This window comes from Streptomyces daghestanicus (assembly GCF_020521275.1).
Lineage (GTDB): Bacteria > Actinomycetota > Actinomycetes > Streptomycetales > Streptomycetaceae > Streptomyces > Streptomyces griseoviridis.
The window spans coordinates 112,771-168,853 of the sequence record NZ_BNDX01000002.1 but is presented as its reverse complement, the minus strand read 5'-3'; the positions used below and the strand labels follow the sequence as shown (position 1 = coordinate 168,853).

The following is a 56,083-nucleotide window of genomic DNA, read 5'->3' as shown; positions in this document are numbered from 1 at the left end:
GGACGAGCAGGCGGGTGGTCCACACCGTCCAGGGGCGCCCGGTGGACGGCGCGGGCGCCGCACGGTCCGCGTCCGCGCCGGGTGCCGCCGCTCGCTCACCACCGCGCGCGGCGTCGTCGGTGCGGGGGCGGGCCTCGGCGCCGACGCGGGGCGCCGGCCTGAGCGTCGGGGTTTCCTCACTAGCCATGAGGCCCATCATAGAATCATGGGATGATTAGTTGTCCAGTTCGCGCTGGACACCGCAGGAGACCCTCAGCGAAGGTGAGCCATGCCTCTGAGCCATCCCCACCGCTCGGCCCTGTCCGAGCAGGTCATCGCCGCGCTCCGCCAGCAGATCACCTCGGGCGAGTGGCCGGTCGGCTCCCGCATCCCGACCGAGCCCGAGCTGGTCGATCAGCTGGGGGTCGCCCGGAACACCGTCCGTGAGGCGGTCCGCGCGCTGGCGCACAACGGGCTGCTGGACATCCGCCAGGGCTCCGGCACCTACGTCGTCGCCACCAGTGAGCTGGCCGGCGTGATGCAGCGCCGCTTCGCCGACACCGACCCCCGGCACATCGCCGAGCTGCGCTCCACGCTGGAGTCGGCCGCCGCCCGGCTGGCCGCCGAGCGGCGCACCGAGCGTGACCTCAAGCACCTGGAGGCGCTGCTGGCGCGCCGCGACGAAGCGTGGGAGTCGGGGGACGCGGAGGCGTTCGTCACCGCGGACGCCACCTTCCACCTGGCCGTCGTCGCCGCCTCGCACAACGAGGTGATGACCGCGATGTTCGCGGACCTGGGCGAGGTGATGCTGGACTGGCTGCGCGAGGACGTCGGTGCGGAGCTGACACCGGAGACGCACTTGGACCACACCCGGCTGATGGACGCGATCCGCGCGGGCGACGCGGCGACGGCCGCGCGGGAGGCGGCGGGCTACCCCTTCGCCTGCCGTCCGGGGCGGGTCGGACCACACTCCGGCGACTGACCCCTGCCGGGCCGGACCGGCACGCGGAAGGGTCCGCGCCCTCGCGGGCGCGGACCCTTCGGAGAAGCGGACCCTTCGGAGAAGCGGGCCCCTCGGAGAAGCGGACCCCTCGGAGAAACCGGCGTCAGGCGCCGATCGCGTGCAGACCGCCGTCCACGTGGATGATCTCGCCGGTGGTCTTCGGGAACCAGTCGCTCAGCAGGGCGACGATGCCGCGGCCGGCCGGCTCCGGGTCGTCCAGCTTCCACTCCAGCGGGGAGCGCGTGTCCCACACGGCGGCCAGGTCACTGAAGCCCGGGATGGACTTGGCGGCCATGGAGCCGAGCGGGCCGGCCGAGACGAGGTTGCAGCGGATGTTCTGCTTGCCCAGGTCGCGCGCCATGTAGCGGCTGGTGGCCTCCAGGGCGGCCTTGGCCGGGCCCATCCAGTCGTACTGCGGCCAGGCGAACTGCGCGTCGAAGGTGAGGCCGACGACGGAACCGCCGTTCTGCATCAGCGGCAGGCAGGCCATGGTGAGCGACTTCAGGGAGTACGCCGAGACGTGCATGGCCGTGGCGACCGACTCGAACGGCGTGTTGAGGAAGTTGCCGCCGAGCGCGTCCTGCGGAGCGAAGCCGATGGAGTGCACGACACCGTCGAGGCCGCCCAGCTCCTCGCCGACGATGTCGGCCAGCCGCCCGAGGTGCTCGTCGTTGGTGACGTCCAGCTCGATGACCTTGGTGGGCTTGGGCAGCTTCTTGGCGATGCGCTCGGTCAGCGTGGGCCGCGGGAAGGCGGTCAGGATGATCTCCGCGCCCTGCTCCTGGGCCAGCTTGGCCGCGTGGAAGGCGATGGAGGACTCCAGCAGCACGCCGGTGATCAGGACGCGCTTGCCCTCGAGGATTCCGCTCATGGTGATCAGTGACCCATTCCCAGTCCGCCGTCAACGGGGATGACGGCTCCAGTGATGTACGAGGCGTCGTCCGAGGCGAGGAACCGCACCGTCGCGGCGATCTCCTCCGGCTGCGCGTACCGGCCGAGCGGCACCTGCGACACGATGTTCGACCGCTGCTCGTCGGAGAGCGACCTGGTCATGTCGGTGTCGACGAAGCCGGGCGCGACGACGTTGAAGGTGATGTTGCGCGACCCCAGCTCGCGGGCGAGCGAGCGCGCGAAGCCGACCAGACCCGCCTTGGACGCTGCGTAGTTCGCCTGCCCCGCCTGACCGAGCAGCCCGACCACCGAGGAGATGAGCACGACGCGGCCCTTCTTGGCGCGCAGCATGCCGCGGTTGGCCCGCTTGACGACGCGGAAGGCGCCGGTGAGGTTGGTGTCGAGGACGGAGGTGAAGTCGTCCTCGGACATGCGCATCAGGAGCTGGTCCTTGGTGACGCCGGCGTTGGCGACGAGCACCTCGACGTTGCCGTGCGCCGCCTCGATCTCCTTGTAGGCCTGCTCCACCTGCTCGGCATCGGTGATGTCGCACTTGACGGCGAGGAAGCCGGCCGGCGGCTCACCCGACCGGTATGTGATGGCGACCTTGTCTCCGGCGTCGGCGAACGCGCGGGCGATGGCGAGGCCGATGCCCCGGTTACCTCCGGTGACGAGAACCGAGCGGCTCAACGGATCACCCTTTCCATAGCGGTCTGAACACGCCGCCCGAACACCTGGATGGCAGGCGGCTTCCTCGAAAACCTATCGGTCCCCGCTTCCGCTCGGGGAATCGGGCACCCACAGTGGCTTACGGCACGCGCTGTCGGGTCCCTACAGAAACGGGTCCCCGCAGAAAGCGGAGCACCGCCGGCGGAAAGGTGTGGTCCCCGTACGGGCCGACGCGACATGATGCGCCGCACGCTCTCTTGTACGACCATCCCTACGATCGCACCGCTCCACGACCGGTTCCGCCGACAGAAAGAGACGCAGGTGCCCCATCGCATCGACGACACCTTCACCGCCCTCCCACTGCGCCCCCTCGCCGACGCCGCCCTGGCCCGCGCCCGTTCCCTCGGGGCCGTGCACGCGGACTTCCGTTTCGAGCGGGTGCGCAGCGCCTCCCTGCGGCTGCGGGACGCCAGGCCGGCCGGTTCCTCGGACACCACCGACCTCGGGTACGCGGTCCGCGTCGTGCACGGCGGCACCTGGGGCTTCGCCTCCGGGGTGGACCTGACGCCGGACGCCGCCGCCAAGGTCGCCTCGCAGGCGGTGGCGATGGCGAAGCTGGCGGCGCAGGTGATCAAGGCGTCCGGGTCGGAGGAGAGGGTCGAGCTGGCGGAGGAGCCGGTGCACGCCGACCGTACGTGGGTGTCCTCGTACGAGATCGACCCGTTCGCCGTGGACGACGCCGAGAAGGCGGGGCTGCTCGCCGACTGGAGCGCGCGGCTGCTGGCGGCCGACGGGGTCGACCACGTGGACGCCTCGCTGGTCGCCGTCCACGAGAACAAGTTCTACGCCGACACGGCGGGGACCACGACCACCCAGCAGCGCGTCCGGCTGCACCCGGTGCTCACCGCCGTGTCGGTGGACGGGCCGACCGGCGAGTTCGACTCGATGCGGACGCTGGCGCCGCCGGTCGGGCGCGGCTGGGAGTACCTGACCGGCACCGGCTGGGACTGGGACGCCGAGTTGGCCGGGATCCCCGGGCTGCTGGCCGAGAAGATGCGGGCGCCGAGCGTCGAACCGGGCCTGTACGACCTGGTCGTCGACCCCTCCAACCTGTGGCTGACCATCCACGAGTCGATCGGGCACGCCACCGAGCTGGACCGCGCCCTCGGCTACGAGGCCGCCTACGCCGGTACCTCCTTCGCCACCTTCGACCAGCTCGGCAAGCTCCGCTACGGCTCGGAGCTGATGAACGTCACCGGTGACCGCACCGCCGAGCACGGCCTCGCGACCATCGGGTACGACGACGAAGGCGTCGAGGCGCAGTCCTGGGACCTGGTGAAGGACGGCACGCTGGTCGGCTACCAGCTCGACCGCAGGATCGCCCGGCTCACCGGCTTCGAGCGGTCCAACGGGTGCGCGTACGCCGACTCCCCCGGCCACGTGCCGGTGCAGCGCATGGCCAACGTGTCGCTGCGGCCCGATCCCGGCGGGCTGTCGACGGAGGATCTGATCGGCGGAGTGGAACGGGGCATTTACGTCGTAGGTGACCGTTCATGGTCAATCGATATGCAAAGGTACAACTTCCAGTTCACCGGCCAGCGCTTCTTCCGGATCGAGAACGGGCGGCTCGCGGGTCAGCTGCGGGACGTGGCCTACCAGGCGACGACCACCGACTTCTGGGGGTCCATGGCGGCCGTCGGCGGGCCGCAGACGTATGTCCTGGGCGGGGCCATCAACTGCGGCAAGGCCCAGCCGGGGCAGGTCGCGGCGGTGTCGCACGGCTGCCCGTCGGCCCTGTTCAAGGGCGTCAACATCCTCAACACCACGCAGGAGGCGGGGCGATGAGCGCCCGGACGAAGACCACACCGCACGAGACCGTCGAGCGGGCGCTGGAGCTGTCCCGCGCGGACGGGTGCGTCGTCATCGCCGACGAGCACTCCACCGCCAATCTGCGCTGGGCGGGCAACGCGCTCACCACCAACGGCGTGACGCGCGGGCGCACCCTCACGGTGATCGCCACCGTGAACGGGCGGGAGGGCACCGCCTCCGGGGTCGTGTCGCGGTCCGCCGTGACCCGGGACGACCTGGAGCCGCTGGTGCGGGCGGCGGAGGCGGCGGCGCGCGGGGCCGGGCCGGCCGAGGACGCGCAGCCGCTGGTCGCGGGGGCGCCCGAGGCGCCGGACTTCACGGACGCGCCGGCCGAGACGTCCTCCGCGGTCTTCGCCGACTTCGCGCCGGCGCTCGGGGAGGCGTTCGCCCGCGCGCGGGCCGGCGGCCGGGAGCTGTACGGCTTCGCGCGCCACGAGATGACGTCGACGTACCTGGGGACCTCGACGGGGCTGCGGCTGCGGCACGACCAGCCCACCGGGACGCTGGAGCTGAACGCCAAGTCGCCGGACCGGTCGCGGTCGGCGTGGGCCGGGCGGGCCACCCGGGACTTCCGGGACGTCGACCCGGCGGCGCTCGACGCCGAGCTGGCCGTCCGGCTGGGCTGGGCCGAGCGGCGGGTGGAGCTGCCCGCGGGGCGGTACGAGACGCTGCTGCCGCCGACGGCCGTCGCGGACCTGCTGATCTACCAGCTCTGGTCGGCGTCGGGCCGGGACGCGGCCGAGGGGCGGACGGTGTTCTCCCGGCCGGGCGGCGGCACCCGGCTGGGCGAACGGCTCGGGCGGCTGCCGCTGACCCTGCGCAGCGATCCGGCCGAGCCCGGTCTGGAGACCGCGCCGTTCGTGGTGGCGCACTCCTCCGACGGCGACCGGTCGGTGTTCGACAACGGGCTGCCGGTGCCGGCCACCGAGTGGATCAGGGAGGGCGTGCTGTCCCGGCTGACGACGACCCGGCACAGCGCCGCGCTGACCGGGCTGCCGCCGGCGCCGGCCGTCGACAACCTGGTACTGGACGGCGGGGCGGACCGCTCGCTGGAGGAGATGGTCGCGGCCACCGGACGGGGACTGCTGCTGACCTGCCTGTGGTACATCCGCGAGGTCGACCCGGCGACGCTGCTGCTGACCGGTCTGACCCGGGACGGCGTCTATCTCGTGGAGGACGGCGAGGTCGTCGGCGAGGTGAACAACTTCCGGTTCAACGAGTCGCCGATGGACCTGCTGGGACGGGTCACCGAGGCGGGGCGTACGGAGCGGACGCTGCCCCGGGAGTGGGGCGACTGGTTCACACGGGCGGCGATGCCCCCGCTGCGGGTCCCCGATTTCAATATGAGCTCTGTCAGCCAGGGCGTATAACCTCGTAGCCGCACACGCGGACCATACGAGGAGACACGAGAACCGTGACGGACATCGTCGACGAGCTGAAGTGGCGCGGGCTGTTCGCCCAGTCCACCGACGAGGACGCTTTGCGCAAGGCGCTCGCGGACGGTCCCGTCACGTTCTATTGCGGTTTCGACCCGACCGCGCCGTCGTTGCACGTGGGACACCTGGTGCAGGTGCTCACCGTGCGCCGGCTCCAGCAGGCCGGGCACCGGCCGCTGGCGCTGGTCGGCGGGGCGACGGGCCAGATCGGCGACCCCCGCCCGACCGCGGAGCGCACGCTGAACTCGCCGGAGACGGTGGCCGGCTGGGTGGAGCGGCTGCGCGGCCAGATCGAGCCCTTCCTCGCCTTCGAGGGCGAGAACGCGGCGGTGATGGTCAACAACCTGGACTGGACCGAGGGGCTCTCCGCGATCGAGTTCCTGCGGGACATCGGCAAGCACTTCCGGGTCAACAAGATGCTGACCAAGGACTCCGTGGCCCGCCGGCTGGAGTCCTCGGAGGGCATCAGCTACACCGAGTTCAGCTACCAGCTGCTCCAGGCCATGGACTTCCTCCAGCTCTACCGGCGCTACGGCTGTGTGCTCCAGCAGGGCGGCAGCGACCAGTGGGGCAACCTCACGGCGGGCCTGGACCTGATCCACCGCCTGGAGCCGGACGCGACGGTGCACGCGTACGCGACGCCGCTGATGACCAAGGCGGACGGCACCAAGTTCGGCAAGACCGAGGGCGGCGCCGTCTGGCTGGACCCGGAGATGACGACCCCGTACGCCTTCTACCAGTTCTGGCTGAACGTCGACGACCGGGACATCTCGCGCTACTCGCGCATCCTGTCCTTCCGGTCCCGCGAGGAGCTGGAGGAGCTGGAGCGGCAGACCGAGGAGCGTCCGCAGGCGCGGGCGGCGCAGCGGGCGCTGGCCGAGGAGCTGACGACGCTGGTGCACGGCGCGGACCAGACGGCCGCGGTGATCGCCGCGTCCAAGGCGCTGTTCGGCCAGGGTGACCTGGCGGAGCTGGACGAGCGGACGCTGACCGCCGCGCTGTCGGAGGTGCCGCACGTCCGGGTCGCCGAGGCCGGTCCGGTGGTCGACCTGTTCGCGGAGGTCGGCCTGGTCGCCAGCAAGTCGGCGGCCCGCCGCACGGTCAAGGAGGGCGGCGCCTACGTGAACAACGTGAAGGTCGCCGCCGAAGACGCGGTGCCCGCCGGCGGGGACCTGCTGCACGGCCGGTGGCTGGTGCTGCGCCGCGGCAAGAAGAACCTCGCCGCGGTGGAGGTCACCGGCGCCTGAGCGGCGTACCGGCACGCGTGAGGGGCGGCTCCCGGACTGCGGGGGCCGCCCCTCGGCGTACGGGCGCGGCCCTGGTCAGGCGGTGTGCCGTCGCTGCTTCCTGTTGCCGCGCACCGCCATGTACACCATGTCTCCGACCCCGACGATGATGATCGCGGCGACCAGCTGGAAGAGGTGCCGCCACCAGTCGATGCCGGAGGTGGCCTCGACGCCGGCCGCGCGGGCGACCGCGTTGCCGACGATGGCACCGAGCATGCCGAAGATCGTGGTCAGCCACAGAGGACTGTGCTGCTTGCCCGGAATGATCGCCTTGGCGATCAGACCGAGTACGAATCCGACGATGATCGCCCACAACCAGCCCATGGCTGCCTCCTCGTCCGGCTCTACGTGAGCATTACGCCCACCCTCGGTCCGTACGGCGTACGGCGCACGGCGGGTACGGCCGAACGGGGGACACGCCCGGACGCCGCGACGCATTCCGGCCGCTCCGGCACGGGGCGGACCCCCTCTCGTGGGCGACCGGGCGGCGGCGTACCGTGGGAGACGTCCCGGACCGGCGTCCCCGAGCGGCCGCGGACCGGTGCGGGCGGGGAGACTCCCATGCGGGCGGGTGGTGGAACGTGATGCGGAAGCGGAGCGGGAACGGCAAGGCCCAGGTGTTCCGGATCACCGGAGCCCGGACGGGCCTGGAGGAGGACGTCCGCGGACGCCAGCGCCGGTACGTCATCTCGATGACGGTCCGCACCCTGGCGGTGATCCTGACGGCCGTGCTGTGGAACGTGGAACGGCACGTCGCCGTCGTGACGCTGGTGCTGGGCGCGGTGCTGCCGTACATCGCGGTGGTGATCGCCAACGCCGGGCGGGAGAACGCGCCGGGGCTGCCGACGACGTTCGTCACGGCGCCGACGCCGCCGATGATCGAGCCGCCGCTCGCGCGGCACGGCTTCGCGGAATCGGTCCCGGAAGACGCCGGAACTGATCGAAAATAAACGATCGGATCATGGCAGCACAGAGCGAACTTGACGACCATTCTTGATCGAATTTGACCTGCATCGATCACAAATGATCGCCAAGCGGGCGGTCAAGTCCGTCCCGAGCCAATGAGAAGCTCGCTCGAATCATGTTGTTCGGGTCCCGGCGGGTGGGCCGGTCGTGACATACTCGGTGAGCGCTCCGCATCCCCCGTCGGAGCGACAGACCGACGCCGGGCAGCTCCCCCCGTGGCTGCTCGGCGTCGCCTTTGTGCGTGACCTGCTCCGCGTGACCTGTTCCGCGCGACCTGTGAGACGAACCTGTGAGTGACGAGACCACCCCGATCTGCTCCGCCAAGGGCTGCCGCGCCGACGCCGTGTGGGTCCTCGCCTGGAACAACCCGAAGCTGCACACGCCGGAGCGCCGCAAGACGTGGATCGCGTGCGAGGAGCACCGGGAGCACCTGTCCCAGTTCCTCGGCGTACGGGGCTTCCTGAAGGACGTCGTCCCGCTCGCCGACTGGGAGCCGGGCTCCTAGGCCCTGCCGTTCGGATCACGCCGCGGACGCGGGGCCTGGCACGCGCACCTGCGCGCGGAAGGCACAGCCGATTCCCCGCGACCTGATCCGAACGACAGGGCCTAGGCCCTGCCGGCCCGCCTGGCTAGCCGCCGATCGCCGACATCGGGCGGTCCGGCTGGACGAAGGCGGGGTCGTCGAGGCCGGCGCCCGCTTTCTTGCCCCACATGGCGAGCTTCCAGACGCGGGCGATCTCCTCGTCCGGGGCGCCGGAGCGCAGGGCGGCACGCAGGTCGGTCTCCTCGCGGGCGAACAGGCAGGTGCGGACCTGGCCGTCGGCGGTCAGCCGGGTGCGGTCGCAGGCGGCGCAGAACGGGCGGGTGACCGAGGCGATGACACCGACGCGGTGCGGCCCGCCGTCGACCAGCCAGCGCTCGGCGGGGGCCGAGCCGCGCTCCTCGGAGCCCTCCTCGGTCAGTGTGAAGCGGGTACGCAGGGAGGCCAGGATGTCGCCGGCGGTGACCATGCCGTCGCGCTTCCAGCCGTGCTGGGCGTCGAGCGGCATCTGCTCGATGAAACGCAGCTCGTAGCCGTGCTCCACGGCCCAGGCGAGGAGCTCGGGGGCCTCGTCGTCGTTGACCCCCGGCATCAGGACCGAGTTGACCTTGACCGGGGTCAGACCGGCCTCGCGGGCGGCGTGCAGGCCCTCCAGGACGTCCCGGTGCCTGTCACGGCGGGTGAGGGTCTTGAAGACGTCCGGGCGGAGGGTGTCCAGGGAGACGTTGACCCGGTCCAGGCCCGCCGCCTTCAGGGCCGCCGCGGTGCGCTTGAGCCCGATGCCGTTGGTGGTCAGGGACGTCTGGGGGCGCGGGTCGAGCGCGGCGACGCGCTCCACGATGCCGGCCAGGCCGGGGCGGAGCAGCGGCTCGCCGCCGGTGAAGCGGACCTCCGTGACGCCCAGGGAGGTGACCGCGATGCCGACCAGGCGGACGATCTCGTCGTCGGTGAGCAGGTCGGGCTTGGCCAGCCACTGCAGGCCCTCCTCGGGCATGCAGTACGTACACCGCAGATTGCAGCGGTCGGTCAGCGAGACCCTCAGGTCGGTGGCCACTCGGCCGTAGGTGTCGATGAGCACGTGGGCCCCCTCCCTCGACGCGGATCGGCGGAGCGCCTTCCCTCCGCCGACGCCTTCGAGCCTACGTGACCGCGGTGACAACGACAGCGGCCGGAAGCCACGAGGTGTGCCGCGGCCCCGTCGTAGGGAGCTACGACGGGGCCGCGGCGGGGACGGGCCGGCGGGACGGGATCAGTGGGCGCCGGTGCCGGTCAGGGACCGGACCTCCAGCTCGGCGTACTTGGCGGCGTTCGGCTCCTCCTTCGACAGGAGGGTGCCGAGCCAGCCCATCAGGAAGCCGAACGGGATGGAGATCAGGCCGGGGTTCTTCAGCGGGAACCAGGCGAAGTCGACGTCCGGGAACATCGAGGTCGCGTCGCCCGAGACGACCGGTGAGAAGAGCACCAGGCCGACGGCGACGACCAGACCGCCGTAGATCGACCACAGGGCGCCCTGGGTGGTGAACCGCTTCCAGAAGAGGCTGTAGAGGATCGTGGGCAGGTTGGCGGAGGCGGCGACCGCGAAGGCGAGGGCGACCAGGCCGGCCACGTTCAGGTCGCGGGAGAGGGCGCCCAGGGCGATGGAGACGATGCCGATGAAGACGGTCGCCCAGCGGGCCGCCCGCATCTCCTCCTTCTCGGTGGCCCGGCCCTTGCGGATGACGTTGGCGTAGATGTCGTGCGCGAAGGACGAGGACGAGGCCAGGGTGAGGCCGGCCACCACGGCGAGGATGGTCGCGAAGGCCACCGCCGAGATCACGGCGAGCAGGATCGCGCCCCACGCCGAGTCGACGCCGCCGACGTGCAGGGCGAGCAGCGGGGCGGCGGTGTTGCCGGACGGGTTGGAGTCGGTGATCTCCTTCTGCGAGATCAGGGCCGCCGCGCCGAAACCGAGCGCGATGGTCATCAGGTAGAAGACACCGATGATGCCGATCGCCCAGTTCACCGACTTACGGGCGGCCTTGGCGTTGGGCACGGTGTAGAAGCGGATCAGGATGTGCGGCAGGCCGGCGGTGCCGAGGACCAGGGCGATGCCGAGGGAGATGAAGTCCAGCTTGGTGGTGCCGGTCGCGCCGTACTGGAGGCCGGGCTCCAGGAAGGCGGCGCCCTTGCCGCTGTTCTCGGCGGCGGTGCCGAGCAGGTCGGAGATGTTGAAGTCGAACTTCAGCAGTACCAGGAAGGTGATCAGGATGGTGCCGCCGATCAGCAGCACCGCCTTGACCATCTGGACCCAGGTCGTCCCCTTCATGCCGCCGATGGAGACGTACACGATCATCAGCAGGCCGACCAGGGCGACGATGAGGACCTTGCCCGCGTCGGAGGTGATGCCGAGCAGCAGGGAGACCAGGACGCCGGCACCCGCCATCTGGGCCAGCAGGTAGAAGATCGACACGACGATGGTGGAGGTGCCGGCGGCGGTCCGCACCGGGCGCTGGCGCATCCGGTAGGCGAGGACGTCGCCCATGGTGTAACGGCCGGAGTTCCGGAGCGGCTCGGCGACCAGCAGCAGGGCCACCAGCCAGGCGACCAGGAAGCCGATGGAGTACAGGAAGCCGTCGTAGCCGAAGATGGCGATGGCGCCGGCGATACCGAGGAAGGACGCGGCGGACATGTAGTCGCCCGAGACGGCCAGGCCGTTCTGGAAGGCGCTGAACTGGCGGCCGCCCGCGTAGAAGTCGGCGGCGTCCTTGGTCTGCCGGCCCGCCCAGACGGTGATGACGAGGGTGGCGAGGACGAACACCGCGAAGAGGCTGATGATCAGCGGCCGGTGCTCACTGGCCTCGTTGGCCGCCAGGAACGTGTGCTGCGCGGGGCTCATGCGCCGCCCTCCATCCGGGACTTGATGGCCTCGGCCTTGGGGTCGAGCTTCGCGGCGGCGTACCGCGAGTACCACCAGGCGATGAGGAACGTGGTGACGAACTGGGCGATGCCGAAGACGAACGCCACGTTGATGTTGCCGAACAGCTCGGTGCCCATGAAGCCGCCCGCGTAGTTCGACAGCAGCACGTAGAGCAGGTACCAGAGGACGAAGGCGATCGTCAGCGGGAAGGCGAAGGAGCGGAAGGAACGGCGCAGTTCACCGAACTCCGCGCTCTGCTGCACCTCGTTGAACTCCTCGGCGGAGGGCAGCCGGTGTTGTTCCTGCGAGGGGGGCGGTGCGTCGGTGGCCACGGATTCTCCTCGTACGACGGACATGACTGCTGTACCTATCGGTCGGGGGCTGATCGTGCTCGTGCTCCCTGACCAACGACACGGCGCCGCCCCGGACCCGGTTCAAACCTGCCCCGCACTTTTCCGGTGCCGCTCGGGCCTGCCCGGAGCGACTTCGGGGAAAGCATTGCTGACCAGCGACTTCGGGAGATAGCTTCACCCTGCACCACCCGACATGTACCTGCCCGAGCACCACCGTGTCTCGGGCAGGCCCGTTTCGAGAAGTTGTGGAGACCCCATGGCTCGTCCGCGCGCCGGAACCGTGCCCTGGCCTCCGCACTCCCGCTCCCCGGCCCGTCCGGACCTGGCACCCGCACGTCAGCACTCGGAACTCGACTGGAGATCTCGCACATGACTCGGTCCCTCTCCCGCCACCGCCGCGCCGTGGCCCTCCCCGTCGGCATGGCCATGGCCACCGCGCTGGCCTTCCTGCCGAACGTCCAGGCCGTCGCGGCCGACGCCCCGTCGGTCTCCGCCGACGCGACCTCGCTCAGCTACGTCGTCAACGTCAAGGCGGGCAAGGCGCCGTCGGCCACCGTCCGGCGCGCGATAGCCGAGGCCGGCGGCACGATCGTGACGTCCTACGACCGGATCGGTGTCGTCGTCGTCCACTCCTCGAACCCGGACTTCGCCAAGACCGTCCGCACGGCGCGCGGCGTGCAGTCGGCGGGCGCCACCCGCACCGCCCCGCTGCCCTCGGCCGCCACCACCGACGTGGGCACGCCGAAGGTGCTCAGCGCCACCGAGGCCGCCGCGGCCGAGGCCGCCGAGGGCCAGGACCCGCTGGAGTCCCTCCAGTGGGACCTGCCGGCCATCAAGGCGGACAAGGCGCACGAGAAGTCACTCGGCAGCAGCAAGGTGACGGTCGCGGTCATCGACACCGGCGTGGACGACACCCACCCGGACATCGCCCCGAACTTCGACCGGGCCGCGTCCGTCAACTGCGTCTCCGGCAAGCCGGACACCACCGACGGCGCCTGGCGGCCCACCGCCGAGGAGTCCCCGCACGGCACCCACGTGGCCGGTGAGATCGCCGCCGCCAAGAACGGCGTCGGCATGACGGGCGTCGCGCCGGGCGTCAAGGTGTCCGGCATCAAGGTGTCCACGACCGCCGGGTTCTTCTACACCGAGGCCGTGGTCTGCGGGTTCATGTGGGCGGCCGAGCACGGCGTCGAGGTGACCAACAACAGCTACTACACCGACCCGTGGTACTTCAACTGCAAGGACGACCCGGACCAGAAGGCCCTGGTCGAGGCCGTCCGCCGGGCCTCCTCCTACGCGGAGCGCAAGGGCGCGGTCAACGTGGCCGCGGCCGGCAACGAGGAGTACGACCTCGCCGCCGACGAGATCACCGACCCGTCCTCCCCCAACGACACCACGCCCTCCGACCGGGTGATCGACCCGTCCGAGTGCTACGACATCCCGACCCAGCTGCCGGGTGTCGTCACCACCGCCGCGACCGGCGCCAAGGGCATCAAGTCGTCCTTCTCCAACTACGGCCTCGGCGTCATCGACATCGCCGCGCCCGGCGGCGACTCGACGGCGTACCAGACCCCGGCGCCGCCCGCCACCAGCGGCCTGATCCTGGGCACGCTGCCCGGCGGCAAGTGGGGCTACATGGCCGGTACGTCGATGGCGTCGCCGCACGTCGCGGGCGTCGCCGCGCTCATCAAGTCCACCCACCCGCGCGCCACGCCCGCCCAGGTGAAGGCGCTGCTGTACGCCCAGGCCGACGCGACGCCGTGCACCAAGCCGTACGACATCGACGGCGACGGCAAGGTCGACGCGGTCTGCGAGGGCGGCAAGAACCGCAACGGCTTCTACGGCTGGGGCACGGCGGACGCGCTGGACGCGGTCACCAAGTAGGCCGACGCGCCGGGGGCGTGCGCCGTACGCCGGTCGTCCCGTGAAGTTGCCCGGTCATGGGATGACTGGTGAAGATTTCCGGGTGACCCTCATACGACCCACGCCCCCGTCGGCCCGGCCCCGCGGGCACGCGCGCCCGCGCTCCGGCAACGGCCGGGCCGTGGCCGTCCTCGTGCTCGTGGCGCTGGCGGCGCTCGTCCCGCTGCTCGGCCCGGCCCCGGCGCTGGCCGGCACCGGGGAGGCCGCGGCGCCCGGCACCGGGGGCATCGCGCTGCTGCGGACGGTCCTGTTCGCGGCGCTGGCCGTCCCGGTGGGCGAACTCTTCGCCGGGCGGCTGGCCCGCCGGCTGGACGGCGCTCCGCCGCTCGCGCCGCGCAGCTGGTCGCCGTACGCGGCGGCGGCCGGTTTCGCCGCCGCGCTGGGGCTGGCCTCGGTGGTGGCCGCCGGCAATCTGGCACCGGGCTCCCTCACCGGCCTGGACCTCGGCGGGCTGTACTCCTCCCGGGAGGGCAGGCTCGCGCTGCTGGAGGTCAACGCGTTCCTGGTGGCCGGGCTGTGCGCCGCCTCCCGGCGGCCGGGCACCCAGGTGTGGCCGCTGGCCGCGGTGGTGGTGGCCGAGGCGCTGCGCGCGCACCCGCCGGACGAGCACACGCCGCTGCTGGGCTCCGGCCTGACCCTGCTCCACCTGACCTGCGCCTCCCTGTGGGTGGGCGGTCTGCTGCACGTGCTGCGGACGCTGGGCCGGTGGCGGGGGTCCGGGGCGGGGCCCGCGCTGCTGGGGCTGTACGCGCGCGTGGCGGCGGTGCTGCTGGCCGTCATCACGGCGACCGGGGTGTGCAGTTCGCTGCGCCGGATGCCACCGGGCACGGTCCTGGAGCAGCTGACGGACACCGCGTACGGGCGGGTGCTGCTCGCCAAGGTGCTCGTGGTGGCGGCCGTGGCGGCGCTGGCCCTGTGGGCGCGGGTCCGGCTGGGCCGCGCGGCCGATCCGCTGGCCGCCTGCTCCCCCGCGCGGGCCGAGGTCGCGGTGCTCGCCCTGGTGGTCGCCGTCTCCGGGCTGCTGACGGCCCTTCCGGTGCCGATCCGCTGGTGAGCCCGCTCGTCAAGTCCCGTACTTCCCGGAGCGGTTGTCCGGCGGGGACGCCCGGCGCCCGGGCGCGCGGGACCCCTGCGGGACGGGACTGTCAGTCGCGGCCCGTATCCTCTGGGACCATGCTCGAAGACCGGACGATCGCAGCAGCGTCCTCCCCCACGGTGTGGCCGGCCGCGTATCCGCGGGGATACGCGGTCGTTGACGTGGAGACCACCGGCCTGGCCCGCGACGACCGCATCATCTCGGCGGCCGTCTACCGTCTGGACGCGCGCGGCGCGGTCGAGGACCACTGGTACACGCTGGTCAATCCGGAGCGGGACCCGGGGCCCGTGTGGATACACGGCCTGACCAGTGACGTGCTCGAAGGGGCGCCGCTCTTCGGGGACGTCGCCGAGGAGTTCGCGGCCCGGCTCGACGGCCGGGTGCTGGTCGCGCACAACGCCGTCTTCGACTGGCAGATGATCGCCCGCGAGTACGCGCGGGCGCGGCGCGAGGCGCCGGTGCGCCAGCGGCTGTGCACCATCGCGCTCGCCAAGGAACTGGCGCTGCCGCTGCCCAACCACAAGCTGGAGTCGCTCGCCGCGCACTTCGGGGTGGTGCAGCGGCGGGCGCACCACGCGCTGGACGACGCGCGGGTGCTCGCGGAGGCGTTCCGGCCGAGCCTGCACGCCGCGGCGGCGGGCAGCGTCCGGCTGCCGCTCCAGGAGTGCCGGCCGCTGACCGAGTGGGCGGACCGTCCGGCGGCCCGCATCGGGCGCCAGGCGGGCTCCGGCGGCGGCTACCGGGCGGCGGGGAGCTGGCGCCCCGCCCGCAAGCGGCCGGCCTGCCCGTACCCCAATCCGGGCCGGTACGAAGTCGGCAAACCGCTCAAACAGGGCATGCGGGTCGCCTTCTCGGGTGACACCTCGACCGAGCGGGAGCTGCTGGAGGACCGCGCGACCGAGGCCGGCCTGCACGTCGCCACGAGCCTGTCCCGGCTGACCAGCCTGCTCGTCACCAACGACCCCGACTCGGGCACCTCCAAAGTGGTCAAGGCCCGGCAGTTCGGGACGCCGGTGGTGGACGAGGCGGCGTTCGGGCAGCTGCTGCGGGACGTCGCCCCGGCCGACAGCTGATTCGTACGACGGTGTGACATCGGGGGTGAAAGCCGGGCGACTCGCCCGCCGTCCGCTCGCCCCCTCCCTGGCGACGGCTCACCCTGTGGCCCATGGCGACATGTGAAGTCTGCGGCAACAACTACGGCATGAGCTTCGAGGTCCACGCGCAGGGAGCGGTCCACGTGTTCGACTGCTTCGCCTGCGCGATCCACCGCATGGCCCCCATCTGCGAGCACTGCCGGGTGCAGATCATCGGGCAGGGCGCGGAGGTCGACGGCCACTGGTACTGCGGCGCGCACTGCGCCCGCGCGGAGGGCAGGACGGGGGTCGTCGACAAGGTGTGACGGGGGCGCGGCGGCCCCCCCGGACCCGCACCCGCCCGCACTCGCCCCACGACCGAGTTGTACGGTCGTGGGGTGTACCGCTTCCTGTTGTCCCGGCAGTGGGTGATCCTGACGCTGATCGCCCTGCTTCTCATCCCCACGATGATCGAGCTGGGCTTCTGGCAGATGCACCGCTACGAGGAGCGCACCGCCCGCAACGACCTGGTGGCCGAGGCGCTCGACGCCGACCCGGTCCCGGTGGAGCGGCTGACCTCACCGGGCAAGAGGATCACCTCGGCCGAGCGGTACCGCTCGGTGACCGCGACGGGCCGCTTCGACACCGCCGGCGAGGTCGTCGTCCGGCGCCGCACCAACGCCGACGACGAGGTCGGCTACCACGTGCTCACCCCGTTCGTCCTGGACGACGGCAAGGTGCTGCTGGTCAACCGGGGCTGGATCCCCGCGGACGGCCCCAGCCAGACCGAGTACCCGGAGGTCCCCGCGCCGCCCTCCGGCGAGGTCACCGTCACCGGGCGGATGATGCCCGACGAGACGACCGAGGCGAGCGGCATCAAGAACCTCAAGGGCCTCCCCGACCGGCAGGTCATGCTGATCGACAGCGCGCGGGAGGCCGAACGCCTGGACGCGTCGGTGCTCGGCGGCTACATCGTGCTGACCACGCCGGAGCCGAAGGACGGCACCCCCGAGCTGATCGGCCGGCCGGGCGACGAGGACGCCGCGCTGAACTTCGCGTACGCGATCCAGTGGTGGCTGTTCTCCGCCGCCGTCCCGGTCGGCTGGTGGTTCCTGGTCCGCCGCGAGGCCCGCGACCGCGCCGACGCGACGGACACCGCGGACGACGCCGCGGAGGCGGAACCGGCGGCGGTGTAGCGCGGGCACCGGAGCCCTGATTGCCGTACCCCCTCCTGGGCAGACGGTTCCCGTGCATCCCCGTATCGAGGACTACGCGCTCATCGGCGACGAGCAGACCGCCGCCCTGGTCTCCGCCGACGGTTCCGTGGACTGGCTGTGCCTGCCCCGGTTCGACTCCGCCGCCTGCTTCGCCCGGCTGCTCGGCGACGAGGAGAACGGCCACTGGCGGATCGCGCCCCGGGGCGCCGGGCGCTGCGCCCGGCGGGCCTACCGCCGCGACACCCTGGTCCTGGACACCGAGTGGGAGACGGACGGCGGCGCGGTCCGGGTCACCGACCTGATGCCGCAGCGCGACCGCGCCCCCGACCTGGTGCGGATCGTGGAGGGGCTGAGCGGCGAGGTGACCGTGCGCAGCACCCTGCGGCTGCGCTTCGACTACGGCTCCGTCGTTCCCTGGGTGCGCCGCAGCGACGGGCACCGGGTGGCGGTGGCCGGGCCGGACTCGGCGTGGCTGCGCAGCGAGCCGGAGGTGCCCACCTGGGGCGAGGACTACGGCACGCACTCCGAGTTCACCGTCAAGGCGGGTGAGAAGGTCGCCTTCGTCCTCACCTGGCACCCCTCGCACGAGCCCCGGCCCCCGCTGGTCGACCCGTACGAGGCGCTGGAGCACAGCGTCGCCGACTGGCGGGCCTGGGCCGCCCGCTGCCGCTACGACGGCCCCTACCGGGACGCGGTCGTCCGTTCCCTGATCACCCTCAAGGCGCTGACGTACAAGCCGACCGGCGGCATCGTGGCCGCGGCCACCACCTCGCTGCCCGAGGAGCCGGGCGGGGTGCGCAACTGGGACTACCGGCACTGCTGGCTGCGCGACTCCACCCTCACCCTGGCCGCGCTGCTGGCCGCCGGGTACACGGACGAGGCGGAGGCGTGGCGCGACTGGCTGCTGCGCGCGGTCGCCGGCTCCCCCGCCGACCTCCAGATCATGTACGGCCTCGCCGGTGAGCGCCGGCTGCCCGAGTCCGAGCTGCCCTGGCTGTCCGGCTTCGCCGGGTCCCGGCCGGTGCGGATCGGCAACGACGCGGTGAACCAGCTCCAGCTCGACGTGTTCGGCGAGGTGATGGACACCCTGGCGCTGGCCCGTGCCGCCGGGATGCCCGGGGTACCGCAGATGTGGGAGCTGCAGCGGGCCCTGCTGGAGTTCCTGCGCACCGCGTGGCGCCGCCCCGACGAGGGGCTGTGGGAGGTGCGCGGCGGACGCCGCCCGTTCGTGCACTCCAAGGTGATGGCGTGGGTCGCGGCCGACCGGGCGGTGCGCACCCTGGAGGCGGAGCCGGAGCTGGGCGGCGACCTGGCGGGCTGGCGCGCGCTGCGCGACGAGATCCACCGGGAGGTCTGCGAGAAGGGCTACGACCCCGAACGCAACACCTTCACCCAGTACTACGGCTCCCGCGAACTGGACGCCGCTCTGCTGTTCATCCCCCGCGTCGGCTTCCTGCCTCCGGACGACCCCCGGGTGACCGGCACCATCGACGCCGTCTCCCGCGAACTGACCCGCGACGGCCTGGTGCAGCGGTACAGCACCGCTCAGAGCGAGGTCGACGGCCTGCCCGGCGGTGAGGGCACCTTCCTGGTCTGCTCGTTCTGGCTGGCGGACGCCCTGCACATGACGGGCCGCACCAAGGAGGCGCGGGAGCTGTTCGAACGGCTGCTGGGCCTCGCCAACGACGTGGGCCTGCTGGCGGAGGAGTACGACCCGGTGGCCGGCCGGCAGCTCGGCAACTTCCCGCAGGCGTTCAGCCACATCGGCCTGGTGCACACGGCCCTCGCCCTGACCGGTGACGACGAGGCAGGATAGAAGCCATGGATCTTGGACTGAGGGACCGGGTGTACGTCGTCACCGGAGCCACCCGGGGCCTGGGCAACGCGACCGCGCGCGCCCTGGTGGCCGACGGGGCGAAGGTGGTCGTCAGCGGCCGGGACGAGAAGAGCGTCGCCGAGGCCGCCGCCGCGCTCGGCCCGGACGCGGCCGGGGTGGCCGTCGACAACGCCGACCCGGCGGCGGCCGGACGGCTCATCGCCACCGCCCGGGAGCGCTTCGGGCGGTTCGACGGCGTGCTGATCAGCGTGGGCGGGCCGCCCGCCGGGTTCGTCGCCGACATCACCGACGAGCAGTGGCAGGCGGCGTTCGAGTCGGTCTTCCTCGGCGCGGTGCGCCTGGCCCGCGCGGCGGCGTCCGAGCTGGGCGAGGGCGGGGTCATCGGCTTCGTGCTGTCCGGCTCGGTGCACGAGCCGATCCCGGGGCTCACCGTCTCCAACGGGCTGCGGCCGGGGCTGGCCGGCTTCGCCAAGTCCCTCGGCGACGAACTGGGCCCGCACGGCATCCGCGTGGTGGGCGTGCTGCCGGGCCGCATCGACACCGACCGGGTACGCGAGCTGGACGGCCTCTCCGCCGACCCGCAGGCCACCCGTACGGCGGCCGAGTCCCGCATCCCGCTGCGCCGGTACGGCACGCCCGAGGAGTTCGGCCGCGCGGCGGCGTTCCTGCTCTCCCCGGCCGCCTCCTACATCACCGGCGTGATGGTGCCGGTGGACGGCGGGGTACGGCACGGCTTCTGAGCGGCCCCGGGCGGTCCGTCCGCCCGTCAGCCGACCCGTTCCGCCCGGTGTCCGACACTTCTGAGGCGGACCTCCGTCGGCAGGGTGTCGAGGCCGGCCGAGGTACGGGCGTGCGCGAGGGCGCCGCCGGTCAGCCCGTCGAGGGCGGTGCCGGGGTCGACGTGCGGTTCCAGCCGGAGCCGTACCCTCGCCCTGGGCGCGCTGCGGCGCCCGGTGAGCCGCGCGTCGGCACGGTCGACGCCGTCGAGCCGGCCGGCCTCCGCGGCGAGGGCGTCCTCCAGGGCCCGGCCGCGCAGCACCGCGCCGTCGCCGTCGCCGGTGTCGACGAGGACCTCGCCGAGCCGGCGCCGGCGCAGGGCCGCGACCAGCCACCACAGGGCGAGCAGCAGCAGGACGGCGAGCGCGGCGATCACGACCGGCCACCACCAGCCCTCGCCCCGCCACTTGGTCCGCTCGGCGGTGCTGAGCAGCACGTCGTGGCGGGAGTCGTGGATCCACCAGGAGGGCGGCTTCGCCCCGAGCCCGACGGCCAGCACCGAGCCGCCGAGGACCAGCAGGACGAGGCCGACAAGGGCGAGCAGCACCCGGTTCACGGTCCTGAGCACGGTGGTCATCCCTTCCGTCCGGGCCGCCGCACCTTCACCGACAGCCGGGGCGGCCGGGCCAGGCCCAGCCCCCGCACCGTGTCGCCGAGGGCGGTGTCCAGATCGGTGCGTACGTCGTCCAGTTCGCGGAAGTGCGCCACCGCGCGGACCTTGGCCCCGGACCGGCGGGCGCGGACCTTGGCCGACTGCACGCCGGCCACCTCCATGGCCCGGTCGCGCAGCACCGTCGCGGCGGCGTCCCGGTGCAGCCCGGCCCGGACGTCGGGGTGCGTGCGGCGCATCGGCAGGACCGCGCGCAGGCCCGGGGTGAGGGCCAGCAGCAGGAGCCACAGGCCCAGCGCGGTGGCGACGCCCGCGCCGACCAGCACCCAGATGTCGTCGAGGGGCCGCCGCGCGAGCTGCCGGGCCAGTTCGCGGCGCCAGCTCATGCCGGGCCGGTCCGCGCGCACGGCGACGATGTCGTACAGGAACAGGCCCGCGAGGGCGAGGAGCAGCAGGGCGACGATGCCCGCCGGGACGCGTCGCGCGGACCAGAACCGGTGGGCCCGGCCGGCGTTCTCCGGGGCGGGCTGCGGTTCCCGCGGTGCCGTTCCGGTCCCCTTCTCCAGGACGGGCGACCGGACGGTGCTGCCCTGGGGCCCGGTGGACTCGGCCGGTCCGGCGGCTCCGGGGGGTCCGGTGGGTCCGGTGGGTCCGGTCCCGGCGGGTCCGGTGGGCTCGGTGGGCTCGGTGGGTTCGCTCATCGCGTCCTTCCCTGTGCCGCGCCGTACTCCGCCGCCGGGTGGAGCCGCTCCACCCGTACGGCGACCTCCGGCACCTTCATGCCCGTCAAGGTGCTCACCCGTTCGCTGACGTGGTGCCGCACCCGGCCGCAGCGGGCGCCGACGTCGCAGGGGTAGTCGAGTTCCACGTGGACCCGGACCCGGACGACACCGTGCCGCACCACGACGCTCGCGTGGGGGTGCTCGGCGTCCGGCGGCAGGGTGCCGACCGCCTCGCGCGCCGCCTGCGCGGCGATCTTGGCGACGACCCGGTCGGCGATCCGCGTGGCGCCGCGCTCGCCGGGCGGGACGGCGTCCCCGTCCACGCGCGGCTCGGTGGCCGTGCCGCTCACGCCGGTCACCGCCGGCGGTCGTCGCGGCTGCGGAAGAAGTCGCCCGGTTCCATGTCGCCCTCCAGGAACCGGCCGACGACGAAGCCGACGGCGCCCAGGGCGGCCACCAGCAGGAAGGCCCCGAATCCGCCGAAGTATCCGGCGAAGCCCAGTGCCATGCCGGCGATCATGCCGACCACGGCCATGTTCATGGTGCGCTCTCCTCACGTCCGGGGCAGCGGGGCCGTCTCACTGGAGCCGCGGTTCCGGCTGGTCCTCGTCCTCTTCGTCGGGCAGTTTGACGTCGCTGACCGCGATGTTGACCTCGACGACCTCCAGTCCGGTCATCCGCTCCACCGCCGCCACGACGTTCTCCCGCACATCGCGGGCCACGTCCGAGATCGACACGCCGTACTCGACGACGATCTCCAGGTCGAGGGCGGTCTGCTTCTCGCCGACCTCGGCCTTCACCCCGCGTGTCACACCGGACGACTTGGACCCGCCGGGCACCCGGTCCCGGACGGCCCCGAAGGTGCGGGACATCCCGCTGCCCATGGCGTGCACACCCACCACGTCGCGGGCCGCCATTCCGGTGATCTTCTCCACCACGCCGTCCGCGATGGTGGTCCGGCCGCGGCTGCCGGGGTCTCCCCCGCCCCGCCGGACCGACTGCCCCCTGCTCAGGCCCTCGGCGCCGATGTCCCGGCCGGGCCGGTTGCTCTCCGTTGTCTCACTCATCGCCGTACGTCCCTTTCGGTCGTCGTCGTCCTGTGACCCACGTTAAGTGTGTTTGCGCGCTCGCGCGCCGGGGATGCGGCAGGCTGGACGAATGACGACGGCCGACCGGTGGACACGGACAGTACGGGAGCAGCTGGGGCTGGGCAGGTTCCTGCCCCTGGGCGGCGCGCGGGACGGCGCCTGGATCGCGGAGCGGGCGGCGCGCGAGGTGCTGCTGGCGGTGGCGGCGGCCCTGCCGGGCGTGGCCCTGGACCGCCTGCGGATCGCGCCCGCCGATCCGGAGGCGGCGGCCGAGCCCGCCGTACCGCCGCCGCCGAGCGCCCTGCCGCCGGGGCCGCTGCGGGTGACGGCGGAGCTGACGGCGACGGCGGCGGAGCCGCTGCCCGCGGTGGCCGCCCGGGTGCGTGCCACGCTGGCCGAGGCGGCGGAGCTGCGGCTCGGCCTGCTGGTCACGGAGGTGGACCTGCGGGTGACGGACCTGTTTGAGGCGGCTTCGGAAGAGGCTGCCGCCCCGTCGCCGCGGCCGGAGGAGCCGCCGGCGGAGGCGGCCCGGCAGGACGGCGACGAAGGACGGGCGGGCCGGGCCGCGCTGGCGGTCGAGGGCGTGACCCGGCTGACCGGACCGGGGCGTGCCGTGCACCTCTCGGCGCCGGAGGAGGGGGCGGCGGCGCTGGCCCGGCGGCACGTGCGGGTGGAGTGCGCGGTGGACGGACGGCACCGCACGGTGGAGGTGGCCCGGCGCGTCCGTGCCGCGGTGGCGGAGGCGTTGCCGGACCACCCGTCCGTGGCGGTACTGGTGACTGCCGTCGACTGACCGGGGCGGGACGGGTTCCTCGGTGGGTGCGGGTACGTCGCGGCTGGTGGCGCGGTTCCCGGCGCCCCTTCGGGGACGTGCGGCGCACGTCCCTCCAGGGCACGGGGCGTCCGGTTACTCGCCGAGGCCGGCCAGGTCCCGCAGGCGGCGTGCCTGCGCGGCCCGCTCGGCCCGGCGCTGCGCCTCGAAGTCCCGGGACAGGGCGCCCTGGAGCAGCGTCTTCGTCTCGATCACGGCGTCGCGCGGCGCCGCCAGCACCGCGGAGGCGAGATCGCGTACGGCGCCGTCGAGCTGGTCGCCCGGCACGGCGAGGCTGGCCAACCCGCTGGAGACGGCCTCCTCGGCCAGGACGAACCGCCCGGTCACGCAGATCTCCAGGGCGCGCGCGTATCCGACGAGGCCGACGAGCGGATGGGTGCCCGTCAGGTCGGGGACGAGACCGAGCGAGGTCTCGCGCATGGCGAACTGCACGTCGTCGGCGACCACCCGCAGGTCACAGGCGAGAGCGAGCTGGAATCCGGCACCGATGGCGTGCCCCTGGACGGCGGCGATCGACAGGATGTCGCCGCGCCGCCACCAGGTGAACCCCTCCTGGTACTCGGCGATGGCCGCGTCCAGTTCGGTGTCGCTGCCGCGCGCGAGGTCCAGGAACGACGGCTCGCCTTCGAAGCCCTCGGGCGTGAACGCCTGCCGGTCGAGTCCCGCCGAGAACGACTTGCCCTCGGCCCGCAGCACGACGACCTGCACGGAGCCCGGCAGCCGCCGCCCGGCCTCGGTGAGCGCCCGCCACAGGGCGGGGCTCTGCGCGTTGCGCTTGGCCGGGTTGGTCAGCGTCACCGTGGCGATCGCGTCGTCGACGGTGAGCCGTACGCCGTCCTGGTCGAGTACGGGATCCTGTGCAGCCATGAGGCGCCTCCGATGGGTGCGGTCGGCCTGGTATGCCGTACGGACATCCGTACGGCGCACGTAAGTGACTGCACAGTAACCACCCGGTCGGTCATGCGTCCGACCGGGTGGCCACCATCGGAAGAGCCGAGGGGCCGCCCGGGGAAATCAGGCCGGTGTGGCCTTTTTGCCCCGGGTCGCCCCGCCACGCCCTCGGAGCGTGACGCCCGACTCACTGAGCATGCGGTGCACAAAGCCATACGAGCGGCCGGTCTCCTCGGCCAACGCCCGGATGCTCGCACCGGCGTCGTACTTCTTCTTCAGGTCTGCCGCGAGCTTGTCGCGCGCGGCGCCGGTCACCCGGCTGCCCTTCTTCAGAGTCTCGGCCACCCGTGCCTCCTCATGGGAAGTGCGCTCTGGTCTCCTCATGATCACCCCTCCGGGCCCCGATGGCCACCCATTCGGCAAGGTCGATGAGACAGAGATGTGACGACAGGAGCGTGTCCCCACAAGCGGAAGCCCGGATTCCAAGAGTTCGCGTCCGTACACCCGAACGGGTACGTCCGGGAAAGACGCTGGTCAGAAAGGCGAAACGGCCGAGCCGCCCGGGAGGGGCGGCTCGGCCGCGAAATCGATGCAGGACACACCTCGGTACGAGGAGATCTCACACAGATGGTGGATCACGGATCGGCCGAATGATCCATACGCCGTGGATCATCCATTCGATCAAGCGAGGGCGACGAGATCCGCGTAGTCGGCGCCCCAGAGGTCCTCGACCCCGTCCGGCAGCAGGATGATCCGCTCCGGCTGGAGCGCCTCGACGGCGCCCTCGTCGTGGGTGACGAGGACGACGGCGCCCTTGTAGGTGCGCAGCGCGCCGAGGATCTCCTCGCGGCTGGCCGGGTCGAGGTTGTTGGTCGGCTCGTCGAGCAGCAGCACGTTGGCCGAGGACACCACGAGGGTGGCCAGGGCGAGGCGGGTCTTCTCGCCGCCGGAGAGGACCCCGGCCGGCTTGTCGACGTCGTCACCGGAGAACAGGAACGAGCCGAGCACCTTGCGGACCTCGACCAGGTCCATGTCGGGGGCGGCGGAGCGCATGTTCTCCAGGACCGTGCGCCCGGGGTCGAGGGTCTCGTGCTCCTGCGCGTAGTAGCCGAGCTTGAGGCCGTGGCCGGGGACGACCTTGCCGGTGTCGGGCTGCTCGACGCCGCCGAGCAGGCGCAGCAGGGTGGTCTTGCCGGCGCCGTTGAGCCCGAGGATGACGACGCGGGAACCCTTGTCGATGGCCAGGTCGACGTCGGTGAAGATCTCCAGCGAGCCGTAGGACTTCGACAGGCCCTCGGCCATCAGCGGGGTCTTGCCGCAGGGCGCGGGCTCGGGGAAGCGGAGCTTGGCGACCTTGTCGGACTGGCGGACCGCCTCCAGTCCGCTGAGCAGCTTGTCCGCGCGGCGCGCCATGTTCTGCGCGGCGACCGTCTTGGTGGCCTTGGCGCGCATCTTGTCGGCCTGCGAGTGCAGGGCGGCGGCCTTCTTCTCGGCGTTGGCGCGCTCGCGCTTGCGGCGCTTCTCGTCGGCCTCGCGCTGCTGCTGGTAGAGCTTCCAGCCCATGTTGTAGATGTCGATCTGGGCGCGGTTGGCGTCCAGGTAGAACACCTTGTTGACGACCGTCTCGACCAGGTCGACGTCGTGGGAGATCACGATGAAGCCGCCGCGGTAGGTCTTCAGGTAGTCCCGCAGCCAGATGATCGAGTCGGCGTCGAGGTGGTTCGTGGGCTCGTCGAGGAGCAGGGTGTCGGCGTCCGAGAAGAGGATGCGGGCCAGCTCGATGCGGCGGCGCTGGCCGCCGGAGAGGGTGTGCAGGGGCTGGCCGAGCACCCGGTCGGGCAGGTTCAGCGCGGCGGCGATGGTGGCGGCCTCGGCCTCGGCGGCGTACCCGCCCTTGGTGAGGAACTCCGTCTCCTGGCGCTCGTACTGGCGCAGGGCCTTCTCGCGGGTGGCGCCCTGGCCGTTGGCGATGCGCTGCTCGTTCTCCCGCATCTTGCGGATCAGGGTGTCCAGGCCGCGGGCGGAGAGGATGCGGTCGCGGGCGAGGACGTCGAGGTCGCCGGTGCGGGGGTCCTGCGGCAGGTAGCCGACCTCGCCGGAGCGGGTGATGGTGCCGGCGGCGGGGATGCCCTCGCCGGCCAGGCACTTGGTGAGGGTCGTCTTCCCGGCGCCGTTGCGGCCGACCAGGCCGATGCGGTCGCCCTTGGCGACGCGGAAGGTGGCGCTCTCGATGAGGACACGGGCACCGGCGCGCAGCTCGATACCGGAGGCGGAGATCACGGACAGACTCCAGGGCGGGTTGGGGGCGGGAGGGGCGGCTGAGGACGTGCCCGCCGTCTAATGCGCGAGGAGAATGGCCATGGGGCCAGTCTAACGGTGCCGTGCAACCACTTTTTCCGGTGCTGCCGTCCCCGCGCCCGGCCCCGCCCGGCCGCCCCGCGGCCCGTCAGCTGCCTCCCGTGTGCACCTGGAAGGCGGCCCGGCGCACGGCCTTGGCCAGGGCCGGGTCGGGGTGGGCGGCGGCCAGCGCCACCAGGACCTGCACGGTCCGGGGGTGCCCGACCGCCTGGACCTCCTCCAGCAGCATCGGGACGGTGGGCTGGACGGCCGCCTCCAGGTGCCGCACCAGCAGCGGGGCCTCGCCGTGGTCGGCGACGGCGGCGGCGGTGTCGACCCACAGCCAGGTGGCCTCCTCGCGGGTGAGGACCTCGTGCGCGTCCTCGGGGTCGACGCCGTCGTGCTCGGCCAGCCACAGCAGCGCGTACGGCCGCAGCGTCGGCTCCTCCAGCACGGCCCGTACGTCGGGCTCGGCGGGGGCGCCGACGACGCGCAGCGCCTCGAAGGCCAGGCCGCGCAGCAGGGCGTCCTCGCCGCGGGCGGCCTGGAGCAGCTCGGTGACGGCGCTGCCCACGGGGCGGGCGGCGAGCCAGGCGCGGTACTCGGCGCGGGCCGCGTTGGGGCGGAGCTGGGCGCAGCCGCGCAGCATGTCCTCGGCGCCCTGCTCGATGTTGCCGGCGGGGCTCTGCGCGGCGACGCAGATCTGCTCCAGCTTGACCCAGACCGCCCAGTTGCCGAGCGGGGTGAGGGTGGCCTGGCCGCCGCCGTAGGTGAGGGCGCCCACGGAGGCGAGGGCGCCGAGGGCCCAGTCGAGGAGCGGGGCGAGCGCGGTGTCGTCGGCGCTGTCGGGCCGCTGCTTCGGGGGGTCGGACAGGGGGCCGTCGTAGGGGACCTCGCAGCGTTCGGTGCGCAGTTCGGTGACGCGCTGCTGGAGGAGGTCGAGGAGCTGGGCGACGGGTACCGGGCCGGCGGACAGGTGGAGGAAGGAGAGCACCTGGGGCATGGCCGAGACGACCTCGGCGACGGCGGCGGGCTCCTGGTCGGCGGCCTCGGGGTGGGCGAGCGACCAGGCGTCGAAGAGGGCGACCCAGCCGCGCAGGACGGCGCTGTCGTCCCGGTCCCAGGCGCGCAGCCGCCAGCCGGGGCGGGCGTTGTCGCCGTGCACCTCGACCAGTCCGGCGAGGCGGGCGATGTCCCAGTCGGCGCGGACCTGAGCCGCGGTCAGGCCCAGGTCGCGGCCCGCGCGTTCGGCGGTGGCGGCGGCCAGGGTGGCCTTGCCGTCGGCGGTCCCGCTCTCCCGGCCGGGACCGAGGGCGGCGTCGGCCCAGCGGGCGACGCGGGCGGCGTCGGCCAGCACGGCGCGTGCCATGCGGGCCAGCTCCGACCGTGCGGGGGTGCCCTCCGGGGGGCGTGGCGCGGTGCGGCGCGAGGGCCGCTGGTTCATCGCTCTGGGGGCGGCGGCCAGGGGTCGCGGGCGGACGAGTCGGAGCCTGGAGTCGCGCGGGATACGGGACGTCACGGGGGCAGTCTTCCGGTTGACGGTCCGAAAACCCAAACGGAATGCCTCGACGGGTCACCGGCGCGGGCGGGGCGACGGCGCGGCCGGCCCTTGTCGCAAGGGGCTCGGCACGGTCGTGGCAGGGTCTGCGGACACTCGTGAGCGGAACGGGGGGCGCGGCCGGGGGGCGCGGCCCCGGCCGGGTCTCCGGTCAGGCCAGCGGGGTCAGGAAGCGGCGCAGCGCCTCTTCGTACCGGTCCGGCGCGGCGTTCCACATCGCGCCGTGCGGGGCCTGGGGGACGGTGTGCAGGGCGACCAGCCGGGGGTGGGCGTCGGCGAAGCGGCGGGAGAGCCGCCAGGGGGCGACGGTGTCGGCGGGGCCGTGGAAGACGAGGGCCGGGACGTCCAGGCGGTCCTGGGCACCGGGCCGGGCGGCATCGAGGCCGGTGCGGCCCTGGGCGGCGCGGACCGCGAGCGGGAGCAGCGCGCCCGGGGTGCGGCGGGCCGCGGCGAGGGCGCGCACGGTCGTCCGCCAGTCGAGGACCGGGGAGTCGAGGACCAGCCCGGAGATGTGGTCGCGCAGGTCGGACCGGGCGGCGGTGCGCAGGGCCATGGTGGCGCCGGTGGACCAGCCGAGCAGCACGACCCGGCGGGCGCCGTGCTCGACGGCGTAGTGGACGGCGGACTCCAGGTCGTGCCACTCGGTCTCGCCGAAGTGCCGCAGGCCGCCCGGCGGGCGGGGCGCTCCGGCGTCGCCCCGGTAGGCGAGGGCCAGCAGCGGGAATTCGAGGCGGTGCAGCAGGGCCATGAGGTTCAGGGCGTGCTCGCGGGTGGCGCCGAGGCCGTGCACCGCGATGATCCAGGTGGCGCGGGGGCCCGGCAGGAACCAGCCGGGCAGGGCGCCGAGTTCGCCGGGGATCTGGACGTCGGCGTAGCGCAGGCCCAGCGCGGTGCCCGGGTTGCCGACGTACAGGTTGGGGGTCAGCCAGGCCTTGTCGCCGGGGGCGAGGGTGCCGTGTGTGACGCGTTCGAGGCGGCGTACGACGGCGTCGGCCGGGTGCCGGTCGCCGGGCAGGACGGGGCCCACCACGGCGTGCGAGCCGTCGCCGGCCAGTCCGTAGCGGCCGGGCCGCAGGCTGGCCAGGTGCCGGGTGAGGGTGATCTGGCCGGCGGCGGTGCCGTGCACGGTGAGCCGGGGCTCGGTGGGCAGGGGCCGGCCGGGCGGCGCCTTGAGCGCGGCGTCGCTGGCGAGGCGGCCGGCGGCGACGCTCGCGGCGCCGGCTGCCAGGGCCGCGGTGACGGCGGCGGTCGTTGCGGTGACGGTGCGCACAGCTCCCAGTTTCCCGGCGTGCTCCGTCGTAAGCCACCGGAGGGCGGCGGAGGGAGGAGGCCCGGGGCCGGGCCGGTGTGCGGTCAGGGGCGCTGCCCGTACCCGCGCAGCCGCTCGCCGACCTCCGCGACCTGCTCCTCGGTCAGCAGGGCCGGGGTGCGGCCGGGCACCGAGGCGGCGGTCAGCCACAGGCGGCACATCCACTCCAGCTGGGCCGTGCGGTCGTACGCCTGGTCCAGGGTGGCGCCGTGGGTGACCGTGCCGTGGTTGCGCAGCAGGCAGCCGGAGCGGCCGTCGAGGGCGCGCAGCACGTGCGCGGCCAGTTCGTCGGTGCCGTACGTCGCGTAGGGGGCGACCCGGACGGGTCCGCCGAGCGCCGCGGCCATGTAGTGCACCAGCGGCAGTTCCTCGACGAGCGTGGAGACGGCCGTGGCGTGCACGGCGTGGGTGTGGACGACGGCGCCGGCGTCGGTGGCCCGGTAGACCGCGAGGTGGAGGGGGAGTTCGCTGGTCGGGACGAGGGTGCCGAGGACCTGCCGGCCGTCCAGGGCGACGCCGGTCAGGTCGGCCGGGGCGAGCCGGTCGTAGGGCACGCCCGAGGGGGTGACCAGCACGGTGTCGCCGACGCGGACCGAGACGTTGCCGGAGGTGCCGACCACCAGTCCGTCGGCGACCGTGCGCCGGGCGGCGGCCACCAGGGACTCCCAGGCTCGCGTCTCCTCCGGTCGCGGACGCCTCTGCGCGGACTCCTGCACGGCCCCGCCTCCTCCCGGGGCGTCCCGTACGCCCCTGTGGTTCCCGCCGCCGGCCGGCGGCGCTGCGGTGATCCTGCCAGGCGGGCGGGGCGCCCCGAGGCGGAAACCGGCCCTCCGGGCCCGGGGCCGGCGGAGGCGGGTTCCGGTGGCCCCGATTCCGGACACCACCGCGCCCCCCTCAGTTCATCTTCCGTTCACCCTGGTTACCTACGGTCGAGCAGCCAATGACCTCGAACGATTGCCTGGGTAAATGGAAAGCTTCTCGCTGATCCTCGCGATTGTGGTGGTGACCGCACTCGCGTTTGATTTCACGAACGGTTTCCACGACACCGCGAACGCGATGGCCACCACCATTTCGACCGGTGCGCTCAAGCCCAAGGTCGCGGTGGCCATGTCCGCCGCGCTGAACCTGGTGGGCGCCTTCCTCTCCGTGGAGGTCGCCAACACGATCTCCAAGGGTCTCGTCGACGAGACCGGCATCCGTCCCGAGGTCATCTTCGCCGCCCTGGTCGGCGCGATCCTCTGGAACCTGCTGACCTGGCTGGTCGGGCTGCCGTCCAGTTCCTCGCACGCCCTCATGGGCGGCCTGATCGGTGCCGCCATCGCCTCGGCCGGGGTCGGCGCGGTCCACGGCGACGTCCTCGTCACCAAGGTGCTGCTCCCGGCGGTCGCCGCCCCGGTGGTGGCGGGCGTCGCGGCGCTGGTCGCCACCCGGCTGTCGTACCGGATGAGCCGGGGGGCCGACGGCAAGGCCGCCGAGAAGGGCTACCGCGTCGGCCAGATCGCCTCGGCCGGCCTGGTCTCGCTGGCGCACGGCACGAACGACGCGCAGAAGACCATGGGCATCATCACCCTCGCCCTGGTGGCGGGCGGTGCCCTCGCCCCCGACTCCGACCCGCCGGTGTGGGTCATCCTCTCCGCGGGCCTCGCCATCGCGCTCGGCACCTACCTCGGCGGCTGGCGGATCATCCGCACCATGGGCAAGGGGCTGACCGACCTCGAACCGCAGCAGGGCTTCGCCGCCCAGACCAGCGCCGCGACGGTCATCCTGGCCTCCTCCCACCTCGGCTTCTCCCTCTCCACCACGCACTCGGTCTCGGGTGCGGTGATGGGCGCGGGGCTGGGCCGCAAGGGCGGCGTGGTGCGCTGGTCCACGGCGACGCGGATGTTCGTCGCCTGGGGGCTGACGCTGCCGGCCGCGGCCCTGGTCGCCGCGTTCGCCGAGTGGGTCTGCGGCCTCGGCGACTGGGGCACGGCGCTGATCGCGGTCGCGCTGGTCGCCGCGAGCTTCGCGATCTGGCGGATCTCCCGGCGCGAGGTCGTCGACCACACCAACGTCACCGCCCCCGACGAACCGGAACCTGCCGGCGTGGTGACGGCGGCGGTGGCCGCCGTGGCCCCGCCCCCGGCGGGCGTGCCGGCGGCCGACGGCCTCGCGGCCGCCTTCCCCGCCCAGAAGGACATCGCTCCCGACGCCCCGGCCCGTCCGGCCGCCACCTCCGTCTGACGCCCGAGGAAGAGAAGCATGAAGATCGACTGGGCAGCCCTCGGCTCCGTCTTCGGGGTCGGCCTCGTGGCCACCGTCGCCCTGGTGGCCCTGTTCACCCTCGGCATCGCCGGCCTCTCCCGCCAGGAGCGGGCCGCCGCGCGGGGCGGCTCCGCGGCCCTCGCGGTCACCGGCGCGTACGCCTGCTTCGCGGCCTGCGCGGCGGCGGTGGCGTACGGCATCTATCTGATCGTGGCCTGAGCCGTCCGAGCGTGGCCTGAGCCGCCCGCGGCGGGCGGCACGCGCCCGGCCCTCGCCCGCCCCGTCCGGACCGGTACCCGCCGGCCTCCGCACGGGGCGGTTCGCCGTGCGCGCCATCAGCCGCCCGATCCCTCCCCGTGCCCGCCGGTGCTCCGGCGTCGCTGACGGACCGTCGGCCGTGTGGACCTCGGCACATCGCCCCCGCCCAGGTCAACGGCAAGTTGACGGGCGTTCTCGGGGCGTGGTGGACTTCCGGGGCCATGTACGGCGGCAGGAGAGGAAGCCCGGTGCGAATCCGGCGCGGTCCCGCCACTGTGACCGGGGAGTGGTCCCCGGGAGCCAGGAACTCTCACCGCCGGTCTCGTCGAACCAGGGCGTGGACACCCTGAGTGAGGACATAACGCGATGCCCGGCTGCCGTTGCGAACGCAGGTCCGCCTCTCCCGACCGCCGTGTGACCGGCTGATCCCCCGTGCGAGCCGAACGCGTCTTCGCGTACGGCGCCGCCGCCGGCCTCCTCGGCGACCTGCTCCTCGGTGATCCCCGCCGCGGGCATCCGGTCGCCGTGTTCGGCCGCGCCGCCGGTGCCGTGGAACGAGTGCTGTGGCGTGACCACCGGGGCGCGGGCGCCCTGCACACCGCCGTGTGCGCCGGTGGCGCCGTCGCCCTGGGCGCCGTGGCCGCCCGTGCGGTACGCCGCTCCCCCGCCGCCTCCGTCGCGCTGACCGCCGCCGCCACCTGGACCGTCGTCGGCGGGACCTCGCTGGCCCGGGAGGCCCGCGCGATCGGCCGGGCGCTCACGGCCGGGGACGTCGAGGCGGCCCGGGAGCGGCTGCCGCACCTGTGCGGCCGGGACCCCGGGGCGCTGGACGCCGACGGGATCGCGCGGGCCGTGGTGGAGTCCGTCGCCGAGAACACCTCCGACGCGGTGGTGGGCGCCCTGGTGTGGGGAGCGGTGGCCGGGGTGCCGGGACTGCTCGGTTTCCGGGCGGTCAACACCCTCGACGCCATGGTCGGGCACAAGTCGCCCCGCCACCGGCGCTACGGCTGGGCCTCCGCCCGGCTCGACGACGTGGCCGGCTGGCCGGGGGCGCGGCTGACCGCCGCCCTGGCCGTGCTCGCCGGGGACGACCCGCGGGGTGCCGTACGGGCCTGGCGGGCCGATGCCGGGCGGCATCCGAGTCCCAACGCCGGCCCGGTGGAGGCGTCGTTCGCGGGCGCCCTCGGGGTGCGGCTCGGCGGGACGCTGGCGTACGGCGGGCGGGTCGAACACCGGCCGGTGCTCAACGGGGCGCGCGGGCGGGCCGTCCGGGTCGCGGACGTCGAGCGGGCGGTACGGCTGTCGCGGCGCGTGGGTCTGCTCGCGCTCGGCGTGTGCGCGGGCGCGGGAGTGCTGATGAGAGGACGTGGAGCGTGAACGGTGGGGGGCTGCTCGTCGCCGGGACCACCTCCGACGCCGGGAAGAGCGTCGTGACCGCCGGGATCTGCCGGTGGCTGGTCCGGCAGGGCGTGAAGGTGGCGCCGTTCAAGGCGCAGAACATGTCCCTCAACTCGTTCGTGACCCGCGAGGGCGCGGAGATCGGGCGGGCGCAGGCCATGCAGGCCCAGGCGTGCCGGGTCGAACCGACCGCGCTGATGAACCCGGTGCTGCTCAAGCCCGGTGGCGAGCGCAGCAGCCAGGTCGTGCTGCTCGGCAGGCCGGTCGGGGAGATGACCGCCCGCGGCTACCACGGCGGGCGGCAGCGGCAGCTGCTCGGCACGGTCCTCGACTGTCTCGCCGAGTTGCGGGGCACGTATGACGCGGTGATCTGTGAGGGGGCGGGCAGCCCGGCCGAGATCAACCTGCGCCGGACCGACATCGTCAACATGGGGATCGCCCGGGGCGCCGGGCTGCCCGTGCTGGTGGTCGGCGACATCGACCGAGGGGGCGTCTTCGCGTCCTTCTTCGGCACGGTCGCGCTGCTCGCGCCCGAGGACCAGGCGCTGGTCGCCGGGTTCCTGGTGAACAAGTTCCGGGGGGACGTCTCCCTGCTGGAACCCGGCCTCGACATGCTCCGCGGCCTCACCGGGCGGCGGACGTACGGCGTGCTGCCGTTCCGGCACGGGCTCGGCATCGACGAGGAGGACGGGATGGCGGTGTCCCTGCGGGGCGCGGTCCGCGAGTCCCGGGTGACCGCCCCCGTCGGGGAGGACGTGCTGCGGATCGCGGTCTGCGCGGTGCCGCTGATGTCCAACTTCACGGACGTCGACGCGCTCGCCGCCGAACCGGGCGTCGTGGTGCGGTTCGTGGACCGGCCGGAGGAACTGGCCGACGCGGACCTGGTGATCGTGCCGGGCACCCGGGGGACGGTCCGGGCGCTGGCGTGGCTGCGCGAGCGGGGGCTCGCGGACGCCCTGGCGCGCCGGGCCGCCGAGGGGCGGCCCGTCCTCGGCATCTGCGGCGGTTTCCAGCTCCTCGGGGAGCACATCGAGGACGACGTCGAGTCGCGCGCCGGGCACGTCGACGGGCTCGGACTGCTGCCCGTACGCGTGCGGTTCGCGGCGGAGAAGACGCTCACCCGGCCGGTCGGCACGGCCCTGGGCGAACCCGTCGAGGGGTACGAGATCCATCACGGCGTCGCCGAGGTCATGGGCGGCGCCCCCTTCCTGGACGGGTGCCGGGTCGGCCAGACCTGGGGCACGCACTGGCACGGTTCGCTGGAGTCGGACGGGTTCCGGCGGGCGTTCCTGCGCGAGGTGGCCGCCGCCGCGGGCCGCCGCTTCGTACCGGCCCCGGCCACGAGCTTCGCCGCGCTGCGCGAGGAGCAGCTCGACCGGCTCGGCGACCTGATCGAACAGCACGCGGACACGGACGCGCTGTGGCGGCTCATCGAGTCCGGCGCGCCACAAGGACTGCCTTTCATTCCACCGGGAGCGCCCGCATGAGCACAGTGTTGTTGTTGTCGACCGCCGACACGGACCTGCTGGCGGCCCGCGCGTCGGACGCCGCCTACCGGATCGGCAACCCGACCCGCGTCGACGTCCGCGAGGAGCTGCCCGCCCTGGTCGAGGGCGCCGACCTCGCCGTCGTCCGGCTGCTGGGCGGCAAGCGGGCCTGGGAGGACGGGCTCGCCGCGCTGAAGGCGTCGGGCATCCCCACGGTGCTGCTCGGCGGCGAGTCGGTGCCGGACGCGGAGCTGATGGCCGAGTCGTCGGTGCCGGCCGGCGTGGTGGCCGAGGCGCTGCGCTACCTCGTCGAGGGCGGCCCGGAGAACCTCGCCCAGCTGGCCCGGTTCCTCTCCGACACCGTGCTGCTGACCGGCGAGGGCTTCGACGGGCCGCGTGCCATGCCGGAGTACGGCGTGCACGGCGAACGCCCGTACGTCGAGGGCCGCCCGACCGTCGGCGTGCTCTTCTACCGGGCGCACGAGCTGAGCGGCAACACCGCCTTCGTGGACACCCTGTGCGACGCCGTCGAGGCGAGGGGCGCCAACGCGCTCCCGGTGTACTGCGGTTCGCTGCGCGGCGCCGACGCCGGGCTGTACGAGCTGCTCGGCCGGGCGGACGCCCTGGTCGCCACCGTCCTCGCGGCCGGCGGCACGCACGCCTCGCAGGCGTCGGCGGGCGGCGACGAGGAGGCGTGGGACATCGGGGCGCTGGCCGACCTGGACGTCCCCGTGCTCCAGGGGCTCTGCCTCACCTCGTCCAGGGCGGCCTGGGAGGCGTCCGACGCCGCCCTCTCCCCCATGGACGCGGCGATGCAGGTCGCGATCCCCGAGTTCGACGGCCGGCTGGTCACGGTGCCGTTCTCCTTCAAGGAGCAGGGCGCCGACGAGGTCCCGGTGTACGTGGCCGACCCCGAGCGGGCCGCGCGGGTCGCCGGGATCGCCGTACGGCACGCGGTGCTGCGGCACAAGGCGAACGCGGAGAAGAAGCTGGCGCTGGTCTTCACGGCGTACCCGACCAAGCACTCGCGGGTCGGCAACGCGGTGGGCCTGGACACCCCGGCGTCGGCGGTGCGGGTGCTGGACGCGCTGCGGGCGGCCGGGTACGCGGTCGACGGGTACCCGGACAACGGCGACGAGCTGATCCACCGGCTGATCGAGGCCGGCGGCCACGACGTGGAGTGGCTGACGGAGGACCAGCTGGCGGCGGCCCCGGCGCGGGTGCCGCTGGCCGACTACCGCGCGTGGTTCGAGAAGCTCGACCCGGAGCTGCGGGACGCCATGACCGAGGCGTGGGGGGAGCCGCCGGGCTCGCTGTACGTCGACGGCGACGACATCGTGCTGGCGTCCCTGCGGTTCGGGAACGTCGTCGTGATGATCCAGCCGCCGCGCGGCTTCGGGGAGAACCCGATCGCGATCTACCACGACCCCGACATGCCGCCCTCCCACCACTACCTCGCGGCCTACCGCTGGCTGGAGAACAGCTTCGGCGCCGACGCGATCGTGCACATGGGCAAGCACGGCACGATGGAGTGGCTGCCCGGCAAGGGGCTGGGGCTGAGCGCCCGCTGCGCGCCGGACGCGGTGCTGGGCGAGCTGCCGCTGATCTACCCGTTCATCGTCAACGACCCCGGTGAGGGCACCCAGGCCAAGCGGCGCGGTCACGCCACCGTCGTGGACCACCTGGTGCCGCCGATGGCCCGCGCCGACACCTACGGCGACCTGGCCAAGCTGGAGCAGCTCCTCGACGAGTACGCGCTCGTCTCCGACCTGGACCCGGCGAAGGCCCCGGCGGTCCGCGCGCAGATCTGGACGCTGGTCAAGGCGGCGGAGCTCCACCACGACCTGCACGTGGACGACCAGCCGGACGACGACGCGTTCGACGAGTTCGTCATGCACATCGACGGCTATCTGTGCGAGATCAAGGACGTGCAGATCCGCGACGGCCTGCACGTCCTGGGCGGCGGCCCGGAGGGTGAGCCCCGCGTCAACCTGGTCCTCGCGGTGCTGCGGGCCTCCCAGGTGTGGGGCGGGCAGGCGAACGCGCTGCCCGGTCTGCGGGCCGCGCTGGCCGCGCACTTCGGGCTGGTGGAGAAGGAACTGCTGGCCGAGCCGGGCGCCCCGGTGAAGGTGCCGGCGGAGCTGACCGGGCTGGTGGACGGCCCGGCGCGGACCGGCGCCGACGCGATCGACCTGCTGGAGCAGCTGTGCCGGCGGGTCGCGGAGGGCATGGAGGCACGGGACTGGGACCGCGCGGCCGTCCCGGCGCTGGTGCGGGAGGTCCTCGGGACCGAACTGCCGGACGCGGTCGCCGTGCTGGAGTTCGCCTGCGCCGAGGTCGTGCCGCGGCTCGCCCGGACCACGGACGAGATCGGGCACATCCTGCGGGCGCTGAACGGCGGTTACGTCCCGGCGGGGCCGTCCGGCTCCCCGACCCGCGGCCTGGTCAACGTCCTGCCGACCGGCCGGAACTTCTACTCCGTCGACCCCAAGGCGATCCCGTCCCGGCTGAGCTGGGAGGTCGGGCAGTCGCTCGCGGACTCCCTGGTCCAGCGGTACCTGGCGGACACCGGGGAGTACCCGAAGTCCGTGGGCCTCACCGTCTGGGGCACGTCCGCGATGCGCACCCAGGGCGACGACATCGCCGAGATCCTGGCGCTCCTCGGCTGCCGTCCGGTGTGGGACGACGCCTCGCGCCGGGTGACCGGCTTCGAGATCGTGCCGGTGGCGGAGCTGGGCCGGCCGCGCATCGACGTGACGGTCCGCATCTCCGGCTTCTTCCGGGACGCCTTCCCGCACGTCGTCGCGTTGATCGACGACGCGGTACGGGCGGTGGCGGAGCTGGACGAGCCCGCCGGCGCCAACTACGTGCGGGCGCACGTCGAGGAGGACGCCGCCGGGCACGGGGACCGGCGCCGGGCCACGGCCCGGATCTTCGGTTCCAAGCCGGGGGCGTACGGCGCGGGTCTGCTGCCGCTGATCGACGCCCGCAACTGGCGCTCGGACGCGGACCTCGCCGAGGTGTACGCGGTGTGGGGCGGCTACGCCTACGGGCGGGGGCTCGACGGACGGGCGGCGCGCGGGGACATGGAGACGGCGTTCCGGCGGATCGCCGTGGCCGCGAAGAACGTCGACACCCGCGAGCACGACCTCGTCGACGCCGACGACTACTTCCAGTACCACGGCGGCATGGTCGCGATGGTGCGGCACCTGACGGGCGAGAGCCCCGAGGCGTACGTCGGTGACTCCGCCACCCCGGACCAGGTGAGGACCCGGACGCTGGGCGAGGAGACCCACCGCGTCTTCCGGGCCCGGGTGGTCAACCCCCGCTGGATGGCGGCGATGCGGCGGCACGGCTACAAGGGCGCCTTCGAGATGGCGGCGACCGTGGACTACCTCTTCGGCTACGACGCGACGGCCGGGGTCGTGGACGACTGGATGTACGAGAAGCTCAGCGCCGAGTACGTCTTCGACCCGGAGAACCGGGACTTCATGAGGAAGTCCAACCCGTGGGCGCTGCGCGGCATCACGGAACGGCTGCTGGAGGCGGCGGACCGGGGGCTGTGGGCGGAGCCGGACGCGCAGACCCTGGAGCGGCTGCGCGCCACGTATCTGGAGCTTGAGGGCGACTTGGAGGGTGACGACCAGTGACCACGACCCCGTTCCCGTTCTCGGCCGTCGTCGGCCAGGACGACCTGCGGCTGGCGCTGCTGCTGAACGCCGTCTCCCCGGCGGTCGGCGGGGTGCTGGTGCGCGGCGAGAAGGGCACCGCCAAGTCGACGGCCGTGCGGGCGCTGTCGGCGCTGCTGCCGCCGGTGGACGTCGTCCCCGGGTGCCGTTTCTCCTGTGACCCGGCCGCGCCCGACTCGGGCTGCCCGGACGGGCCGCACGAGCCGGGCGGCGGCACGGCGCGGCCGGCCCGGATGGTCGAGCTGCCGGTCGGCGCCTCCGAGGACCGCCTGGTCGGCGCCCTCGACATCGAGCGGGCGCTGGCGGAGGGCGTGAAGGCGTTCGAGCCGGGGCTGCTCGCGCAGGCGCACCGAGGCATCCTCTACGTCGACGAGGTCAACCTCCTCCACGACCACCTGGTCGACCTGCTGCTGGACGCGGCGGCGATGGGCGCGTCGTACGTCGAGCGCGAGGGCGTGTCGGTGCGGCACGCGGCGCGGTTCCTGCTGGTCGGCACCATGAACCCGGAGGAGGGCGAGCTGCGCCCGCAGCTCCTCGACCGGTTCGGCCTGACCGTCGAGGTCGCCGCCTCCCGCGAGCCCGGCCAGCGGGTGGAGGTCGTACGGCGCAGGCTCGCCCACGACGACGACCCGGCCGGGTTCGCGGCGCGCTGGGCGGACGAGGAGGCCGCCGTACGGGCGCGGATCACGGCGGCGCGGGAACTGCTGCCGTCGGTGCGGCTCGGCGACGGGGCGCTGCGGCAGATCGCGGCGACCTGCGCGGCCTTCGAGGTCGACGGGATGCGGGCCGACATCGTGATGGCGCGGACCGCGACCGCGCTGGCGGCGTGGGCCGGGCGGCCGGAGGTGCTGGCGGAGGACGTGCGGCAGGCCGCGCTGCTGGCCCTGCCGCACCGGCGGCGGCGCAACCCCTTCGACGCGCCCGGTCTGGACGAGGACAAGCTGGACCAGACGCTGGAGGAGTTCGGCGGCGGGCAGGGCGGCCAGGAGGACCAGGGCGACGGGGACGACGATCCCGACGGTCCCGGTGGTCCGGGCGGGGGCGGTGGGCAGCCGCCCGCGGAGGGGCCCCGGGGCGGTGACACCGGTGCCCGTCCCGAGGCCGGGGACGAGGGCGAACCGCAGCCGTCCGGGGGCGGGGCGGGCGAGCGGCGGCCGGCGCCGGCGGCGGAGCCGTTCCGCACCAGGGTGCTGAGTGTGCCGGGTCTGGGCGAGGGGGCCGCCGGGCGGCGGTCGCGGGCCCGGACCGAGCACGGGCGGACCACCGGGGCGCGGCGGCCGAAGGGCGCGCTGACCAAACTGCACCTGGCGGCGACCGTGCGGGCGGCGGCGCCGCACCAGCGGGCGCGGGGGCGCAGCGGTCCGGGCCTGGTGGTCCGGCGGGACGATCTGCGGCAGGCGACGCGGGAGGGCCGGGAGGGCAACCTCGTGCTGTTCGTCGTGGACGCCTCCGGGTCGATGGCGGCGCGGCAGCGGATGAGCGCCGTGAAGGGCGCGGTGCTGTCGCTGCTGCTCGACGCCTACCAGCGGCGGGACAAGGTGGGGCTGGTGACCTTCCGTGGGTCGGCGGCGGACGTGGCGCTGCCGCCGACGTCGTCGGTGGACGCGGCGGCGGTCCGGCTGGAGTCGCTTCCGACGGGCGGGCGGACGCCGCTGGCGGCCGGGCTGCTGCGCGCGCACGAGGTGCTGCGGGTGGAGCGGCTGCGGGACCCGGCGCGGCGGCCCCTGGTCGTCGTCGTGACGGACGGGCGGGCGACCGGCGGTCCGGAACCGGTGGCGCTGGCGGAGCGGGCGGCGCGGCTGTTCGCGGCCGAGTCGGTCGCCTCGGTGGTCGTGGACTGCGAGGCGGGGCCGGTGCGGCTGGGGCTGGCCGGACGGCTCGCCGGTGAGCTGGGCGGGACGGCGGTGACGCTGGAGGAGCTGCGGGCGGACTCGATCGCCGGGCTCGTCAAGGACGTGCAGAGGAGGGCGGCCTGATGCCGCAGGGACAGCCGAGTGTCGTACCGGACGACGGTCTGACGACCCGTCAGCGGCGGAACCGTCCGCTGGTGGTCGTGCACACGGGCATCGGCAAGGGCAAGTCGACGGCCGCGTTCGGGCTGGCGCTGCGGGCCTGGAACCAGGGCTGGCCGATCGGGGTGTTCCAGTTCGTCAAGTCGGCGAAGTGGAAGGTCGGCGAGGAGAACGCGCTGCGGGTGCTGGGCGCCTCCGGCGAGGGCGGGACCGTCGACTGGCACAAGATGGGCGAGGGCTGGTCCTGGGTCCAGCGCGACGCGCAGATGGACAACGAGGAGAAGGCCCGGGAGGGCTGGGAGCAGGTCAAGCGGGACCTGGCGGCCGAGACGTACAGGCTGTACGTGCTGGACGAGTTCGCCTACCCGATGCACTGGGGATGGGTGGACACCGACGAGGTGGTGGAGGTGCTGCGGGACCGGCCGGGGACCCAGCACGTCGTGATCACCGGGCGGAACGCGCCGGAGAAGCTGGTGGGGTTCGCCGACCTGGTCACCGACATGTCCAAGGTCAAGCACCCGATGGACGCCGGGCAGAAGGGGCAGAGGGGCATCGAGTGGTGACCTCCTCCGTGCCCCGGCTGGTCATCGCCGCGCCGGCCTCCGGCAGCGGGAAGACCACCGTCGCCACCGGGCTGATGGCCGCGCTGACCGCGCGGGGACTCGCCGTGTCCCCGCACAAGGTCGGGCCGGACTACATCGATCCCGGGTACCACACGCTGGCCACCGGACGGCCGGGGCGGAACCTCGACGCGTACCTGTGCGGTCCCGAGCTGGTCGCTCCGCTGTTCCTGCACGGGGCGGCGGGGTGCGACCTCGCGGTCGTCGAGGGCGTGATGGGGCTGTACGACGGGGCCGCCGGGGAGGGCGAGCTGGCGTCCACCGCGCAGGTCGCGAAGGTGCTGGGCGCGCCGGTGGTGCTGGTCGTCGACGCGGCGTCGCAGTCGCGGTCGGTGGCGGCGCTGGTGCACGGGTTCGTGTCCTGGGACCCCGGGGTGCGGATCGGGGGCGTGATCCTCAACAAGGTCGGGTCGGACCGGCACGAGGCGCTGCTGCGGGAGGCGCTGGACTCCGTCGGGCTCCCGGTGCTGGGGGTGCTGCGGCGGGCGGCCGCCGTGTCCGTGCCGTCGCGGCATCTCGGGCTGGTGCCGGTCGCCGAGCGGCGGGGGGACGCGGTCGGTGCGGTCGCCGCCATGGCGGGGATGGTGTCCGAGGGGTGCGACCTGGACGCCCTCGTCGCGCTGGCCCGGTCCGCCGGGGCCCTGCCAGGGGGCTCCGTCCCCTGGACCCCCGGGCCTTCGCCGGCCCTCCCCGGCGCGAGGCCGCGCGTCGCCGTCGCCGGTGGGGCCGCGTTCAGCTTCTCCTATGCCGAGCACACGGAGCTGCTGGCCGCCGCCGGTGCGGAGGTCGTCCCCTTCGATCCGTTGCGGGACGAGGGGCTGCCCGAGGACACGGCGGGGCTGGTGATCGGCGGGGGGTTCCCCGAGGTGTACGCCGCCGAGCTGTCCGCCAACGCGACGCTGCGCGCGTCGGTCGCGGAGCTGGCGGCGCGCGGAGCGCCCGTCGCCGCCGAGTGCGCGGGGCTGCTGTACCTGTGCCGGGAGCTGGACGGCAGGCCGATGTGCGGGGTGCTGGACGCGGCGGCGCGGATGTCGGAGCGGCTGACGCTGGGCTACCGGGACGCCGTGGCCGTCTCGGACAGCGCGCTGGCCGCCGCCGGGACACGGCTGCGGGGGCACGAGTTCCACCGGACGGTGGTGGAGCCGGGGGCCGGGGCGGCTCCGGCGTGGGGGGTGCGCGCGCCGGAGCGGCGCGTCGAGGGTTTCGTACAGCGGGGTGTGCACGCGAGCTATCTGCACACGCACTGGGCGGCCGAGCCCGGTGTGGCCCGTCGGTTCGTGGAGAGGTGCCGGACGTCATGAGCAGCCATCTGGTGGGAGTCGGGGTGGGCCCCGGTGATCCGGAGCTGGTGACCGTCAAGGGGGTCAACGCGCTGCGGGCGGCCGAGGTCGTCGTCGTCCCCGTGATGGACACGGGTGAGCGGGGCCGGGCCGAGGCGACCGTGCTGCACTACGTGGGCGCCGAGAAGATCGTCCGGGTCGTCTTCGCGCTCAACGAGCGCAGTGACCGGGCGCGGCGGGAGGCCGCCTGGGACGCCGCCGGGGAGCGCGTGGCCGGGTTGCTGCGCGCGCACGGCCGGGTCGCCTTCGCGACCATCGGGGACCCCAACGTGTACTCGACGTTCACCTATCTCGCGCAGACGGTCGGCGCGCTGGTGCCGGGGACGGTCGTGGAGACCGTGCCGGGCATCACCGCCATGCAGGACCTCGCCGCGCGGTCGGGTGCCGTGCTCACCGAGGGCACCGAGCCGCTGACGCTGGTGCCGGTGACGGCCGGGGCGGCCGTGCTGAAGGACGCGCTGCACGGGCCGGGGACGGTCGTGGCGTACAAGTTCGGGCGGCAGGCGGCCCAGGTGGCCGAGGCGCTGCGGGAGACCGGGCGGCTGGCGGACGCGGTGTGGGGGTCGGCGCTCGGGCTGGCGGAGGAGTCGATCCGGCCGGCCGGTGACCTCGACGGCACCGCCCTGCCGTATCTGTCGACGCTGATCGCGCCCGCGCGGCGGGACGGCGGCCGGGGCGGGAAACTGTGACCACGGTGGCCGGGGGGACCACGGCGACCGGGGCGCCGCTACTCCGCGATGCCGACCACCAGCCAGATGAACGCCGCTCCGGCGGTCGTGCACAGCAGAGTGGAGCGGGCGGGGTGCTCGTGGTGGGCCTCGGGAAGGATCTCGGCGGCGGCGAGATAGAGGAGCACGCCGCCGAAGAGGCCGAGATAGGCGCCGAGGGCCTGCTCGGGGATGGTGAGGAACAGGGTGGAGGCCGCGCCGAGGACGGGGGCGCAGGCGTCGGCGACCAGCATGGCGACGGCGCGGCGGCGGGCGTTGCCGTAGAGGCTGGTCAGTGTGTAGGTGTTGAAGCCGTCGGCGAAGTCGTGGGCGATCACCGCCATGGCGACCGCCGCGCCCATGCCGCCGCCGACCTGGAAGGCGGCGCCGATCGCCACGCCGTCCATCGCGCTGTGCCCGACCATCGCCGCGGCGGCCGTCAGGCCCACCTCCGGGGCGCGGGCGTGCTCGTCGGCGCCGTGCGCGGCCCGGCGCGCGGCCAGCAGGCGTTCCACGAGGTGGGCGAGGAGGAAGCCCGCGACGAACAGCAGCAGGGCCTCGGGCACGCCGAACACCTCGTCGCCGGCGGCCTCCAGCGCCTCCGGCAGCAGGTCCAGGCCGACCACGCCGAGCATCAGGCCGCCGGCCAGGCCCAGCACCAGGTGGCGGCGGTCGGTCACGCGCTGTGCCGTCCAGCCGCCGGCCAGCGTCATCAGGAACGCGCCGAGCGCGACGAAGACCGCCATGTGCCCTTGCTATCCGATCGGCGTGTCCGTACGCGCCTCCGACAGCGGCAATCGCAGTAAACATGTCCAGGAGAGGACCCGAATCCATGGCCCCCGAACCCGTGGCCGCCGCCCCCGCCGGCAAGGTGACCTTCGTCGGTGCCGGTCCCGGCGCCGCCGATCTGCTGACGTTCCGGGCGGCGCGTGCCATCGCCGACGCCGATGTCGTGATCTGGGCGGCCAGCCTGGTGCAGGCGGAGGTGCTGGAGCACGCGCGCGCGGACGCCGAGGTGCTCGACTCGGCGACGATGTCGCTGGAGGACGTCGTCGCCGTCTACGAGCGCGCCCACCGCGAGGGCCTCGCCGTGGCCCGGGTGCACTCCGGTGACCCGGCGCTGTGGGGCGGCACGCAGGAGCAGCTCGACCGGTGCGCGGAGATCGGTGTGGCGACGGAGATCGTGCCCGGCGTCTCGTCGTTCTCGGCCGTCGCCGCGCTGGCCGGCCGGGAGCTGACCGTTCCGGAGGTCGCGCAGTCGGTGATCCTGACCCGGCTGGGCGGCGGCAAGACGCCGATGCCGCCCGGTGAGGAGGTCCGGGAGTTCGCCCGGCACGGCACGACCATGGCGGTGTTCCTGTCCGCCGCCCGCAGCGGGCAGCTGGTGCGGGAGCTGCTGGAGGGCGGCTACCCGACCGACACCCCGGTCGTGGTGGCGTACCAGGCGACCTGGCCGGAGGAGCTGGTCGTGCGGTGCACGATCGGGACGCTGGAGGAGACCGTCAAGGAGCACAAGCTGTGGAAGCACACGCTGTTCCTGGTCGGCCCGGCCCTCGCCGCGCACGGCACCCGCTCCCACCTGTACCACCCGGGGCACTTCCACGGCTTCCGCCGGGCCGACCCCGAGGCCCGCAGGGCGCTGCGCGCCCGCCGCGCCGACGACCAGCACGAAGGAGTCACCCAGTGATCGGCATCGTCTCCGCCACGGCGGCGGGCGCGGCGGCCCGGGACCGGCTGGCCGCCGCGTGGCCCGGACGCGTCCGGGTCTACGGCGGTCCCGTCGCGGACGCCGTCCGGGCCGCGTTCGCCGAGTGCGAGCAGCTGGTGTGCTTCCTGGCGACCGGCGCGGTGGTGCGGATCGTCGCCCCGCTGCTGGCCGGGAAGGAGACCGACCCGGGCATCGTCTGCGTGGACGAGGCGGGCCGGTTCGCGGTGGCGCTGCTCGGCGGGCACGGCGGCGGGGCCAACGCCCTGGCCCGGGAGGTCGCCGGGGTGCTCGGCGCCGAACCGGTGGTGACCACGGCGACGGACGCGGTGGACGTGCCCGGCCTGGACACCCTCGGGCTGCCCGTCGAGGGCGCGGTGGCCGGGGTGACCCGGGCGCTGCTGGACGGGGAGCCGGTGGCGCTGCGCGCCGAGGTGGCCTGGCCGCTGCCGCCGCTGCCGGTCGTGCCGGAGGGGACGGCGGCGGCGTACACGATCCGGGTGACGGACCGGCTGGTCGAGCCGGGCGAGCGGGAGGCCGTGCTGCGTCCGCCGTCCCTCGTGGTCGGGGTGGGCGCCTCCCGGGGCGCGCCCGCCGAGGAGGTGCTCGGGCTGATCGGGGACGCCCTGCGGGACGCCGGTCTCGCGGCGGCCTCGGTCGCCGAGCTGGCCACCGTGGACGCCAAGGCCGGCGAGCCGGGCCTGCTCGCCGCCGCCGAACGGCTGGGCGTGCCGCTGGTGACGTACCCGGCCGGGGAACTGGCCGGCGTGGCGGTCCCGAACCCGTCCGCCGCGCCGCTGGACGCCGTCGGCACCCCGTCGGTCGCGGAGGCCGCGGCGCTGCGCCGGGGCGGTGAACTCCTCGTTCCCAAGCGGAAGTCGGTACGCGCCGACGGCCGCCCCGCGACGGCGACCTGCGCGGTCGTACGGCGTCCCGGGCGCGGCCGGCTCGCCGTGGTCGGCCTCGGCCCGGGCGCCCGGGACCTGCTCACCCCGCGCGCCGCCGCCGAACTGCGCCGGGCGTCGGTCCTGGTCGGCCTGGACCAGTACGTCGACCAGATCCGGGACCTGCTGCGCCCCGGCACCCGGATCCTGGAGTCGGGGCTGGGCGCCGAGGAGGAACGGGCCCGTACGGCGGTCGAGGAGGCCCGGCGCGGGCACGCGGTGGCGCTGATCGGCAGCGGTGACGCGGGCGTGTACGCGATGGCCTCGCCGGCCCTCGCGGAGGCGTCCGACGACATCGACGTGGTCGGGGTGCCGGGGGTGACGGCGGCGCTCGCGGCCGGGGCGGTGCTCGGCGCCCCGCTCGGCCACGACCACGTCTCCATCAGCCTGTCCGACCTGCACACGCCGTGGGAGGTCATCGAACGCCGGGTGCGCGCGGCGGCCGGGGCCGACCTGGTGGTGACGTTCTACAACCCGCGCAGCCGGGGCCGCGACTGGCAGTTGCCGAAGGCGCTGGCGATCCTCGCGGAGCACCGCGCGCCCGCCACCCCGGTCGGGGTGGTGCGCAACGCCTCCCGCGCCGACGAGTCCGCCCGGCTGACGACACTGGCCGCGCTGGACCCGGCGACCGTCGACATGATGACCGTCGTGACGGTGGGCAACACCGCCACCCGCGAGATCGCGGGCCGGATGGTGACGCCGCGCGGCTACCGCTGGCAGGAGAGCACCCGATGACCCCCGTACCGAACCCTTCGCCCCGAGGAGAGACCGTGACCACCCCGCCCGCCCTGCTCATCGCCGGCCACGGCACCCGGGACGACGCCGGGGCCGAGGCGTTCCGTGACTTCGTGCGCGAGCTGGGCCGCCGCCACCCCGGACTGCCCGTCGCCGGCGGTTTCATCGAGCTGTCCCCGCCGCCGCTGGGCGACGTGGTGGCCGAGCTGGTGGAGCGCGGGGTGCGCCGGTTCGCGGCGGTGCCGCTGATGCTGGTCTCCGCCGGGCACGCCAAGGGCGACATCCCGGCGGCGCTGGCCCGCGAGAAGGAGCGGCACGCCGGGATCTCGTACACCTACGGCCGTCCGCTGGGCCCGCACCCCGCGCTGCTGCGGGTGCTGGAGCGGCGGCTGGCCGAGGCGATGGACCCGTCCTGGGACCCGGCCGGGGTGACCGTGCTGCTGGTGGGGCGCGGGTCGACGGACCCGGACGCCAACGCCGAGGTGTTCAAGGCGGCGCGGCTGCTGTGGGAGGGCCGCGGGTACGCGGGCGTGGAGACCGCGTTCGTGTCGCTGGCGCGGCCGGACGTGCCGGGCGGCCTGGAGCGGTGCGCGCGGCTCGGCGCCGAGCGGATCGTGGTGCTGCCGTACTTCCTGTTCACCGGCATCCTCCCGGACCGGGTCCGGTTCCAGACCGAGGAGTGGGCCGCCGCGCACCCGGGGACGGCGGTGCGCTCGGCGGACGTCATCGGTCCCGAGCCGGAACTGCTCGACCTGGTGTGGGAGCGGTACGAGGAGGCGGTCGGCGGGGATCTCCGGATGAACTGCGACTCGTGCGTGTACCGGATCGCGCTGCCCGGGTTCGAGGACAAGGTGGGGGCGCCGCAGCAGCCGCACTTCCACCCGGACGACGACGGCCATCACCACCACGGGCACGGGCACGTGCACTCCCATGCCCACTGAGGGCGGCCCCGATCTGCGCCACCACGGCGACGCCGAGGTCCGGGACGACGGTTCGGCGCTGGTGGACCTCGCGGTCAACGTCCGCGCGGGCACGCCGCCGCGGTGGCTGCGCGAGCGGCTCGCGGAGTCCCTGGGCTCGCTCGCCGCCTACCCGGACGGGCGGGCGGCGCGGGCGGCGGTGGCGGCGCGGCACGGGCTGCCGGCGGAGCGGGTGCTGCTGACGGCGGGCGCGGCGGAGGCGTTCGTGCTGCTGGCGCGGGCACTGAAGGTGCGCCGGCCGGTGGTGGTGCATCCGCAGTTCACGGAGCCGGAGGCGGCGCTGCGGGACGCGGGGCACACGGTCGACCGGGTGCTGCTGCGCGCGGCGGACGGTTTCCGGCTGGACCCGGCGGCCGTCCCGGACGACGCCGACCTGGTGGTGGTCGGCAACCCGACCAATCCGACGTCCGTCCTGCACCCCGCCGCCGCGCTCGCCGCGCTGGCCCGGCCCGGGCGGACGCTGGTGGTGGACGAGGCGTTCATGGACGCGGTGCCGGGTGAGCGGGAGGCGCTGGCCGGCCGCACGGACGTGCCCGGTCTGGTGGTGCTGCGCAGCCTCACCAAGACCTGGGGCCTGGCCGGGCTGCGGATCGGCTACGCGCTGGCCGCGCCGGAGACGGTGGCGGCGCTGGAGCGGGCGCAGCCGCTGTGGCCGGTGTCCGCGCCGGCACTGGTCGCGGCCGAGGCGTGCGTGGGGCCGCGGGCGGTGGCGGAGGCCGCGCACGCCGCGCACCGGGTCGCCGCCGACCGGGAGCGGCTGGTCGCCGGGCTGGCGGAGTTCACCGGCCGGGGCCTGGCGGTGGTGGAGCCCGCCGAGGGGCCGTTCGTCCTGGTCCGGCTGCCGGGGGCGGCCGGGGTGCGGCGGCGGCTGCGCGAGCTGGGGTACGCGGTCCGGCGCGGGGACACCTTTCCCGGGCTGGGCGAGGAGTGGCTGCGGCTCGCGGTCCGGGACCGGGCGACGACGGACGGGTTCCTGCGGGCGCTGGACCGGGCCACGGGGTGACCGGCCGGCCGCCCCGCTCGGCCGGGGACGCCGGCCCGGCCGGGCGCCGGCCCGGTGGTGCCGGCCGGGCTCCCCGGCGGGTCAGCCCACCACGCGCCCGTTCAGCACCACCCGGGCCGGTGCGGCCAGCACGCGGACGTCGGTGCGCGGGTCCCGTTCGTACACGACCAGGTCGGCCGCCGCGCCCTCCTCCAGGCCGGGACGGCCGAGCCAGGCGCGGGCGGCCCAGGTGGCCGCCGACAGGGCGCGCAGGGGCGGGAGTCCGGCGGTGACGAGTTCCGCGACCTCGGCCGCGGCCAGGCCGTGCGGCAGGGTGCCGCCCGCGTCCGTGCCGACGAAGACCGGGACGCCGGCGTCGTAGGCGTCGCGGACGGTGTCGTAGCGGCGGGCGTGGAGCCGGCGGATGTGGGCGGACCAGCGGGGGAACTTGGCCTCGCCGCCGGCCGCCAGGTCGGGGAAGGTGGCGATGTTGACCAGGGTGGGGACGATCGCGACGCCCCGCTCGGCGAAGAGCGGGACCAGGTCGGCGGTGAGACCGGTGGCGTGTTCGACGCAGTCGATGCCCGCTTCCACCAGGTCGCGCAGGGAGTCCTCGGCGAAGCAGTGGGCGGTGACGCGGGCGCCGAGCCGGTGGGCCTCGGCGATGGCCGCCTCGGCCGCCTCCCGGGGCCAGCAGGCGGCCAGGTCCCCGAGGTCGCGGTCGATCCAGTCGCCGACCAGCTTGACCCAGCCGTCGCCGCGCCGGGCCTCCTGGGCGACGTAGGCGGGCAGTTCGCCGGGCTCGATCTCCCAGGCGTAGTCGCGGATGTAGCGGCGGGTGCGGGCGATGTGCCGGCCGGCCCGGATGATCTTCGGGAGGTCCTCGCGGGCGTCGGTCCAGCGGGTGTCGGAGGGCGAGCCGGCGTCGCGCAGCAGCAGCGCGCCGGCGTCCCGGTCGGCCAGCGCCTGCCGCTCCGCGACGTCGTCGGGGACCGCCCCGTGCCGGTCCAGGCCGACGTGGCAGTGCGCGTCGACCAGGCCGGGCAGCGCCCAGCCCTCGACGGTACGGACGTCCCGGGCGCCGGCCGGGCGGTCGTACGAGATCCGGCCGTCGATCACCCACAGTTCGTCGCGGACGTCGTCGTCCTCCGGTCCGACGAGCACCCGGCCCGTCACGTGCAGCACCGCGCCATCGCTCATGCCCCGCAGCCTAATCAGGTGCGGACACGGGCCGTTCGCCCGGTGGCGTACCCGGCGGTGACCGCGCTGGCGGCGCAGGCCAGGGCGAGGACGGCGGCGCCGGAGGTGACGTATCCGGGGACGGCGTCGGACGGGTAGCCGTCGCCGTCGGGGGTCTCGCAGCGGAAGCGGAGGGGGAGGTAGGACACCGAGTAGCCGGTGACCCGTTCCGCGCGCTCCGGGTGGGCGGCCGCGCGGCACGGGCGCAGCGGCGCCGAGCCGGTGCCGCCGTCCTCCGCCGCCAGCACCGCGAAGGCCAGGTGCAGCAGTCCCCACAGGTACAGGAGGACGGCCGCCGCGCCGGTCCACCATGCGAGGGTGCGGAGCCCGGCGGCGGGCGGCCGGGGCGGAGCGGCGGGGGCGGGCTCCGGCGGCCGGGGGCGGCGGCGGGCCGCGCGGCCGAGGACGACGCCCGTCACCGCCGCGACGAGGACGAGCAGCAGGACGGCGTACACGGGGCGAGTCAATCAGCCCGGTGATCAGCGCCGCTGTGGCGGAAGCCACGATTCCGGGCGTGACCATGTCGCAACGGAGGGGCTCCGGCGCGAGTGGGGGAACGCCCCGCGGTTACTCTCGACCCGTACGCCCGCGTACATCCGCCCGTGAGCAGTGCCGTATGCAGTGAAGAGAGCCCGCCGTGACACATCCGTTCCTGGACCTTCCCCCGCTGGGCGCCGCCCGTTTCGCCGCGATCGAGGACCGGGTGGCGCGGCTGCTCGGCACCGCGCACGACGTGGTGATCACGCAGGGCGAGGCGCTGCTGCCGCTGGAGGGCGCGATCCGCGGGACGGCCGGGCCGGGCACCGTGGCGCTGAACGTGATCACGGGACCGTACGGACAGACCTTCGGCGACTGGCTGCGGGACTGCGGCGCGACCGTGCACGACCTCGCGGTGCCGTTCGACGAGGCGGTGACGGCGGAGCGGGTGCGGGAGGCGTTCGCCGAGCACCCGGAGATCGGTTTCGTGTCGCTGGTGCACGCCGAGGCGGCGACCGGGAACACCAACCCGGTGGCGGAGATCGGCGAGGTGGTGAAGGCGCACGGCGCGCTGTTCTACCTGGACGCGGTGGCGTCCGTGGGCGCCGAGCCGGTGCTGCCGGACGCCTGGGGCGTGGATCTGTGCGTGATCGGGGCGCAGAAGGCGCTGGGCGGTCCGGCCGGGGTGTCGGCGGTCTCGGTGAGCGAGCGGGCGTGGGCGCGGATGGCCGCGAACCCGGCGGCGCCGCGCCGGTCGTACCTGTCGCTCCTCGACTGGAAGGAGCGCTGGATCGACGGCGGGCGCAGGGTGCTGCCGCACGCTCCGGCGCAGTTGGAGATGCTCGGCCTGGAGGCGTGCCTGGAGCGGCTGGAGGAGGCCGGGCCGCGAAAGGTGATGGCACGGCACGCCTCGGCGGCGGCGGCCACCCGGGCGGGGGCGCTCGCCCTCGGCGGCGGTCTGGAGCCGTACGTACGCGCGGCGCGGGACGCGGCGCCGGTCGCCACGACGCTGCGGGCGCCGGCCGGTCTGGACGCCTCGGAGCTGGTGGCGCGGGCGCTGGCGACCGACCCGGCGCTGCCGCTGGCCGCGGGCGGGGGCGCGCTGGCCAAGGAGATGATCCGGATCAACCACTACGGGCCGGCCGCGACCCGCGGGGTCGTGCGCGGCGCGCTGGCGGCGCTGGGGACCGCGCTGGCCGAGAAGGGCCGCGCGATCGACCCGGAAGGCGCCCGACGGGCCGCCGAGGACGCGTGGACCGCATAACGGAACCTGAATTCGGGGTTTCTTCGAAAAGACCGGCACGCACAATTCAATAATTCTTTCCAGGGCAGCTTCCCTTTCTCTTCTGCCCGGTTTCCCCAAGGCTAAACGCCTGGATTTCAACACCGTCGAAGCGTGCATTTCGGACTCGTCTCGTCCGGGTTACGCGATTGTGACCCGTTACACAAGCAGACCGATTTGCCCCTTATGTACCGGGCAAATCCCCCCAAAGCGCCGACGGCTCGCGCGGCCCCACGCGCTCGCGTGATAACACACGGCACGCCCATCCGTAACCCCACCCGGCGATGCATTTTCGAATTCGGCTGGGTAAGTTCAATTTGCATGACTGCCGCACAAGCAGACCTCCAGATCGACCGTCCGAGCGTGGCGGACGGAGCCGCGCTGTGGCGGATAGCGAGGGATTCGAAGGTCCTGGACCTGAACTCCTCCTACGCTTATCTGCTCTGGTGCCGGGACTTCGCCGCCACCTCGGCCGTCGCCCGCGACGCGAGCGGCGCGGCGGTCGGTTTCGTGACCGGCTATGTGCGGCCGGACCGGCCCGGCACCCTGCTCATCTGGCAGGTGGCGGTGGACGACGCGTACCGCGGCCGCGGACTGGCCGCGGCGCTGCTCGACGGTCTGGTCGCGCGCACCGTGACCGAGCGGGCGGTGACCACGCTGGAGACGACCATCAGCCCGGACAACCTTCCCTCCCAGCGGCTGTTCACCTCGTTCGCGGAGCGCCACGGCGCCCCGCTGGAGCGCGAGACGCTGTTCGACGCCGGACTGTTCCCCGACGGACCGCACGAACCCGAGGTCCTGTACCGCATCGGCCCCCTGTCCGCCCCCCGCTGACACCGGACCCCCCACCAGACTTCGACTTCCCTCACCTCTTCCCTCACCGCATCGAGGAGCGATTCGTCGTGACCATCACCCAGCCCGACCTGAGTGTCTTCGAGACCCTGGAGTCCGAGGTGCGCAGCTACTGCCGCGGCTGGCCCACCGTCTTCGACCGCGCGCACGGCAGCCGGATGTACGACGAGGACGGCCACGAGTACCTCGACTTCTTCGCCGGCGCCGGCTCGCTCAACTACGGGCACAACAACCCCGTGCTGAAACGGGCCCTGATCGACTACCTGGAACGGGACGGCGTCACCCACGGGCTCGACATGTCGACCACCGCCAAACGACGGTTCCTGGAGACGTTCCAGAACCTGGTGCTGCGCCCCCGTGACCTGCCGTACAAGGTCATGTTCCCGGGCCCGACGGGCACCAACGCGGTGGAGGCCGCGCTGAAGCTGGCCCGCAAGGTCAAGGGCCGCGAGGCCATCGTCTCCTTCACCAACGCCTTCCACGGCATGTCGCTGGGCTCGCTCGCGGTGACCGGCAACGCCTTCAAACGGGCCGGCGCCGGCATCCCGCTGGTGCACGGCACCCCGATGCCGTTCGACAACTACTTCGACGGCACGGTCGAGGACTTCCTGTGGTTCGAGCGGCTCCTGGAGGACCAGGGCTCCGGCCTCAACAAGCCCGCCGCGGTGATCGTGGAGACCGTGCAGGGCGAGGGCGGCATCAACGTGGCGCGGGCCGAGTGGCTGCGCGCCCTGGCCGACCTGTGCGCGCGCCAGGACATGCTGCTGATCGTCGACGACATCCAGATGGGCTGCGGCCGCACCGGCGCCTTCTTCTCCTTCGAGGAGGCCGGCATCACCCCGGACATCGTGACCGTCTCCAAGTCCATCAGCGGTTACGGCCTGCCGATGTCGCTCTGCCTGTTCAAGCCGGAACTGGACGTCTGGGAGCCGGGCGAGCACAACGGCACCTTCCGCGGCAACAACCCCGCCTTCGTCACCGCGACCGCCGCCCTGGAGACCTACTGGGCGGACGGCTCCGCCATGGAGAAGCAGACCCGCGCCCGCGGCGAGCTGGTCGAGCAGCACCTGATCTCCATCACCGAGGAGAACCTCGCCGACATCAAGGAGTACCGGGGCCGCGGCCTGGTGTGGGGCCTGGAGTTCCACGACAAGGCACGCGCCGGCAAGGTCGCCGGGCGCGCCTTCGAGCTGGGCCTGCTGATCGAGACGTCCGGGCCGGAGAGCGAGGTCGTCAAGCTGCTCCCGGCCCTCACCCTGACCCCCGACGAGCTGGAGGAGGGCATGAAGCTCCTCGCCCGCGCCGTCCGCGAGACCGTCTGACCGGCCGCGTCCCCCCGGGGCGCCGCCCGTCGGGCCCGGCAAGAGAGAACCCTCACCGAGGAGGCATCGCCACACCGTGATCGTCCGTTCGTTCGACGAGTTCAAAGGCACCGACCGGCACGTCAAGTCCGCGTCCGGCACCTGGGAGAGCACGCGCATCGTCCTCGCCAAGGAGGGCGTCGGCTTCTCCGTGCACGAGACGATCCTCTACGCGGGTACGTCGACCGACATGTGGTACGCCAACCACATCGAGGCCGTCGTCTGCACCAAGGGCGACGCCGAGCTGACCGACCGCGAGACCGGGAAGACGTACCACATCACGCCCGGCACCATGTACCTCCTGAACGGCCACGAGCGGCACACGCTCAAGGTCAAGGAGGACTTCCACTGCATCTGCGTGTTCAACCCGCCCGTGACCGGACGGGAGGACCACGACGAGAACGGCACGTACCCGCTGCTCACCGAGGAGGTGTGAGGAACCGTGACCGCGACGACCACCACCGTCACCGATCTCTACCCCACCCGGGGCGCCACCGAGGTGTCCACCCCCCGGCAGGACCCGGTCGTCTGGGGCGCGCCCGACGCGCCCGGGCCGTTCGGGCCGGGTGACCTCCAGTCCTTCGAGCGCGACGGCTTCTTCGCCATCGACCAGCTCCTCACGCCGGACGAGGTCGCCGTCTACCGGGAGGAACTGGACCGCCTCGTCGGCAGCCCGGAGATCCGCGCCGACGAACGCTCCATCGTCGAGCCGCAGTCCAAGGAGATCCGGTCCGTCTTCGAGGTGCACCGGATCAGCGAGGTCTTCGCGCGGCTGGTGCGCGACGAGCGGGTCGTGGGCCGCGCCCGGCAGATCCTCGGCTCGGACGTCTACGTCCACCAGTCGCGGATCAACGTCAAGCCGGGGTTCGGCGCCAGCGGCTTCTACTGGCACTCGGACTTCGAGACCTGGCACGCCGAGGACGGCCTGCCGCGCATGCGCACGGTGTCGGTGTCGATCGCGCTGACCGAGAACCACGACACCAACGGCGGGCTCATGATCATGCCGGGGTCGCACAAGACGTTCCTCGGGTGCGCCGGCGAGACGCCGAAGGACAACTACAAGAAGTCGCTCCAGATGCAGGACGCGGGCACCCCCTCCGACGAGGCGCTGACCGCGATGGCCTCCGAGCACGGCATCAAGCTGTTCACCGGCAAGGCCGGTTCGGCCACCTGGTTCGACTGCAACGCCATGCACGGCTCGGGCGACAACATCACCCCGTTCCCGCGCAGCAACGTCTTCATCGTGTTCAACAGCGTGGAGAACACGGCGGTGGAGCCGTTCGCGGCGCCGGTACGGCGGCCCGAGTTCATCGGCGCCCGGGACTTCACGCCGGTGCGGTGAACCGCCGCTGACCGTCCTTCGGACCGGTGCCTCCCCCGTCCGGTACGGGAGGCACCGGCCCGCCGTCCGTCCCGGCCTCTACAGAGCGTCCAGCAGCCGGTCGACGTCGGCGTCCGTGTTGTACACGTGGAACGCGGCGCGCAGGTTCCCCGCCCGGTCGGAGACCTCGATCCCGGCCCGGCTCAGCCCGGCCTGCCGGTGGCCGAGGCCGGGCACCGACACGATCGCCGAGCCCGGTGCCGGCACCGGTGCGTGCCCCAGCCGGGCCAGCCCGGCCCGGAACCGGTCGGCGAGCGCGAGGTCATGGGCGTGCACGGCGCCCACCCCCAGCTCCTCGACCAGGGCCAGGGAGTGCCGGGCGGCGGTGTAGGGCAGCAGGGCCGGGCTCTCGTCGAACCGCCGGGCGGAGCGGGCCAGTTCCCGCACCGGGCCGTAGGTGCTCCGCCAGGGGTGCTCGCCCGCGGCCCACCCGGCGAACAGCGGCGGCAGCCCGCCCAGGTCCTCCGGGACGACGAGGAAGGCGACGCCGCGCGGGCAGAGCACCCACTTGTAGGCGACGACGGCGACGTAGTCCGCGTCACCGGCGGCCAGCGGCAGCCAGCCGGCCGACTGGGAGGCGTCCAGGAAGAGCCGCGCGCCGTGCGCACGGGCGGCGGCGCGCAGCGCGGGCAGGTCCACGAGGCGGCCGTCGGCGGACTGGACGGCGCTGACGGCGACGAGGGCGGTGTCCGGGCCGACCGACTCGGCGATCCGCTCCAGCGGTACGGCGCGCACCTTCAGGTCGTCGCGCATGTGGAAGGGGTTGACCAGGGAGGCGAAGTCGTCCTCGGCGGTGAGGACCTCGGCGCCCGCGGGCAGCGAGGCGGCGACCAGGCCGCTGTAGACGGCGACGGACGCCCCGGCGGCGACCCGGCCGGCCGGCACCCCGGCGATCCGGGCGAAGGCGGCGCGGGCCGCCTCCACGTCGGCGAACAGGTCCACCGGCCGCCCGTCCGCCATGTCCGCGACCGCGTCCCGGATCGCGGCGACGGACCGGGCGGGCAGCAGCCCCAGGGTGGCGGTGTTCAGGTAGACGGTCTTCGGCTGGAACTCGGCACGGACGAGACGCTCGAAGGTCTGCATGCCTCTCACTGTGCGGCCCCGGCGGTCCCCCCGTCCACCAGGCCGTCCGTCAGGCCCCGGGCACCGCGCAGCCGTCGGGACCGCAGGCGTCGCCGTCGCCCTGGACCATGGCGAGCGGGGTCCGCGCCTGCCAGGCCCGGTCGAGTGC

55 protein-coding genes and 1 riboswitch (2 of these 56 running past the window's edge) are annotated in these 56,083 nt (G+C 73.9%); of the genes, 32 read left to right on the top strand and 23 right to left on the bottom strand.

The genetic code is table 11. The annotated features are described in order from the left end of the window. On the bottom strand, positions 1-199 hold the beginning of the coding sequence (locus Sdagh_RS00895; RefSeq protein ID WP_226534405.1) for a CynX/NimT family MFS transporter. It extends 1,190 nt beyond the left edge of the window; the window shows 199 of its 1,389 coding nt (coding positions 1-199); it begins with the start codon at positions 197-199; the stop codon falls past the left edge of the window. Between the two features lie 69 nt (positions 200-268). Between Sdagh_RS00895 and Sdagh_RS00890 the strand changes: the two genes are divergently transcribed. Next, positions 269-961 carry a FadR/GntR family transcriptional regulator gene (locus Sdagh_RS00890; protein WP_190011505.1) on the top strand — a complete coding sequence of 231 codons (693 nt, stop codon included), beginning with the start codon at positions 269-271 and terminating at the stop codon, positions 959-961. 124 nt (positions 962-1,085) lie between these two features. On the opposite strand, the gene fabI is transcribed toward Sdagh_RS00890, so the two are convergent. Together fabI and fabG are read right to left on the bottom strand one after the other, a co-directional pair. Then, positions 1,086-1,853 (bottom strand): enoyl-ACP reductase FabI, encoded by a 768-nt coding sequence (fabI, locus tag Sdagh_RS00885; RefSeq protein WP_190011506.1) that lies wholly within the window; start codon positions 1,851-1,853, stop codon positions 1,086-1,088. 5 nt (positions 1,854-1,858) lie between these two features. Next, complete coding sequence (fabG, locus tag Sdagh_RS00880) at positions 1,859-2,563, bottom strand: 3-oxoacyl-[acyl-carrier-protein] reductase (protein WP_189421753.1); 705 nt, start codon at positions 2,561-2,563, stop codon at positions 1,859-1,861. 300 nt (positions 2,564-2,863) lie between these two features. Between fabG and Sdagh_RS00875 the strand changes: the two genes are divergently transcribed. From Sdagh_RS00875 to tyrS, 3 genes are read left to right on the top strand one after another with little or no spacing between them, the layout of a single operon-like run. Then, complete coding sequence (locus tag Sdagh_RS00875; RefSeq protein WP_189421752.1) at positions 2,864-4,387, top strand: TldD/PmbA family protein; 1,524 nt, start codon at positions 2,864-2,866, stop codon at positions 4,385-4,387. Next, entirely contained in the window at positions 4,384-5,781 is a 1,398-nt protein-coding gene (locus tag Sdagh_RS00870) for a metallopeptidase TldD-related protein (RefSeq protein ID WP_189421751.1), read from the top strand. The genes Sdagh_RS00875 and Sdagh_RS00870 overlap by 4 nt, the downstream gene beginning before the upstream one ends. A 44-nt stretch (positions 5,782-5,825) precedes the next feature. Further along, positions 5,826-7,094, top strand: coding sequence for a tyrosine--tRNA ligase (gene tyrS, locus Sdagh_RS00865; RefSeq protein WP_189421750.1), 1,269 nt, complete (start codon positions 5,826-5,828; stop codon positions 7,092-7,094). Positions 7,095-7,169: 75 nt separating this feature from the next. Here tyrS and Sdagh_RS00860 read toward each other — a convergent pair whose 3' ends face one another. Then, on the bottom strand, positions 7,170-7,457 hold the full coding sequence (locus tag Sdagh_RS00860; RefSeq protein WP_189421749.1) for a GlsB/YeaQ/YmgE family stress response membrane protein: 288 nt from the start codon (positions 7,455-7,457) through the stop codon (positions 7,170-7,172). A gap of 260 nt (positions 7,458-7,717) precedes the next feature. On the opposite strand from Sdagh_RS00860, the gene Sdagh_RS00855 reads away from it, so the two are divergent. Then, positions 7,718-8,083, top strand: a complete 366-nt coding sequence (locus tag Sdagh_RS00855) for a DUF3099 domain-containing protein (protein WP_189421748.1) — start codon at positions 7,718-7,720, stop codon at positions 8,081-8,083. A 305-nt stretch (positions 8,084-8,388) separates the two neighbouring features. After that, complete coding sequence (locus tag Sdagh_RS00850) at positions 8,389-8,604, top strand: hypothetical protein (protein ID WP_189421747.1); 216 nt, start codon at positions 8,389-8,391, stop codon at positions 8,602-8,604. A 124-nt stretch (positions 8,605-8,728) separates the two neighbouring features. Here Sdagh_RS00850 and moaA read toward each other — a convergent pair whose 3' ends face one another. The 3 genes from moaA to Sdagh_RS00835 all read right to left on the bottom strand — a co-directional run bounded on the left by moaA (position 8,729) and on the right by Sdagh_RS00835 (position 11,868). After that, positions 8,729-9,718, bottom strand: coding sequence for a GTP 3',8-cyclase MoaA (moaA, locus tag Sdagh_RS00845; protein ID WP_226534403.1), 990 nt, complete (start codon positions 9,716-9,718; stop codon positions 8,729-8,731). Between the two features lie 171 nt (positions 9,719-9,889). Beyond that, positions 9,890-11,515, bottom strand: a complete 1,626-nt coding sequence (locus tag Sdagh_RS00840) for a monocarboxylic acid transporter (RefSeq protein ID WP_189421745.1) — start codon at positions 11,513-11,515, stop codon at positions 9,890-9,892. Next, positions 11,512-11,868 (bottom strand): DUF485 domain-containing protein, encoded by a 357-nt coding sequence (locus tag Sdagh_RS00835; RefSeq protein ID WP_189421744.1) that lies wholly within the window; start codon positions 11,866-11,868, stop codon positions 11,512-11,514. The genes Sdagh_RS00840 and Sdagh_RS00835 overlap by 4 nt, the downstream gene beginning before the upstream one ends. Positions 11,869-12,258: 390 nt before the next feature. Between Sdagh_RS00835 and Sdagh_RS00830 the strand changes: the two genes are divergently transcribed. From Sdagh_RS00830 to Sdagh_RS00800, 7 genes are all read left to right on the top strand, one after another. Then, positions 12,259-13,773, top strand: a complete 1,515-nt coding sequence (locus Sdagh_RS00830) for a S8 family peptidase (RefSeq protein ID WP_189421743.1) — start codon at positions 12,259-12,261, stop codon at positions 13,771-13,773. An 82-nt stretch (positions 13,774-13,855) separates the two neighbouring features. Next, positions 13,856-14,866, top strand: coding sequence for a CopD family protein (locus Sdagh_RS00825; RefSeq protein WP_226534401.1), 1,011 nt, complete (start codon positions 13,856-13,858; stop codon positions 14,864-14,866). Between the two features lie 119 nt (positions 14,867-14,985). Next, the gene (locus Sdagh_RS00820) at positions 14,986-15,981 is read left to right on the top strand and encodes a DEDDh family exonuclease (RefSeq protein WP_189421741.1); all 996 of its coding nucleotides are present in this window, start codon (positions 14,986-14,988) and stop codon (positions 15,979-15,981) included. Positions 15,982-16,073: 92 nt separating this feature from the next. Continuing rightward, entirely contained in the window at positions 16,074-16,307 is a 234-nt protein-coding gene (locus Sdagh_RS00815; protein WP_189421740.1) for a metallothionein, read from the top strand. A gap of 72 nt (positions 16,308-16,379) precedes the next feature. Then, positions 16,380-17,177 (top strand): SURF1 family cytochrome oxidase biogenesis protein, encoded by a 798-nt coding sequence (locus Sdagh_RS00810; RefSeq protein WP_190078032.1) that lies wholly within the window; start codon positions 16,380-16,382, stop codon positions 17,175-17,177. 52 nt (positions 17,178-17,229) lie between these two features. After that, the gene (locus Sdagh_RS00805) at positions 17,230-19,014 is read left to right on the top strand and encodes a glycoside hydrolase family 15 protein (protein ID WP_190011511.1); all 1,785 of its coding nucleotides are present in this window, start codon (positions 17,230-17,232) and stop codon (positions 19,012-19,014) included. Between the two features lie 5 nt (positions 19,015-19,019). After that, positions 19,020-19,775 carry an SDR family oxidoreductase gene (locus Sdagh_RS00800; RefSeq protein ID WP_190011512.1) on the top strand — a complete coding sequence of 252 codons (756 nt, stop codon included), beginning with the start codon at positions 19,020-19,022 and terminating at the stop codon, positions 19,773-19,775. A 26-nt stretch (positions 19,776-19,801) separates the two neighbouring features. Here the strand turns inward: Sdagh_RS00800 and amaP are convergent, their stop codons facing one another. From amaP to Sdagh_RS00775, 5 genes are read right to left on the bottom strand one after another with little or no spacing between them, the layout of a single operon-like run. Further along, positions 19,802-20,389, bottom strand: coding sequence for an alkaline shock response membrane anchor protein AmaP (gene amaP, locus Sdagh_RS00795; RefSeq protein ID WP_190011513.1), 588 nt, complete (start codon positions 20,387-20,389; stop codon positions 19,802-19,804). Then, complete coding sequence (locus tag Sdagh_RS00790) at positions 20,386-21,123, bottom strand: DUF6286 domain-containing protein (protein WP_190078031.1); 738 nt, start codon at positions 21,121-21,123, stop codon at positions 20,386-20,388. The genes amaP and Sdagh_RS00790 overlap by 4 nt, the downstream gene beginning before the upstream one ends. Further along, a complete protein-coding gene (locus Sdagh_RS00785; RefSeq protein WP_189421735.1) occupies positions 21,120-21,503 on the bottom strand; it encodes an Asp23/Gls24 family envelope stress response protein in 384 nt (127 codons plus the stop codon). Before Sdagh_RS00785 ends, Sdagh_RS00790 begins: the two co-directional genes overlap by 4 nt. Then, positions 21,500-21,685 carry a hypothetical protein gene (locus Sdagh_RS00780; RefSeq protein WP_189421734.1) on the bottom strand — a complete coding sequence of 62 codons (186 nt, stop codon included), beginning with the start codon at positions 21,683-21,685 and terminating at the stop codon, positions 21,500-21,502. The genes Sdagh_RS00785 and Sdagh_RS00780 overlap by 4 nt, the downstream gene beginning before the upstream one ends. Positions 21,686-21,722: 37 nt before the next feature. Further along, positions 21,723-22,211 (bottom strand): Asp23/Gls24 family envelope stress response protein, encoded by a 489-nt coding sequence (locus Sdagh_RS00775; protein WP_189421733.1) that lies wholly within the window; start codon positions 22,209-22,211, stop codon positions 21,723-21,725. Between the two features lie 91 nt (positions 22,212-22,302). Here Sdagh_RS00775 and Sdagh_RS00770 point away from each other — a divergent pair, with 91 nt between their 5' ends. Then, entirely contained in the window at positions 22,303-23,025 is a 723-nt protein-coding gene (locus Sdagh_RS00770) for a nucleopolyhedrovirus P10 family protein (protein ID WP_189421732.1), read from the top strand. A gap of 114 nt (positions 23,026-23,139) precedes the next feature. Here the strand turns inward: Sdagh_RS00770 and Sdagh_RS00765 are convergent, their stop codons facing one another. The 6 genes from Sdagh_RS00765 to Sdagh_RS00740 form a co-directional block, all read right to left on the bottom strand. Next, positions 23,140-23,931: an enoyl-CoA hydratase/isomerase family protein gene (locus Sdagh_RS00765; protein ID WP_189421731.1), complete on the bottom strand. Its 792-nt coding sequence runs from the start codon at positions 23,929-23,931 to the stop codon at positions 23,140-23,142. A 147-nt stretch (positions 23,932-24,078) separates the two neighbouring features. After that, positions 24,079-24,300 (bottom strand): helix-turn-helix domain-containing protein, encoded by a 222-nt coding sequence (locus tag Sdagh_RS00760; RefSeq protein ID WP_189421730.1) that lies wholly within the window; start codon positions 24,298-24,300, stop codon positions 24,079-24,081. Between the two features lie 336 nt (positions 24,301-24,636). Then, a complete protein-coding gene (locus tag Sdagh_RS00755; RefSeq protein WP_189421729.1) occupies positions 24,637-26,235 on the bottom strand; it encodes an ABC-F family ATP-binding cassette domain-containing protein in 1,599 nt (532 codons plus the stop codon). Positions 26,236-26,401: 166 nt separating this feature from the next. Next, complete coding sequence (locus Sdagh_RS00750; RefSeq protein WP_189421728.1) at positions 26,402-27,811, bottom strand: hypothetical protein; 1,410 nt, start codon at positions 27,809-27,811, stop codon at positions 26,402-26,404. A gap of 190 nt (positions 27,812-28,001) precedes the next feature. Further along, entirely contained in the window at positions 28,002-29,120 is a 1,119-nt protein-coding gene (locus tag Sdagh_RS00745) for an alpha/beta hydrolase family protein (RefSeq protein WP_190078030.1), read from the bottom strand. 83 nt (positions 29,121-29,203) lie between these two features. After that, entirely contained in the window at positions 29,204-29,875 is a 672-nt protein-coding gene (locus tag Sdagh_RS00740) for a class II aldolase/adducin family protein (RefSeq protein ID WP_190011517.1), read from the bottom strand. A 250-nt stretch (positions 29,876-30,125) separates the two neighbouring features. Here Sdagh_RS00740 and Sdagh_RS00735 point away from each other — a divergent pair, with 250 nt between their 5' ends. The 9 genes from Sdagh_RS00735 (at position 30,126) to cobI (ending at position 42,896) form a co-directional block, all read left to right on the top strand. Then, positions 30,126-31,382 carry an inorganic phosphate transporter gene (locus Sdagh_RS00735; protein WP_189421725.1) on the top strand — a complete coding sequence of 419 codons (1,257 nt, stop codon included), beginning with the start codon at positions 30,126-30,128 and terminating at the stop codon, positions 31,380-31,382. Positions 31,383-31,400: 18 nt separating this feature from the next. Continuing rightward, positions 31,401-31,622, top strand: coding sequence for a hypothetical protein (locus Sdagh_RS00730; RefSeq protein WP_189421724.1), 222 nt, complete (start codon positions 31,401-31,403; stop codon positions 31,620-31,622). A 274-nt stretch (positions 31,623-31,896) separates the two neighbouring features. Beyond that, positions 31,897-31,973: riboswitch (adenosylcobalamin (AdoCbl) riboswitch) on the top strand. A 120-nt stretch (positions 31,974-32,093) separates the two neighbouring features. After that, complete coding sequence (locus Sdagh_RS00725; RefSeq protein WP_189421723.1) at positions 32,094-33,038, top strand: cobalamin biosynthesis protein; 945 nt, start codon at positions 32,094-32,096, stop codon at positions 33,036-33,038. Then, positions 33,035-34,546, top strand: coding sequence for a cobyric acid synthase (locus Sdagh_RS00720; RefSeq protein WP_189421722.1), 1,512 nt, complete (start codon positions 33,035-33,037; stop codon positions 34,544-34,546). The genes Sdagh_RS00725 and Sdagh_RS00720 overlap by 4 nt, the downstream gene beginning before the upstream one ends. Next, positions 34,543-38,196: a cobaltochelatase subunit CobN gene (gene cobN, locus Sdagh_RS00715; RefSeq protein ID WP_189421721.1), complete on the top strand. Its 3,654-nt coding sequence runs from the start codon at positions 34,543-34,545 to the stop codon at positions 38,194-38,196. Before Sdagh_RS00720 ends, cobN begins: the two co-directional genes overlap by 4 nt. After that, a complete protein-coding gene (locus Sdagh_RS00710) occupies positions 38,193-40,211 on the top strand; it encodes a putative cobaltochelatase (RefSeq protein ID WP_190078029.1) in 2,019 nt (672 codons plus the stop codon). Before cobN ends, Sdagh_RS00710 begins: the two co-directional genes overlap by 4 nt. After that, complete coding sequence (gene cobO, locus Sdagh_RS00705; protein WP_189421719.1) at positions 40,211-40,810, top strand: cob(I)yrinic acid a,c-diamide adenosyltransferase; 600 nt, start codon at positions 40,211-40,213, stop codon at positions 40,808-40,810. Before Sdagh_RS00710 ends, cobO begins: the two co-directional genes overlap by 1 nt. Further along, on the top strand, positions 40,807-42,168 hold the full coding sequence (locus tag Sdagh_RS00700; protein ID WP_370594960.1) for a cobyrinic acid a,c-diamide synthase CobB: 1,362 nt from the start codon (positions 40,807-40,809) through the stop codon (positions 42,166-42,168). The genes cobO and Sdagh_RS00700 overlap by 4 nt, the downstream gene beginning before the upstream one ends. After that, positions 42,165-42,896: a precorrin-2 C(20)-methyltransferase gene (gene cobI, locus Sdagh_RS00695; protein WP_189421717.1), complete on the top strand. Its 732-nt coding sequence runs from the start codon at positions 42,165-42,167 to the stop codon at positions 42,894-42,896. Before Sdagh_RS00700 ends, cobI begins: the two co-directional genes overlap by 4 nt. A 38-nt stretch (positions 42,897-42,934) precedes the next feature. On the opposite strand, the gene Sdagh_RS00690 is transcribed toward cobI, so the two are convergent. Beyond that, positions 42,935-43,660 carry a ZIP family metal transporter gene (locus Sdagh_RS00690; RefSeq protein WP_189421716.1) on the bottom strand — a complete coding sequence of 242 codons (726 nt, stop codon included), beginning with the start codon at positions 43,658-43,660 and terminating at the stop codon, positions 42,935-42,937. Between the two features lie 101 nt (positions 43,661-43,761). On the opposite strand from Sdagh_RS00690, the gene cobM reads away from it, so the two are divergent. From cobM to cobC, 4 genes are read left to right on the top strand one after another with little or no spacing between them, the layout of a single operon-like run. Then, the gene (gene cobM, locus Sdagh_RS00685; RefSeq protein ID WP_189421775.1) at positions 43,762-44,601 is read left to right on the top strand and encodes a precorrin-4 C(11)-methyltransferase; all 840 of its coding nucleotides are present in this window, start codon (positions 43,762-43,764) and stop codon (positions 44,599-44,601) included. Beyond that, the gene (cobJ, locus tag Sdagh_RS00680) at positions 44,598-46,298 is read left to right on the top strand and encodes a precorrin-3B C(17)-methyltransferase (protein WP_190078028.1); all 1,701 of its coding nucleotides are present in this window, start codon (positions 44,598-44,600) and stop codon (positions 46,296-46,298) included. The genes cobM and cobJ overlap by 4 nt, the downstream gene beginning before the upstream one ends. 35 nt (positions 46,299-46,333) lie before the next feature. After that, positions 46,334-47,239: a sirohydrochlorin chelatase gene (locus Sdagh_RS00675; RefSeq protein ID WP_190078027.1), complete on the top strand. Its 906-nt coding sequence runs from the start codon at positions 46,334-46,336 to the stop codon at positions 47,237-47,239. Next, positions 47,229-48,281 (top strand): Rv2231c family histidinol phosphate aminotransferase CobC, encoded by a 1,053-nt coding sequence (gene cobC / locus Sdagh_RS00670; RefSeq protein WP_189421713.1) that lies wholly within the window; start codon positions 47,229-47,231, stop codon positions 48,279-48,281. The genes Sdagh_RS00675 and cobC overlap by 11 nt, the downstream gene beginning before the upstream one ends. A gap of 81 nt (positions 48,282-48,362) precedes the next feature. On the opposite strand, the gene Sdagh_RS00665 is transcribed toward cobC, so the two are convergent. Together Sdagh_RS00665 and Sdagh_RS00660 are read right to left on the bottom strand one after the other, a co-directional pair. Beyond that, positions 48,363-49,460, bottom strand: a complete 1,098-nt coding sequence (locus tag Sdagh_RS00665) for an amidohydrolase family protein (RefSeq protein WP_190011526.1) — start codon at positions 49,458-49,460, stop codon at positions 48,363-48,365. A 14-nt stretch (positions 49,461-49,474) separates the two neighbouring features. Next, positions 49,475-49,954, bottom strand: a complete 480-nt coding sequence (locus Sdagh_RS00660; protein WP_190078026.1) for a hypothetical protein — start codon at positions 49,952-49,954, stop codon at positions 49,475-49,477. Between the two features lie 182 nt (positions 49,955-50,136). Here Sdagh_RS00660 and Sdagh_RS00655 point away from each other — a divergent pair, with 182 nt between their 5' ends. The 5 genes from Sdagh_RS00655 to thpD all read left to right on the top strand — a co-directional run bounded on the left by Sdagh_RS00655 (position 50,137) and on the right by thpD (position 54,813). Continuing rightward, positions 50,137-51,240, top strand: a complete 1,104-nt coding sequence (locus Sdagh_RS00655; RefSeq protein WP_190078025.1) for a pyridoxal-phosphate-dependent aminotransferase family protein — start codon at positions 50,137-50,139, stop codon at positions 51,238-51,240. Positions 51,241-51,579: 339 nt separating this feature from the next. Further along, positions 51,580-52,092: a diaminobutyrate acetyltransferase gene (gene ectA / locus Sdagh_RS00650; RefSeq protein ID WP_190011528.1), complete on the top strand. Its 513-nt coding sequence runs from the start codon at positions 51,580-51,582 to the stop codon at positions 52,090-52,092. Between the two features lie 68 nt (positions 52,093-52,160). Next, positions 52,161-53,432, top strand: coding sequence for a diaminobutyrate--2-oxoglutarate transaminase (gene ectB, locus Sdagh_RS00645; protein WP_189421708.1), 1,272 nt, complete (start codon positions 52,161-52,163; stop codon positions 53,430-53,432). Positions 53,433-53,508: 76 nt separating this feature from the next. Beyond that, the gene (locus Sdagh_RS00640) at positions 53,509-53,907 is read left to right on the top strand and encodes an ectoine synthase (protein WP_189421707.1); all 399 of its coding nucleotides are present in this window, start codon (positions 53,509-53,511) and stop codon (positions 53,905-53,907) included. Between the two features lie 6 nt (positions 53,908-53,913). After that, on the top strand, positions 53,914-54,813 hold the full coding sequence (thpD, locus tag Sdagh_RS00635; protein WP_189421706.1) for an ectoine hydroxylase: 900 nt from the start codon (positions 53,914-53,916) through the stop codon (positions 54,811-54,813). Positions 54,814-54,891: 78 nt separating this feature from the next. Here thpD and Sdagh_RS00630 read toward each other — a convergent pair whose 3' ends face one another. Together Sdagh_RS00630 and Sdagh_RS00625 are read right to left on the bottom strand one after the other, a co-directional pair. Next, complete coding sequence (locus Sdagh_RS00630) at positions 54,892-55,935, bottom strand: aminotransferase class V-fold PLP-dependent enzyme (protein WP_189421705.1); 1,044 nt, start codon at positions 55,933-55,935, stop codon at positions 54,892-54,894. Positions 55,936-55,984: 49 nt separating this feature from the next. Beyond that, a protein-coding gene (locus Sdagh_RS00625; RefSeq protein ID WP_189421704.1) for a DsbA family oxidoreductase crosses the window boundary here: on the bottom strand, positions 55,985-56,083 show its final stretch. It continues 612 nt past the right edge of the window; the window shows 99 of its 711 coding nt (coding positions 613-711); the start codon falls outside the window, past its right edge; its stop codon occupies positions 55,985-55,987.

Excerpts from the sequence above, each read along its gene's own strand:
- fabI (WP_190011506.1), bottom strand. The coding sequence starts at position 1,853 with ATGAGCGGAATCCTCGAGGGCAAGCGCGTCCTGATCACCGGCGTGCTG.
- cobC (WP_189421713.1), top strand. The coding sequence starts at position 47,229 with ATGCCCACTGAGGGCGGCCCCGATCTGCGCCACCACGGCGACGCCGAG.
- Sdagh_RS00665 (WP_190011526.1), bottom strand. The coding sequence starts at position 49,460 with ATGAGCGATGGCGCGGTGCTGCACGTGACGGGCCGGGTGCTCGTCGGA.
- ectA (WP_190011528.1), top strand. The coding sequence starts at position 51,580 with ATGACTGCCGCACAAGCAGACCTCCAGATCGACCGTCCGAGCGTGGCG.
- Sdagh_RS00840 (WP_189421745.1), bottom strand. The coding sequence starts at position 11,515 with ATGAGCCCCGCGCAGCACACGTTCCTGGCGGCCAACGAGGCCAGTGAG.
- cobI (WP_189421717.1), top strand. The coding sequence starts at position 42,165 with ATGAGCAGCCATCTGGTGGGAGTCGGGGTGGGCCCCGGTGATCCGGAG.
- Sdagh_RS00690 (WP_189421716.1), bottom strand. The coding sequence starts at position 43,660 with ATGGCGGTCTTCGTCGCGCTCGGCGCGTTCCTGATGACGCTGGCCGGC.
- Sdagh_RS00820 (WP_189421741.1), top strand. The coding sequence starts at position 14,986 with ATGCTCGAAGACCGGACGATCGCAGCAGCGTCCTCCCCCACGGTGTGG.
- Sdagh_RS00870 (WP_189421751.1), top strand. The coding sequence starts at position 4,384 with ATGAGCGCCCGGACGAAGACCACACCGCACGAGACCGTCGAGCGGGCG.
- Sdagh_RS00855 (WP_189421748.1), top strand. The coding sequence starts at position 7,718 with ATGCGGAAGCGGAGCGGGAACGGCAAGGCCCAGGTGTTCCGGATCACC.
- Sdagh_RS00815 (WP_189421740.1), top strand. The coding sequence starts at position 16,074 with ATGGCGACATGTGAAGTCTGCGGCAACAACTACGGCATGAGCTTCGAG.
- Sdagh_RS00765 (WP_189421731.1), bottom strand. The coding sequence starts at position 23,931 with ATGGCTGCACAGGATCCCGTACTCGACCAGGACGGCGTACGGCTCACC.
- Sdagh_RS00830 (WP_189421743.1), top strand. The coding sequence starts at position 12,259 with ATGACTCGGTCCCTCTCCCGCCACCGCCGCGCCGTGGCCCTCCCCGTC.
- cobN (WP_189421721.1), top strand. The coding sequence starts at position 34,543 with ATGAGCACAGTGTTGTTGTTGTCGACCGCCGACACGGACCTGCTGGCG.
- Sdagh_RS00860 (WP_189421749.1), bottom strand. The coding sequence starts at position 7,457 with ATGGGCTGGTTGTGGGCGATCATCGTCGGATTCGTACTCGGTCTGATC.
- Sdagh_RS00780 (WP_189421734.1), bottom strand. The coding sequence starts at position 21,685 with ATGAACATGGCCGTGGTCGGCATGATCGCCGGCATGGCACTGGGCTTC.
- Sdagh_RS00800 (WP_190011512.1), top strand. The coding sequence starts at position 19,020 with ATGGATCTTGGACTGAGGGACCGGGTGTACGTCGTCACCGGAGCCACC.
- Sdagh_RS00890 (WP_190011505.1), top strand. The coding sequence starts at position 269 with ATGCCTCTGAGCCATCCCCACCGCTCGGCCCTGTCCGAGCAGGTCATC.
- Sdagh_RS00770 (WP_189421732.1), top strand. The coding sequence starts at position 22,303 with ATGACGACGGCCGACCGGTGGACACGGACAGTACGGGAGCAGCTGGGG.
- Sdagh_RS00775 (WP_189421733.1), bottom strand. The coding sequence starts at position 22,211 with ATGAGTGAGACAACGGAGAGCAACCGGCCCGGCCGGGACATCGGCGCC.
- cobO (WP_189421719.1), top strand. The coding sequence starts at position 40,211 with ATGCCGCAGGGACAGCCGAGTGTCGTACCGGACGACGGTCTGACGACC.
- Sdagh_RS00630 (WP_189421705.1), bottom strand. The coding sequence starts at position 55,935 with ATGCAGACCTTCGAGCGTCTCGTCCGTGCCGAGTTCCAGCCGAAGACC.
- Sdagh_RS00735 (WP_189421725.1), top strand. The coding sequence starts at position 30,126 with ATGGAAAGCTTCTCGCTGATCCTCGCGATTGTGGTGGTGACCGCACTC.
- Sdagh_RS00730 (WP_189421724.1), top strand. The coding sequence starts at position 31,401 with ATGAAGATCGACTGGGCAGCCCTCGGCTCCGTCTTCGGGGTCGGCCTC.
- Sdagh_RS00790 (WP_190078031.1), bottom strand. The coding sequence starts at position 21,123 with ATGAGCGAACCCACCGAGCCCACCGAGCCCACCGGACCCGCCGGGACC.
- amaP (WP_190011513.1), bottom strand. The coding sequence starts at position 20,389 with ATGACCACCGTGCTCAGGACCGTGAACCGGGTGCTGCTCGCCCTTGTC.